At 72.0% G+C, this 55,684-nt stretch carries 52 protein-coding genes, 3 tRNA genes and 1 pseudogene (2 of these 56 cut by a window edge); 17 read left to right on the forward strand and 39 right to left on the reverse strand.

All coding sequences use genetic code 11. The features are described 5' to 3' along the window. Positions 1 to 135 carry the 3' portion of a hypothetical protein gene (locus ACZ69I_RS00565; protein ID WP_467669767.1) on the forward strand. It extends 186 nt beyond the left edge of the window, so 135 of the gene's 321 nt are visible here — the last part of the coding sequence; its start codon lies off the left edge, out of view; it ends in the stop codon at positions 133 to 135. Positions 136 to 188: 53 nt separating this feature from the next. Here ACZ69I_RS00565 and ACZ69I_RS00570 read toward each other — a convergent pair whose 3' ends face one another. The 9 genes from ACZ69I_RS00570 to ehuB all read right to left on the reverse strand — a co-directional run bounded on the left by ACZ69I_RS00570 (position 189) and on the right by ehuB (position 7,008). Next, a complete protein-coding gene (locus ACZ69I_RS00570; protein ID WP_467669765.1) occupies positions 189 to 833 on the reverse strand; it encodes a response regulator transcription factor in 645 nt (214 codons plus the stop codon). Further along, on the reverse strand, positions 824 to 1,966 hold the full coding sequence (locus tag ACZ69I_RS00575; RefSeq protein WP_470829829.1) for a sensor histidine kinase: 1,143 nt from the start codon (positions 1,964 to 1,966) through the stop codon (positions 824 to 826). Before ACZ69I_RS00575 ends, ACZ69I_RS00570 begins: the two co-directional genes overlap by 10 nt. A 31-nt stretch (positions 1,967 to 1,997) precedes the next feature. Then, positions 1,998 to 2,678: a DedA family protein gene (locus ACZ69I_RS00580; RefSeq protein WP_470829830.1), complete on the reverse strand. Its 681-nt coding sequence runs from the start codon at positions 2,676 to 2,678 to the stop codon at positions 1,998 to 2,000. Positions 2,679 to 2,820: 142 nt separating this feature from the next. Continuing rightward, positions 2,821 to 2,894: transfer RNA gene (locus ACZ69I_RS00585), tRNA-Lys, on the reverse strand. A gap of 70 nt (positions 2,895 to 2,964) precedes the next feature. Then, entirely contained in the window at positions 2,965 to 3,732 is a 768-nt protein-coding gene (locus tag ACZ69I_RS00590; RefSeq protein WP_467669759.1) for an IclR family transcriptional regulator, read from the reverse strand. 163 nt (positions 3,733 to 3,895) lie between these two features. Further along, positions 3,896 to 4,711 (reverse strand): ectoine/hydroxyectoine ABC transporter ATP-binding protein EhuA, encoded by an 816-nt coding sequence (ehuA, locus tag ACZ69I_RS00595; RefSeq protein WP_467669757.1) that lies wholly within the window; start codon positions 4,709 to 4,711, stop codon positions 3,896 to 3,898. After that, entirely contained in the window at positions 4,701 to 5,348 is a 648-nt protein-coding gene (ehuD, locus tag ACZ69I_RS00600; protein ID WP_467669755.1) for an ectoine/hydroxyectoine ABC transporter permease subunit EhuD, read from the reverse strand. Before ehuD ends, ehuA begins: the two co-directional genes overlap by 11 nt. Further along, entirely contained in the window at positions 5,345 to 6,079 is a 735-nt protein-coding gene (gene ehuC / locus ACZ69I_RS00605) for an ectoine/hydroxyectoine ABC transporter permease subunit EhuC (protein WP_467669753.1), read from the reverse strand. The genes ehuD and ehuC overlap by 4 nt, the downstream gene beginning before the upstream one ends. Beyond that, positions 6,076 to 7,008: an ectoine/hydroxyectoine ABC transporter substrate-binding protein EhuB gene (ehuB, locus tag ACZ69I_RS00610; protein ID WP_470829832.1), complete on the reverse strand. Its 933-nt coding sequence runs from the start codon at positions 7,006 to 7,008 to the stop codon at positions 6,076 to 6,078. The genes ehuC and ehuB overlap by 4 nt, the downstream gene beginning before the upstream one ends. A gap of 97 nt (positions 7,009 to 7,105) precedes the next feature. Between ehuB and ACZ69I_RS00615 the strand changes: the two genes are divergently transcribed. Then, the gene (locus tag ACZ69I_RS00615) at positions 7,106 to 7,606 is read left to right on the forward strand and encodes a DUF3830 family protein (RefSeq protein ID WP_467669749.1); all 501 of its coding nucleotides are present in this window, start codon (positions 7,106 to 7,108) and stop codon (positions 7,604 to 7,606) included. A gap of 13 nt (positions 7,607 to 7,619) precedes the next feature. Here ACZ69I_RS00615 and ACZ69I_RS00620 read toward each other — a convergent pair whose 3' ends face one another. Beyond that, entirely contained in the window at positions 7,620 to 9,029 is a 1,410-nt protein-coding gene (locus ACZ69I_RS00620; RefSeq protein WP_470829834.1) for an amidase, read from the reverse strand. Positions 9,030 to 9,072: 43 nt separating this feature from the next. Beyond that, on the reverse strand, positions 9,073 to 10,050 hold the full coding sequence (locus tag ACZ69I_RS00625) for a D-2-hydroxyacid dehydrogenase (protein ID WP_470829836.1): 978 nt from the start codon (positions 10,048 to 10,050) through the stop codon (positions 9,073 to 9,075). Positions 10,051 to 10,337: 287 nt separating this feature from the next. Between ACZ69I_RS00625 and ACZ69I_RS00630 the strand changes: the two genes are divergently transcribed. Together ACZ69I_RS00630 and ACZ69I_RS00635 are read left to right on the forward strand one after the other, a co-directional pair. Beyond that, positions 10,338 to 11,168: a maleate cis-trans isomerase family protein gene (locus tag ACZ69I_RS00630; RefSeq protein WP_470829837.1), complete on the forward strand. Its 831-nt coding sequence runs from the start codon at positions 10,338 to 10,340 to the stop codon at positions 11,166 to 11,168. Next, positions 11,165 to 11,902, forward strand: coding sequence for a maleate cis-trans isomerase family protein (locus ACZ69I_RS00635; protein ID WP_470829838.1), 738 nt, complete (start codon positions 11,165 to 11,167; stop codon positions 11,900 to 11,902). Before ACZ69I_RS00630 ends, ACZ69I_RS00635 begins: the two co-directional genes overlap by 4 nt. Here the strand turns inward: ACZ69I_RS00635 and ACZ69I_RS00640 are convergent. Both ACZ69I_RS00640 and ACZ69I_RS00645 read right to left on the reverse strand, forming a co-directional pair. Continuing rightward, positions 11,892 to 12,083, reverse strand: coding sequence for a hypothetical protein (locus ACZ69I_RS00640; RefSeq protein WP_467670818.1), 192 nt, complete (start codon positions 12,081 to 12,083; stop codon positions 11,892 to 11,894). The genes ACZ69I_RS00635 and ACZ69I_RS00640 overlap by 11 nt on opposite strands. A 65-nt stretch (positions 12,084 to 12,148) precedes the next feature. Continuing rightward, positions 12,149 to 12,397 carry a hypothetical protein gene (locus ACZ69I_RS00645; RefSeq protein WP_467669739.1) on the reverse strand — a complete coding sequence of 83 codons (249 nt, stop codon included), beginning with the start codon at positions 12,395 to 12,397 and terminating at the stop codon, positions 12,149 to 12,151. Positions 12,398 to 12,510: 113 nt separating this feature from the next. Here ACZ69I_RS00645 and ACZ69I_RS00650 point away from each other — a divergent pair, with 113 nt between their 5' ends. Then, positions 12,511 to 13,602, forward strand: a complete 1,092-nt coding sequence (locus ACZ69I_RS00650) for an LLM class flavin-dependent oxidoreductase (RefSeq protein WP_467670816.1) — start codon at positions 12,511 to 12,513, stop codon at positions 13,600 to 13,602. 598 nt (positions 13,603 to 14,200) lie between these two features. Here ACZ69I_RS00650 and ACZ69I_RS00655 read toward each other — a convergent pair. Then, complete coding sequence (locus ACZ69I_RS00655) at positions 14,201 to 16,039, reverse strand: putative bifunctional diguanylate cyclase/phosphodiesterase (protein WP_470829840.1); 1,839 nt, start codon at positions 16,037 to 16,039, stop codon at positions 14,201 to 14,203. Positions 16,040 to 16,397: 358 nt separating this feature from the next. Here ACZ69I_RS00655 and ACZ69I_RS00660 point away from each other — a divergent pair, with 358 nt between their 5' ends. Next, positions 16,398 to 17,648 carry a M6 family metalloprotease domain-containing protein gene (locus ACZ69I_RS00660; RefSeq protein WP_470830627.1) on the forward strand — a complete coding sequence of 417 codons (1,251 nt, stop codon included), beginning with the start codon at positions 16,398 to 16,400 and terminating at the stop codon, positions 17,646 to 17,648. 101 nt (positions 17,649 to 17,749) lie between these two features. On the opposite strand, the gene ACZ69I_RS00665 is transcribed toward ACZ69I_RS00660, so the two are convergent. The 7 genes from ACZ69I_RS00665 to ACZ69I_RS00695 all read right to left on the reverse strand — a co-directional run bounded on the left by ACZ69I_RS00665 (position 17,750) and on the right by ACZ69I_RS00695 (position 24,521). Then, positions 17,750 to 17,823 (reverse strand) — tRNA-Lys (locus ACZ69I_RS00665). Beyond that, positions 17,814 to 18,407 (reverse strand): bifunctional DNA primase/polymerase, encoded by a 594-nt coding sequence (locus tag ACZ69I_RS00670; protein ID WP_470829841.1) that lies wholly within the window; start codon positions 18,405 to 18,407, stop codon positions 17,814 to 17,816. Before ACZ69I_RS00670 ends, ACZ69I_RS00665 begins: the two co-directional genes overlap by 10 nt. Before the next feature lie 131 nt (positions 18,408 to 18,538). Then, positions 18,539 to 18,892 carry a hypothetical protein gene (locus ACZ69I_RS00675; protein ID WP_467669733.1) on the reverse strand — a complete coding sequence of 118 codons (354 nt, stop codon included), beginning with the start codon at positions 18,890 to 18,892 and terminating at the stop codon, positions 18,539 to 18,541. 492 nt (positions 18,893 to 19,384) lie between these two features. Beyond that, a complete protein-coding gene (locus ACZ69I_RS00680; RefSeq protein ID WP_467669731.1) occupies positions 19,385 to 20,746 on the reverse strand; it encodes an AAA domain-containing protein in 1,362 nt (453 codons plus the stop codon). Further along, positions 20,746 to 22,341 carry a hypothetical protein gene (locus ACZ69I_RS00685; protein ID WP_470829844.1) on the reverse strand — a complete coding sequence of 532 codons (1,596 nt, stop codon included), beginning with the start codon at positions 22,339 to 22,341 and terminating at the stop codon, positions 20,746 to 20,748. Before ACZ69I_RS00685 ends, ACZ69I_RS00680 begins: the two co-directional genes overlap by 1 nt. A 118-nt stretch (positions 22,342 to 22,459) precedes the next feature. Beyond that, entirely contained in the window at positions 22,460 to 23,617 is a 1,158-nt protein-coding gene (locus ACZ69I_RS00690; protein WP_470829846.1) for a hypothetical protein, read from the reverse strand. Further along, the gene (locus tag ACZ69I_RS00695; RefSeq protein WP_470829847.1) at positions 23,550 to 24,521 is read right to left on the reverse strand and encodes a phosphatase PAP2 family protein; all 972 of its coding nucleotides are present in this window, start codon (positions 24,519 to 24,521) and stop codon (positions 23,550 to 23,552) included. The genes ACZ69I_RS00690 and ACZ69I_RS00695 overlap by 68 nt, the downstream gene beginning before the upstream one ends. Before the next feature lie 254 nt (positions 24,522 to 24,775). Here ACZ69I_RS00695 and ACZ69I_RS00700 point away from each other — a divergent pair, with 254 nt between their 5' ends. After that, positions 24,776 to 25,369, forward strand: coding sequence for a histidine phosphatase family protein (locus tag ACZ69I_RS00700; protein ID WP_467669723.1), 594 nt, complete (start codon positions 24,776 to 24,778; stop codon positions 25,367 to 25,369). A 38-nt stretch (positions 25,370 to 25,407) separates the two neighbouring features. On the opposite strand, the gene ACZ69I_RS00705 is transcribed toward ACZ69I_RS00700, so the two are convergent. Continuing rightward, positions 25,408 to 26,904, reverse strand: a complete 1,497-nt coding sequence (locus ACZ69I_RS00705) for a tetratricopeptide repeat protein (protein WP_470829848.1) — start codon at positions 26,902 to 26,904, stop codon at positions 25,408 to 25,410. Positions 26,905 to 27,283: 379 nt separating this feature from the next. On the opposite strand from ACZ69I_RS00705, the gene ACZ69I_RS00710 reads away from it, so the two are divergent. Beyond that, positions 27,284 to 27,736, forward strand: a complete 453-nt coding sequence (locus ACZ69I_RS00710) for a hypothetical protein (protein ID WP_470830628.1) — start codon at positions 27,284 to 27,286, stop codon at positions 27,734 to 27,736. A gap of 57 nt (positions 27,737 to 27,793) precedes the next feature. After that, entirely contained in the window at positions 27,794 to 28,654 is an 861-nt protein-coding gene (locus tag ACZ69I_RS00715; protein ID WP_470829850.1) for a spermidine synthase, read from the forward strand. Positions 28,655 to 28,675: 21 nt separating this feature from the next. On the opposite strand, the gene ACZ69I_RS00720 is transcribed toward ACZ69I_RS00715, so the two are convergent. Beyond that, positions 28,676 to 29,218, reverse strand: a complete 543-nt coding sequence (locus ACZ69I_RS00720; protein WP_470829851.1) for a hypothetical protein — start codon at positions 29,216 to 29,218, stop codon at positions 28,676 to 28,678. Between the two features lie 120 nt (positions 29,219 to 29,338). Here ACZ69I_RS00720 and ACZ69I_RS00725 point away from each other — a divergent pair, with 120 nt between their 5' ends. Then, positions 29,339 to 30,043: a response regulator transcription factor gene (locus tag ACZ69I_RS00725; RefSeq protein ID WP_470829852.1), complete on the forward strand. Its 705-nt coding sequence runs from the start codon at positions 29,339 to 29,341 to the stop codon at positions 30,041 to 30,043. Further along, the gene (locus tag ACZ69I_RS00730) at positions 30,040 to 31,428 is read left to right on the forward strand and encodes a sensor histidine kinase (protein ID WP_470829853.1); all 1,389 of its coding nucleotides are present in this window, start codon (positions 30,040 to 30,042) and stop codon (positions 31,426 to 31,428) included. Before ACZ69I_RS00725 ends, ACZ69I_RS00730 begins: the two co-directional genes overlap by 4 nt. A 16-nt stretch (positions 31,429 to 31,444) precedes the next feature. On the opposite strand, the gene ACZ69I_RS00735 is transcribed toward ACZ69I_RS00730, so the two are convergent. Beyond that, entirely contained in the window at positions 31,445 to 32,017 is a 573-nt protein-coding gene (locus ACZ69I_RS00735; RefSeq protein ID WP_470829854.1) for a CAP domain-containing protein, read from the reverse strand. 232 nt (positions 32,018 to 32,249) lie between these two features. Between ACZ69I_RS00735 and ACZ69I_RS00740 the strand changes: the two genes are divergently transcribed. Then, positions 32,250 to 33,299, forward strand: coding sequence for a chitinase (locus ACZ69I_RS00740; protein ID WP_470829856.1), 1,050 nt, complete (start codon positions 32,250 to 32,252; stop codon positions 33,297 to 33,299). Between the two features lie 65 nt (positions 33,300 to 33,364). On the opposite strand, the pseudogene ACZ69I_RS00745 reads toward ACZ69I_RS00740, so the two are convergent. From ACZ69I_RS00745 to ACZ69I_RS00775, 7 genes and pseudogenes are all read right to left on the reverse strand, one after another. Beyond that, positions 33,365 to 35,002, reverse strand: a pseudogene (locus ACZ69I_RS00745) (bifunctional aspartate transaminase/aspartate 4-decarboxylase); the annotation flags it as partial. A 75-nt stretch (positions 35,003 to 35,077) separates the two neighbouring features. Continuing rightward, the gene (gene aspT / locus ACZ69I_RS00750) at positions 35,078 to 36,781 is read right to left on the reverse strand and encodes an aspartate-alanine antiporter (RefSeq protein WP_470829857.1); all 1,704 of its coding nucleotides are present in this window, start codon (positions 36,779 to 36,781) and stop codon (positions 35,078 to 35,080) included. A gap of 3 nt (positions 36,782 to 36,784) precedes the next feature. Then, on the reverse strand, positions 36,785 to 38,461 hold the full coding sequence (gene aspT, locus ACZ69I_RS00755) for an aspartate-alanine antiporter (protein ID WP_467669704.1): 1,677 nt from the start codon (positions 38,459 to 38,461) through the stop codon (positions 36,785 to 36,787). Between the two features lie 165 nt (positions 38,462 to 38,626). Continuing rightward, the gene (locus ACZ69I_RS00760; protein WP_467669702.1) at positions 38,627 to 40,102 is read right to left on the reverse strand and encodes a GH1 family beta-glucosidase; all 1,476 of its coding nucleotides are present in this window, start codon (positions 40,100 to 40,102) and stop codon (positions 38,627 to 38,629) included. Positions 40,103 to 40,167: 65 nt separating this feature from the next. Then, entirely contained in the window at positions 40,168 to 40,983 is an 816-nt protein-coding gene (locus ACZ69I_RS00765) for a carbohydrate ABC transporter permease (RefSeq protein ID WP_470830629.1), read from the reverse strand. A 111-nt stretch (positions 40,984 to 41,094) separates the two neighbouring features. Further along, positions 41,095 to 42,114 (reverse strand): carbohydrate ABC transporter permease, encoded by a 1,020-nt coding sequence (locus tag ACZ69I_RS00770; protein ID WP_470830630.1) that lies wholly within the window; start codon positions 42,112 to 42,114, stop codon positions 41,095 to 41,097. A 5-nt stretch (positions 42,115 to 42,119) separates the two neighbouring features. Beyond that, positions 42,120 to 43,454 carry an ABC transporter substrate-binding protein gene (locus ACZ69I_RS00775; RefSeq protein WP_470829859.1) on the reverse strand — a complete coding sequence of 445 codons (1,335 nt, stop codon included), beginning with the start codon at positions 43,452 to 43,454 and terminating at the stop codon, positions 42,120 to 42,122. 289 nt (positions 43,455 to 43,743) lie between these two features. Between ACZ69I_RS00775 and ACZ69I_RS00780 the strand changes: the two genes are divergently transcribed. After that, positions 43,744 to 44,811, forward strand: a complete 1,068-nt coding sequence (locus ACZ69I_RS00780) for a LacI family DNA-binding transcriptional regulator (RefSeq protein ID WP_470829861.1) — start codon at positions 43,744 to 43,746, stop codon at positions 44,809 to 44,811. 83 nt (positions 44,812 to 44,894) lie between these two features. Here ACZ69I_RS00780 and ACZ69I_RS00785 read toward each other — a convergent pair whose 3' ends face one another. Continuing rightward, positions 44,895 to 45,140 carry a chaplin gene (locus ACZ69I_RS00785; RefSeq protein ID WP_467669694.1) on the reverse strand — a complete coding sequence of 82 codons (246 nt, stop codon included), beginning with the start codon at positions 45,138 to 45,140 and terminating at the stop codon, positions 44,895 to 44,897. Positions 45,141 to 45,430: 290 nt separating this feature from the next. On the opposite strand from ACZ69I_RS00785, the gene ACZ69I_RS00790 reads away from it, so the two are divergent. Next, on the forward strand, positions 45,431 to 46,009 hold the full coding sequence (locus tag ACZ69I_RS00790) for a hypothetical protein (protein ID WP_467669692.1): 579 nt from the start codon (positions 45,431 to 45,433) through the stop codon (positions 46,007 to 46,009). Between the two features lie 198 nt (positions 46,010 to 46,207). After that, a complete protein-coding gene (locus tag ACZ69I_RS00795) occupies positions 46,208 to 47,440 on the forward strand; it encodes a hypothetical protein (RefSeq protein WP_470829863.1) in 1,233 nt (410 codons plus the stop codon). Positions 47,441 to 47,541: 101 nt separating this feature from the next. Here ACZ69I_RS00795 and ACZ69I_RS00800 read toward each other — a convergent pair. From ACZ69I_RS00800 to ACZ69I_RS00815, 4 genes are all read right to left on the reverse strand, one after another. After that, positions 47,542 to 47,614 (reverse strand) — tRNA-His (locus ACZ69I_RS00800). A gap of 111 nt (positions 47,615 to 47,725) precedes the next feature. Then, positions 47,726 to 48,328, reverse strand: coding sequence for an oligoribonuclease (gene orn / locus ACZ69I_RS00805; protein WP_467669488.1), 603 nt, complete (start codon positions 48,326 to 48,328; stop codon positions 47,726 to 47,728). A gap of 10 nt (positions 48,329 to 48,338) precedes the next feature. Further along, positions 48,339 to 49,568 (reverse strand): helix-turn-helix domain-containing protein, encoded by a 1,230-nt coding sequence (locus ACZ69I_RS00810; protein ID WP_467669486.1) that lies wholly within the window; start codon positions 49,566 to 49,568, stop codon positions 48,339 to 48,341. A 396-nt stretch (positions 49,569 to 49,964) separates the two neighbouring features. Further along, positions 49,965 to 50,282 carry a hypothetical protein gene (locus ACZ69I_RS00815; RefSeq protein WP_467669484.1) on the reverse strand — a complete coding sequence of 106 codons (318 nt, stop codon included), beginning with the start codon at positions 50,280 to 50,282 and terminating at the stop codon, positions 49,965 to 49,967. Between the two features lie 535 nt (positions 50,283 to 50,817). Here ACZ69I_RS00815 and ACZ69I_RS00820 point away from each other — a divergent pair. Continuing rightward, complete coding sequence (locus ACZ69I_RS00820; protein WP_467669482.1) at positions 50,818 to 51,342, forward strand: universal stress protein; 525 nt, start codon at positions 50,818 to 50,820, stop codon at positions 51,340 to 51,342. Between the two features lie 328 nt (positions 51,343 to 51,670). On the opposite strand, the gene glmS is transcribed toward ACZ69I_RS00820, so the two are convergent. The 3 genes from glmS to ACZ69I_RS00835 form a co-directional block, all read right to left on the reverse strand. After that, positions 51,671 to 53,488, reverse strand: coding sequence for a glutamine--fructose-6-phosphate transaminase (isomerizing) (gene glmS, locus ACZ69I_RS00825; RefSeq protein ID WP_470829865.1), 1,818 nt, complete (start codon positions 53,486 to 53,488; stop codon positions 51,671 to 51,673). Between the two features lie 10 nt (positions 53,489 to 53,498). Beyond that, entirely contained in the window at positions 53,499 to 53,756 is a 258-nt protein-coding gene (locus ACZ69I_RS00830) for a hypothetical protein (RefSeq protein WP_055551860.1), read from the reverse strand. A 78-nt stretch (positions 53,757 to 53,834) separates the two neighbouring features. Further along, complete coding sequence (locus tag ACZ69I_RS00835) at positions 53,835 to 54,722, reverse strand: DUF4429 domain-containing protein (RefSeq protein ID WP_470829867.1); 888 nt, start codon at positions 54,720 to 54,722, stop codon at positions 53,835 to 53,837. 73 nt (positions 54,723 to 54,795) lie between these two features. Between ACZ69I_RS00835 and ACZ69I_RS00840 the strand changes: the two genes are divergently transcribed. After that, positions 54,796 to 55,684, forward strand: the 5' portion of a protein-coding gene (locus tag ACZ69I_RS00840; RefSeq protein WP_470829869.1) for a beta-N-acetylhexosaminidase. It continues 842 nt past the right edge of the window; the window shows 889 of its 1,731 coding nt (coding positions 1–889); the start codon lies at positions 54,796 to 54,798; the stop codon falls past the right edge of the window.

The following is a 55,684-nucleotide window of genomic DNA, read 5'->3' on the forward strand; positions in this document are numbered from 1 at the left end:
GTCTACGGCCTGCTGCTCATCCTCTGCGGCGGCGTCATCGAACTGAGCCGCCGCGGCCGGACGAGGCTCGGCACCTGGCTGCTCGCGGCGGGGCTCGCGGCGGCCCTGTTCATGGACGGCTTCGTCCTGTCGTGAGCCGCGCGAGCGTGCCGGGCGTCGGGGCGCAGGCGGGGGTTCAAAGACAGGCTCTAGGACTCCAAGTACCGCAGCACCGCGAGGACCCGGCGGCTGTAGCCCTGCGCGCGGGACAGGCCCAGCTTGTCGAAGATCGCGTTCAGGTTCTTCTCGACCGCGCTCAGCGAGATGTGCAGCTTCTGCCCGATCGCCGCGTTCGTGTGGCCCTCCGCCAGGGCCTCGAGCACGGTCCGCTCCCGCGGTGTGAGCCGGGTCAGCGGGTCGACGTGCGTGGTGCGGATGAGCAACTGCCGTACGACCTCCGGGTCGATGGCGGCGCCCCCCGCATGCACCCGCTCCAGCGCGTCGAGGAACTCCTCGACCTGGGCGACGCGGTCCTTGAGGAGGTAGCCGACCCGCTCGGCGCTCGAAGTGAGCAGCTGCGCGGCGTAGTTGCGCTCCACGTACTGGGACAGCACGACCACGCCGATCTCGGGGCGCAGTTCGCGGATCCGCACCGCGGCGCGCAGGCCCTCGTCGGTGTGGTCCGGCGGCATCCGGATGTCGGTGACGACGACGTCGGGCGTGTGCGCCCCGACTTCGCGGAGCAGGGCGTCGGCGTCGCCCACGGCGGCGAGGACCTCGTGGCCCTCCTCGGCGAGCAGCCGGACCAGGCCCTCCCGCAGCAGGGTCGAGTCCTCGGCGAGGATTACGCGCACGGCAGCTCCGCGGTGATCGTGGTGGGCCCTCCGGGAGGGCTGTCGACATGGAAGGTGCCGTCGAGCGCGGCGACCCGGCTGCGCAGCCCGGTGAGCCCGCTGCCCGCCGGGTCGGCGCCGCCGGTCCCGGTGTCGCGGACGAGAACGGTGAGCGCGGGGCCGTCCCGGTGGACGCGCACGAAGACCTCCTCGGCCGCCGCGTGCTTGGCGGCGTTGGTCACGGCCTCCGACACGACGAAGTAGGCGGCCGTCTCGACGGGGGAGGGCAGCGGCTGCGGCACGTCGTACTCGATGCGCACGGGTAGCGCGCACCGCTCCGACACCCCGCCGAGCGCCTCGCGCAGGCCCACGCTGTCGAGCGCGCTGGGGTAGACCCGCCAGGCCACCTCGCGTAGTTCCGTCAGGACTTCCCGCGCCTCCTTGTGGGCCTGTTCGAGCAGGGCGTCGGCCCGCTCCGGGGTGCGGCCGCGGCGGGCCCGGCCGAGCAGCATGGCGAGGGCGACGAGGCGCTGCTGGACGCCGTCGTGCAGATCGCGCTCGACGCGGCGCCGCTCCACGTCGACGGCCCGGACCACCGCGGCGCGGCTGGTGGCCAGTTCGTCGATGCGGCGCTGCAGGAGTTCGCGTTCTGAGGGGCCGAAGCACTCCCGGGCCAGGCGGGCGTCCTGGTCGGTGAGGGCGCGCAGTCCCTGCACGGCGAGGAAGAGCAGGGTGCCGCCGAGGACGACCTGGCTGAGCAGGTCCACCCAGGTCATCGAGGAGTGGGTGACCGACACGGCGAAGATCCCGGCGAGCACGGCACCGAAGTCGACGAGGCCGACCACGACCGCGCACAGCAGCCCGGAGTACGTACGGGCCGCGAGGTAGCGCAGGACCTGCTGGTCGCAGGCGCGGTGCTCGGGGAAGACGTCGTGGAAGAAGAGGGAGCGGCGCCACCGCTCCAGGGCGGTGAGCCGGCGGGCGCCCGCCGCGAGGAGGGCGTGGGCGCGGGCGCGGGTGCGCGGCCAGAGCAGGAAGGCGCCGAGGCCCGCGCCGGCGCCGGCGAAGTACAGCAGGCCGAGCACGGCGGTGAGGCAGCCGACGAGCACACCGCAGACCCGCAGGACGAACGGGGCGGCGACGGGCTCCTTCACATCGCCCGACCCTAGCCGAGCCCAGGGGACCCTAGTCCGCACGGCGGTGGCGGGGCCCGGCCCCCCGCCCGCTCCCGTCGCGGGAGCGCACGCGCACCACCACGTACACCGCGACCGCGAGGAGGACGAGGGCCAGGACCGCCTTGGAGAGGAGGCCCACGTACGTCTCGACCGCGTCCCACTGGTCGCCGAGCCAGTAGCCCGCCATGACGAGGACGGTGTTCCAGACCAGGCTGCCCAGCGTGGTCAGGGCGAGGAAGACCGGCAGGCGCATGCGTTCCACTCCGGCCGGTACGGAGATCAGGCTGCGGAAGATCGGCACCATCCGGCCCAGGAGCACGGCCTTGGTGCCGTGCCGGGCGAACCACGCCTCGGTCTTCTCCAGGTCGGAGCTCTTCACCAGCGGCAGCCTCGCCCACAGGGCGTGCATGCGCTCGCGTCCGAAGAGCACCCCGATCCAGTAGAGGGCGGCGGCGCCGGTCACGGAGCCGAGCGTGGTCCAGAACAGCGCGGAGAACAGGCTGATCACGCCCTGCCCCGCGGCGAAGCCGGTGAGCGGCAGGATCACCTCGCTGGGCAGCGGCGGGAACAGGTTCTCCAGGGCGATGGCGAGCCCGGCGCCCGGTCCGCCAAGCACGTCGACGAGGTCGGCGGCCCAGCCCGCGATGCCCCCGGCGGGTTCCCGGGGGAGGGCGAGAGTCATGAGGTCCATGAAGGCAACGCTAGAAAGCGCAGGTCAGCGGCGGTATGGGGGTTGCCGTCGAGACAGGGTGCGGGAAACCACACCCCCAGAACGCGGCCTCACGCGAAAGGGCGTCCCCGGAAACCGGGAACGCCCTTTCGGCATTCGCAAGTGCGCCGCCAGGGACTCGAACCCCGGACCCGCTGATTAAGAGTCAGCTGCTCTAACCAACTGAGCTAGCGGCGCCTGCTGACTCATAAATAGTACCTGGTGCGCGGGGGTGCCTCCGACCACGCGCGCGCCGACCCCGTCCGCCCTAGATCGCCAGGGACAGCAGAACCGGCGTCGCCCCGCGGTTCAGCGTGTCCGCCGCCTCCCGCAGCCGGTGCGCGTGCTCGACCGGCAGGGAGAGGGCGAGGCAGCCCACCGCGGCGCCCGCGGTGATCGGCACCGCCGCGCACACCGTGCCGACCGCGTACTCCTGGAGGTCGAGGACCGGGACCGTCGCGGGCTGGCGGGCGAGGCGGTTGAGCAGGACCTGCTCGTTCGTGATCGTCCGGGAGGTGAGGCGGGCCATCTTGTGGCGGGAGAGGTGGTCCCTGCGGCCGTCCACGTCGAGCTGGGTGAGCAGGCTCTTGCCGACCGCGCTGGCGTGGGCGGAGGAGCGGAAGTCCACCCATTCGTTGACCGCGGGGGTGCGGGGGCCCGCGGCGAAGTCGGTGACGCGGACCTCGCCGTCCACGTAGCGGCTGATGTAGACGGCGGCGCCGATGGAGTCGCGCAGTCCGTCGAGGGTCTTGCGGAGCTTCTCGCGCAGCGCCTCGGCGTGGTGCTGGGCCGAGCCGAGGCGGCTGAGCGTCTCCCCGGTCACGTACGCACCGGCGCTCTCGCCGGTGAGCTGCTCCACGTACCCCTCGCTGCGCAGCATGCCGAGCAGGGGGACCAGCTGGGCCAGGGGGAGACCGGTGTCCCTGGCGATGCGGGCGGCGGTCACGCCGGTGCCGTGCCGGGCCACGGTCTCAAGGACTCGCAGGGCGCTCTGGACGGAGCGGTGCGGCGTGGTCGCCTCGTGCTTCAACGCCACGGCATCCCCCTGCGTGGAACGGTTCCGGACAGCTGGACTCGGTCCACGATAACCGTCAAGTGGCGCATTCGGAGCGACGGTTGAGGAGATTGGTGGCACGCTCCCGTCTGATCGGCGGGAACGCGCCACTTTGGCATATGCCCACGTCAAGCCCGGTGCGGGCTCACAGCACCGCGCTGAGGAACTCGCGGGTCCGCTCGTGCTCCGGCTCCGTGAAGATCTTCTCCGGGGTCCCGGACTCGATGACCCGGCCCGAGTCGAACATGAGCACCTGGTCCGAGATGTCCCGGGCGAAGTTCATCTCGTGCGTCACGCACAGCATCGTGATGTCCGTGGTGTGCGCGATGTCGCGGAGCACGTCGAGGACGCCCGCCACCAGCTCCGGGTCGAGCGCCGACGTCACCTCGTCGAGCAGCAGGACCTGGGGACGCATCGCCAGGGCGCGCGCGATGGCGACGCGCTGCTGCTGACCGCCGGAGAGCTGGGTCGGATAGGCGTCGCAGCGGTCGCCGAGCCCGACCAGGTCGAGCAGCTCGCGGGCCCGCACGTCGGCCTCGTCCTTGGACATGCCGAGGACGCTGACGGGCGCCTCGGTGATGTTCCTGAGCACCTTCATGTTCGGGAAGAGGTTGAACTGCTGGAAGACCATCCCGATGTTCTTGCGGACCTCGCGGACGTGCTTCTCGCCCGCGGGGACGAGCTTGCCGTTCTTCTCCTCGTGGGTGAGGTACTTGCCGCCCACCTTGATGGTTCCCTGCTCCGGCTTCACCAGCGTCATCAGGAGCCGCAGGATCGTGGTCTTGCCGGAACCGGACGGGCCGATCAGCGTCACGTGCTTGCCGGAGGCGACGGAGAAGTCCAGCTCGTCGAGGACGGTGTTCGAGCCGTAGCGCTTGACGACCTTGTCGAAGCGGATCAGCTCGCTGCCGTCGACGGCGGGGTTGGGGATTTCCTGGGAAGTGCTGCTGTCAGCGGACAAGGCGACGCTCCAAAACTCGCAGAAGAAGTGAGGCCGGGTAGGCGATGACGATGAAGGCGACACCGACCACGCTGATCGCCTCGTAGGTGAAGGTCGTCTGGCTGTAGCCTTGGGCCTGGCCCAGCATGTCGAGCGCGCCGATGGCGGACATCTGCGGCGACTCCTTCAGCATGACGATCACGTAGTTGCCGAGCGCGGGGATCACCCGGCGCACCGCCTGCGGCAGGATCACGGACGTCCAGGTGCGGCGCTTGGAGAGGCTGAGCGCGGTCGCCGCCTCCCACTGGCCGGCCGGTACGCCGTCGATGCCGGCGCGGTAGACCTCCGACGTGTACGTCGAGTAGTGCAGCCCGAGCCCGACGATGCCCGTGGTGAGCGGGGACATCGAGGGACCCCACTCCGGCACCACGTAGAACAGGAAGAACAGCTGCACCAGGAGCGGGGTGTTCCGGATGAACTCGGTGACGATCGTGACCGGCCAGCGGATCCACTTCTTCGGCGAGCGCTGGGCGACGGCCCAGACCAGGCCGAGGGAGAAGGCGATCAGGGTGCCGAAGAACAGCGCCTTGAGGGTGAGCTCCACGCCGTCCCAGAAGAGCGGCATGAAGTCGTCGACGTGATCCCAGTTCCAGTTCACTTGGCACCCCCCGTGCCGGTGACGGCATCGATCGTCGACTTGGAGCGCATCCCGCCGAACAGGCTCGTCTTCTCGGGCGTCTGGCCCACCCGCTTCTTGGCGTGCCGCTCCAGGAGCCGCATGCCGCGGGTGAGGACGAACGCGAAGACGAAGTACAGGGCGAGCAGCAGCGTGTAGATCGGCGCGCTCTCGCTCTTCACGAGCCGCAGCAGGTCACCGGCGAAGGTCATGTCGGCCACCGCGATGAGGGAGACGAGGGAGGTGCCCTTCAGGAGCTCGATGAGCAGGTTGTTGAACGGCGGGATCATCTCCGGCCAGGCCTGCGGCAGTTCGATGCGGCGCAGCCGCTGCGTGGGGGTGAAGTTCAGGGCGATGCCCGCCTCGCGCTGCGCGGGCGGCACCGCGGCGAGCGCGCCGCGCACGATCTCGGAGGCGTACGCCCCGTAGGTGATGCCGAGCGCGAGGATGCCCGCGAACATCGGCTGGAAGCTGATGTTGAAGACCGGCGGCACCGTGAACGCGATCCAGAACATGAAGACCAGCGACGAGGTGCTGCGGAAGATCTCGAAGTAGGCCCCGGCGAGGAACCGCACGATCCAGAGCCGGTTCGTGCGCAGCACGCCGATCGGGAAGGCGATCACGAAGGCGAGTGCCGCGCTGAGGAAGGTGACCTGGACGGTGATCCAGATGCCCGGCAGGAACCAGTTCCCGAAGAACTCCGACGACATCATGAGGAGGCGCCCTTCGCCGGGGGACACAGCCTGGTCACGGTGAGGTCCGTCATCTCGGCCTCGGTGAAGCCGAACTCCTTGACGATGCGCAGGAGTTCACCGCTCTTCTTGAGCTTGTGGAGCTCCCTGTTGAAGGCGTCCCGCAGGTTCTTCTCGGAGAGCCGGAAGGCGAAGCCGCCGGCGCCGTAGGCCGGCTTGCCGTCGACGACGGGCTGGAAGGGCTTCGTCGCCTCGACGCGCGGGTTGTTCTTGATCACCGTGCGGACGGTGACGTTGGTGCCGGCGAAGGCGTCCACCCGGCCCTGGGACACGGCGTCCATCCCCGCCACCTGGTCGGGCAGGACGAGCACGGACTTCACGCCCGCCGCCTTGGCGTAGTCGATCTCCGCGTAGGCGGTGCCGCTCGCCAGCCTCAGCCCCTTCTTGGCTATGTCCTCGTACCCCTTGATGCCGTGCGGGTTGCCCTTCTTCACGATGAAGGAGTCGAGCATGAGGTAGTCGGGGTCGGAGAAGAGGACCTGCTCGCACCGCGTCGGGTTGATGTACATGCCCGCCGAGACCACGTCGAACTGGCGCGCCTGCGTCAGGCCGGGGATCAGGGCGCCGAACTTCGTGGGCACCGCCTTGACCTCGGGCACCCCCAGGCGCGGGAAGATGACCTTGGCGATCGCCGGCGCCTCCCCGGTGACCTCGCCGTTCTCGTCGATGTAGCCGAACGGGACCTCGCCCGCGACACCGATCCTGACCGTACCGCTGTCGCGCAACCTGTCCAGCAGATCGCCCCCCTCAACCTTCCCCTCGTCGGGTACCCGGCTGCATGCCGAGACCCCGAAAGCGCCCAGAGCCGCTCCGCCCGCTCCGGTGAGCAGGGCGCGGCGGCGGACCGCTCTGCCGGTGAATCCCTCGTTGTTCCCAAGTGGTGGAGCCATGGGCGCGCGGCTACCCGGCTCGACGCGAGTTATGCCGATGAATTCCGGCCCCTGATGCAATCGTTGTCCTCTTGACCCGAGGAGGAGCATGGGACACATGCCAGAGCGATTCATCGAAGTCTCCCTCGCCAAGCGGGGAGTTCAGTGCACGGCAAAGCTGCTCGACGACCGGGCCCCGGTGACCTGCGCGGCGGTCTGGGAGGGGCTGCCACTCGGCTCGGACGTCTATCACGCGAAGTACGCGCGCAATGAGATCTATGCCCTCTTCCCGGCCTTCGCGGACCGGGAGCCGCCCCTGGAGAACCCGACCGTCACTCCCATCCCGGGAGACCTCTGCTATTTCTCCTTCTCGGGCACGGAACTGGGCACCCAGGCGTACGGCTACGAGGCGGAGGCCGACGTGCGGGCGGGCACCACGGTCGTCGACCTCGCCCTGTTCTACGAGCGGAACAACCTGCTCCTGAACGGTGACGTCGGCTGGGTCCCCGGCATCGTCTGGGGCCAGATCGTCGAAGGCCTCGACCGGATGGCCGAGGCCTGCAACGACCTGTGGCGCGCGGGCGCACAGGGAGAAACATTGAACTTCAAACGCGCCTGAGCGCCCCTCCCGTTCAGCTCACCACCGGCGCGGGCGGCGCGAGATCCGCGCTGCCCGCCTCGTACAGCGCGTGCGCCGCCCGCAGCACCACCGTGTCGGCGTGGCGCGCGCCCACGATCTGCACCCCGATGGGCAGCCCCTCGTCATCGACCCCGCAGGGCACCGTCGCTGCGGGCTGCTGGGTGAGGTTGAAGGGGTACGTGAACGGGGTCCAGCCCGTCCAGCGCCGGTGCCCGGAACCGCGTGGCGCCTCGATCCCCGCCTCGAACGCCGTGATCGGCAGCGTCGGCGTGACCAGCAGGTCGTACGTCGAGTGGAAGCGGCCCATGCGGCGTCCGAGGTCCATGCGCACGTCGACGGCCGCGAGGTAGTCCAGGGCGCTGTACCGCGCACCCTGCCCGCACACCTCCCGCAGCGCCGGTTCGAGCAACTCCCGCTGGGCGGGCGCCAGATGCTGCACGACGCGCGCCGCTCCGCTGAACCACAGGGTGTGGAAGGCCTCCACCGGCTCGGAGAAGTCGGGGTCGGCCTCCTCGACGTACGCGCCCCGCGCCGCGAGGGACTCGACCGCCCGCCGCACCGCCGCCGCGACCGCGGGCCGCACCGCGACCTGGCCGCCGAGCGAGGGGGAGTAGGCGACGCGCAGGCCGCGCACCCCGCCGTCCAGACCCGCGCGGAAACTGCCCGCCACCGCGCCCAGTTGGGACCAGTCACGGGCGTCGGGACCGGTGATGACCTCCATCATCAGCGCCGCGTCCGCCGCGTCCCGCGTCATCGGGCCCACGTGGGCGAGCGTCCCGAACGGGCTCGCCGGATACAGCGGCACGCGCCCGTACGTCGGCTTCATCGCGAAGATCCCGCAGAACGCCGCCGGGATCCGCACCGAACCCCCGCCGTCCGTGCCGAGCGACAGCGGACCCGCGCCGACCGCCACGGCGACCGCGCTGCCACCGCTGGAGCCGCCCGAGGTGCGCGACGTGTCGTACGGATTGCGGGTGATGCCGGTGCGCGGACTGTCCGTGACGCCCTTCCACCCGAACTCCGGGGTCGTGGTGCGGCCGATGAACACCGCGCCGTGCTCGCGCAGGCGGGCGACCGAGGGGGCGTCCTCGTTCCACTTGCCCTCCGGGCCGACGGTCCTCGAACCGCGCAGGGTCGGCCCGCCGCGCATCAGGAGCAGGTCCTTCACCGTCACGGGAACGCCGTCCACAAGGCCCTGCGGCTCGCCCCGCCGCCACCGCAGTGCACTGGCCTCGGCCTGCGCCAACGCCGTCTCCGGTTCGATCCGCACGAACGCGTTCACCGCCGGCTGGGTCTCCTCGGCCCTGCGCAGCGTGGCGCGGGCCGCGTCGACCGGGCTGAATTCGCCCTTGCGGTAGCCGTCCACGAGTTGTACCGCGGTGAGATCCGTGAGCTCGGTCATGCACGCTCCTCAGAAGGCAGACGGGGGTGGGGGTGAGGCGTGATCAATGCCCTGGGACATAGCCGCGTTCCTTGTCGACCACGTTCGCCAGCGGCCGTCCCGCCTCCCACGCCTCGTACAACTCGACGAACTGGGCGCCCAGTTCGTCTCGCCAGCCGATCGTGTCGCCGCTCATGTGGGGGGAGACGAGCAGCCCGGGGGCCATCCACAGCGGGCTGTCCGCGGGCAGCGGCTCGTGCTCGAAGACGTCGAGGGCCGCGCCCGCGATCCACCGCCCGGCCAGCGCCGCCACCAGGTCGTCCTCGACGACGAGCGGGCCGCGGCCGATGTTGACGAAGCGCGCGGAGGGCTGCATGACGCCGAAGCGCCGCGCGTCGAACATGCCGCGCGTGTCGTCCGTGAGCGGCGCCGCGCACACCACCCAGTCGGCGCGCGCGAGGAGCCGGTCGAGGTCGTCGGGCCCGTGCACACCGGCGCGGGAGGTGCGGCCCACCAGCGCCGTGGTGATGCCCAGCGCCGTCAGGGTCCGCGCGATCGCCCGCCCGATGGGCCCCGAGCCGACGACGCACGCGCGCGTGCCCGCGATCCGCCGTGTCTCGCGGTGTCGCCAGGAGCGCTCGCGCTGCAGCTCCAGGGTGTGCGGCAGGTCCTTGGCCATGGCGAGGACGAGCGCCGCGACGTACTCCGCGATGGGCTGGTCGAAGACGCCGCGCGCATTGGTCACCACCGCGTCGGACGCGGCGAGTTCGGGGCACATCAGATGGTCCACGCCCGCGCTCGCGGTGTGCACCCAGCGAGGTCTCGGCCCCTCGCCGGGCCAGGCGCGGCGCACCGCGTCCGAGGAGAAGTCCCACACGAGCAACACGTCGGCGAGCGGCAGCCGCTCGGCCAGCGTGGCCCCATCGGCGTGCAGGACGCGGGCGCGTCCGGTCAGGCTGCCGAGCCGCGGCGGGGGCGCGGGGGGTGCGGCGTCAAGGACAAGAACGGTCGTTTCGGACGTCGAGGGGAAACCGTTTCGCAATGAGGTTCCGCTTCCCGGTCAGAGGTACGGCCACGCCGCGTCGGAAACTCGACCCGGCCGTCTGAGATGTGCGGATTGACCACGCTCGCACCCGAACCTACCTTCGTCAACAGAGGCACTGCTGTACCGGCAGTGCGGCGAACCAGTACTCTCCGTGCAGCCGCTCTCACACTCTGTGCGGTACGTCCGCGCAGTATCCCCGTCCCGACGTCCCGGCGCGTCGCCGGCATCGCTCGTCCCGGCCCCCGGCCGGTCCCTGAACCCACGCACGAACTTGGGGACTGTTCATGGACGTCTCTTTCCTCGGCGGACCGCACCCTCAACGAGGTGTAGGTGTCGTTGCCCCTTTCGACTTCGTCCTCGACCGCGAACTGTGGCGGTGGATCCCGGACGAGATCTCGCTCCATCTGACCCGTACGCCGTACGTGCCCGTCGAGGTCAGCCTCGACCTGGCGCGCCTGGTCAGCGAGCACGAGACGCTCGCCGAGGCGGTCCGCGCGCTGACCGCCGCCGAGCCCGAAGTCCTCGCGTACGCCTGCACTTCGGGCAGTTTCGTCGGCGGCATCGCGGGCGAGCGCGCGATGTGCGAAGCCATGACGCGGGAGGGCGCGGTCGCCTCGGTGACCACCTCCGGCGCCCTCCTGGAAGCCCTCGACGAACTGGGCGCGCGGCGCATCGCGCTGGTCACGCCCTACACCTGGTCGGTGACCCAGTCCCTGGAGGAGTACCTGGGCGAGGCCGACGTCACCGTCGCCACGCGCGCCTACCTCGGACTCACCCGGCACATCTGGAAGGTGCCCTACCGGGACGTGGCGGACATGGCGCGGCGGGCGGTCCGGAGCAGGGGCGGCGACGTCGACGCCCTGTTCATCAGCTGTACGAACCTCCCGACGTACGACGTCATCCCGCAGCTGGAAGCGGAGCTGCGGATGCCGGTGATCTCCGCGAACCAGGTGACGATGTGGTCCGCCCTGCGTCGGCTGGGTACGCGTGCGGTAGGGCCCTATCAGGCACTGATCGATCCGACGGCACGGCCGGGCGCGATCCCGTTCGAGCCGCCGGCCCCGCCGCAGGGCCTGCCCGAAGTACCACCCGCAGAAGGAGGAGGCTGGACGTGACGGCACTCGGATTTCTCTACCCGGGGCACTCGGCCGAGGACGACTACCCCCGCATGGAGCAGATGCTCGGCAGCGACGTCCGGCTGCAGGTCGTCCACACGGACATCGGCGAGGACGCGCACCGGGTCGACGCGCTCCGCGAGATGGGCGCGGGCCCGCGGCTCGCCGCGGGCGTCGAGGAACTGCGGCTCTCCGGCGCCGAGGCGGTGGTGTGGGCGTGCACCAGCGCCAGCTTCGTCTTCGGCTGGGAGGGCGCGCACGACCAGGTGCGCGAGCTGGCTCTGGCCGCGGGGCTGCCCGCGTCGTCGACCTCGTTCGCCTTCGCGCACGCCGCGCGCGAGGTGGGCGCGGTCCGCGTCGCGGTCGCGGCCACCTATCCCGAGGACGTGGCCGCACACTTCTCGGCGTTCCTGAAGGCATCGGGGGCGGAGGTCGTCTCGGCGCGGGGCAGCGGCATCATCACGGCGGCCGAGGTCGGCACGTGGGGCCGCGACGAGGTGCTCGCCCTGGCCCGCGACGGTGACCACCCGGACGCCCAGGCGGTGCTCCTGCCGGACACGGCGCTGCACACGGCCGCGTACGTCGCCGACCTGGAATCCGCGCTCGGCAAGCCGGTCCTGACGGCCAATCAGGTCACCGTCTGGGAGGCCCTGCGGCTGGCCGGGCGCAGGGTCAACGCGCCGGCCCTCGGGCACCTCTTCACGAAGGAGCCGCTGGTCCAGGTCAAGGACTGAGGATCAGCCTGACCACCGTTAACGTCTGGACCGACCCGGAGACGTAATAGAGGACGATGGCGCCGTCGACCGTCGCCTCGCGGCGGTCGGGGTCGTCCCGTACGGGAGTGGAGCCGTAGCCGTACGGGTCCCGGCCCAGGGTCCGGGTCAGCGCGGCGCGGAAGGCGTCGGCGTCGCCCATCTTGGCGAGGGTGTCGTCGGCGGGCGGCGCGTAGGTGACGCGGTGCGTCCTGCGGTGACGAGGGCTCACGACGTGCCCCGCCTCTCCGCCTCGTCGGAGGCGAGCCGGGCGAGGCGGGCCTCGGCGTCGGGATCGGGCACGGCCTCCAGCATCCAGTGCCGCATCACGGCGTGGATCTCGTCGACCCCCGCCGCGTTGATGGCCCGGTCGAACTCGGTGCGCCGTCCCTCGGGCAGGGCGGCGCGGATGTCCGGGATGGTGTTGGGCACTTCGACCTCGACTCCGTCGACGAGGGTCTTCAGGGGATCAGCCATGGTCTGCACGGTAGCGGGGAATAAAACGGAGTGAGCCTCCTGTTATGGGTCCCGTAGCCACGAGAGCCACGAGACGACGTACGCACGCAGTGCAGGAGGCACCCCAAGTGACAGTGGACCCGACCAGCGACGGCATCCGCGGCGAGCGGCACGGCACCGCGCCCGTGCCCCTGTCCGTGCTCGACCTCGTCACCGTCGGCGCGGGGCGCACCGCCACCGACGCGCTGCGCACCAGCGTGGAGATCGCCAAGCTGGCCGAGGCCCGCGGCTACCACCGCTACTGGGTCGCCGAGCACCACTCCATGCCCGGCGTCGCCTCGTCCTCCCCTGCCGTGATCCTCGCCCACCTCGCCGCCCACACCGGCCGCATCCGGCTCGGCTCCGGCGGCGTCATGCTGCCCAACCACGCGCCGCTCGTCATCGCCGAACAGTTCGGCACGCTGGAGGCGATGGCCCCGGGCCGCGTCGACCTGGGCCTCGGCCGCGCGCCCGGCACGGACGGCGCGACCGCCGCGGCGCTGCGCCGCACGGACCGCCTGAACGAAGGCGCCGACGACTTCCCCCAGCAGCTCGCCGAGCTCACCCGCTTCCTGGACGACGACTTCCCCGACGGCCACCCCTACCGGCGCATCCACGCCGTCCCCGGGCCCGTCCAGGCCACCTCGCCCGGTGGCGTCCAGTCCACGCACCGCCCGCCCCTCTGGCTGCTCGGCTCCTCCGGCTTCAGCGCGCGCCTCGCCGGGGCGCTCGGCCTGCCATTCGCCTTCGCGCACCACTTCTCCGCGCAGAACACGATTCCGGCGCTCGACCTCTACCGCGAGTCGTTCAAGCCCTCCGCGCTCCTGGACGCCCCCTACGCCCTCATCGGCGTCTCGGCGCTCGCGACCGACGACGAGAACGAGGCCCGGCGCCAGGTCATGGCGGCCGCCCTGAACATGGTCCGCCTGCGCACCGGCCGCCCCGGCCTCGTCCCCACCCCCGAGGAGGCGGCGGCGCACGAATTCACCGAGATGGAGCGGGAGTTCGTCCACTCCTGGAACTCCAACGTCATCCACGGCACCGCGGACCAGGTCCGCACGGGCCTGGACGACCTCGCGAAGCGGACGGGGGCGGACGAGCTGATGATCACGGGGAACGCGCACGGGGGTGAGGTGCGGGTGCGGTCTTATGAACTCATCGCGAACGCATACGGGTTGCCTGGCTAGGCGAGCTGGCGGGGTTGGGGGCAGGGGGGCTGTAGGGGTTCGGGTGCGGGTCGTGGGGGGCTGCGCGCAGTTCCCCGCGCCCCTTGGGGGGTGGCCTGTGGGTTTTCAGGCTCGGGTTGTGTGGGGCTGGTCGCGCAGTTCCTCGCGCCCCCTGGGGGGTGAACGTGTCGCTGTCGGGTGCGGGTTGTTTGTGCTTGCTCGCGCAGTTCCCCGCGCCCCTAGGGGGTGGCCTGTGGGTTTTCGGGTGCGGATTGGGTGTGGTCGCTCGCGCAGTTCCCCGCGCCCCTTAGAGGGGGCGAACGTGTCGCTGTTGGGTGCGGGGCGTATGTGTTCCTCGCACCCCTCATGGGGCCGCAGGCCCCTCCAAGGGGCGCGGGGAACTGCGCGAGCAACCCGCGACGGGCCGCACCCGCCGGTGGCGCTGCGGGGGCAGGGCGCGGGGCGTTCTTTCAGCGACCCGGGACTGGCCGCACCCGCCCGCGCCGCTGAGGCGGCAGGGCGTGGGGCGTTCTTTCAGGGGCGCGGGGAACTGCGCGACCAGCCCCCTGCGAGCCGCACAGGCCCACGCACAGACCCCCACACAGAACCCCGCCCCCCCCTACGACGCACCCCGCAACAGTACGGAGATACGATCCGCCGCAACGGGGCGGGAGTACAGCCACCCCTGCCCCGTATCGCACCCGATCTTCCGAAGCCGCGCAGCCTGAGACGCAGTCTCCACGCACTCCGCCACCACCGTGAGCCCCAGCCGATGCGCGAGCTGGACCATCGCCTCCACGATCACCTCGTCGGCGCGATTCGTGTGCGCCTCCCCCTCCTCGTACTGGAAACCCCGCACGAAGGAACCGTCCAGCTTCAGTACGGAGACCGGGAGCCGGCTCAGGTACGCCAGGTTCGAGTAGCCCGTCCCGAAGTCGTCGATGGCGATCCGCACCCCCATGTCGCTGAGCGCCTGCAGGGCCTGCAGCGGCCGCCCCGCCGAGCCCATGACGGCGGACTCGGTGAGCTCCAACTGCAGGAGACGCGCGGGGAGTCCGGTCTCGGCGAGGATCTCCGCGACGTCCGCGACCAGGTCGGAGTCCCACACCTGCCGCACCGCCACGTTGACGCTGACGAACACGGGCTCCCGCTCCGGATGCTCCAGCTGCCAGGACCGCGCCTGCCTGCAGGCACTGCGCAGCACCCAGCGCCCCAGCTGCACGATCGACCCGTCCTCCTCCGCCAGTCCGATGAACCGATTCGGCGTCAGGAGACCGAACTGCGGATGCTGCCACCGCACCAGCGCCTCGACCCCGTGCACGCCCTCGTCGTCGAGCCCCACCAGCGGCTGGTAGTCCAGGACGAACTCGCCCCGCTCGACGGCGGGCCGCAGTGAGCTGGCGAGCGCCTGGCGGGTCATGCGGTGGGCGTTGCGTTCGGGGTCGAAGAGCGTCCAGCGGGCCTTGCCGTCCGTCTTCGCCCAGTACAGCGTGGTGTCGGCGGCCTGCATGAGCCCCGTCGTGGTGGTGCCCGCGGCGCGGCGCTCCACGACGCCGATGGACGCGGAGACGGAGAGCCGCTGCCCGGACAGGTCGAACGGCTCCTGCAGCGCCGCCAGCGTCGTGTCGGCGAGGTCCACCAGCTGGTCCGTGCCGGTGGAGTCCTCGACGAGCAGCGCGAACTCGTCGCCGCCCAGGCGCGCGACCAGCGGCGCCGCCGACCTGCCGTACCCGGCCCGGTCCGCGCAGCGGGTGAGCCGTTCCGCGACGGCGGCGAGCAGCCGGTCGCCGACCCGGTGGCCGAGGGTGTCGTTGACCGCCTTGAACCCGTCGAGGTCGAGATAGCAGAGCCCGATCCGTCCGGTGCTCGTGTCGTCGTACGTCCCCGCTTCGAGCGCCGAGGCGAGGCGCTCGAAGAAGAGGTTGCGGTTGGGCAGCCGGGTCACCGGGTCGTGCATCTGCACATGGCGCAGCCGGGCCTGCAGCTCGCGGCGCGCGCTGATGTCGGTGGCGGAGAGGAGAGCGGCCCCGCCCGCACCGCGCCCGACGGCTCCGCCCGCACCGCGCCCCGCGGACTCCGGCATCGGCGAGACGGTGATCTGGACCCACAGCGAGTGCCCGTCGGGGTGCTTCAGGCGCCGGGTGCAGCGCAGCCTGGCCTGCCGCCCGCGCAGCACCTCGCGGTACGCGTGCCAGGTGCGGGCGTCGGAGCTCAGGTCGATCAGCTCGGCGGCGACGCTCCCGGTGAGCGCCCCGGGGGCCGCGCCGAAGAGGGCGGCAAGGGCGTCGTTGGCACTGAGGACCAGGCCCTCGCCGTCGACGACGGCGAGGGGCAGGGGCGCGGCCGCGAAGGCGGCGCGGTAGTCGGACCGCGCCGTGCGGCGACGCTCCGTGACACCGGCCCGGGTTCCGGGCGCTGTGACCGTCGTGGGGGTGGGCCCTTCGGACGTTCCGTTCACCGCTGGCTCCCGCAGTGCAGTTTGTTCTCGAACAGGTCTCGTCGGGCGCCCGGCTGAGGGCGGGCGGTGGTGTGGAGGCCGGGCCCGCGCAGGAAAGTGTGCCGATCATAGAGGTCGCCCCGCGGCCCCTTCCAGCCGTATCACCGGGTCGAGTGGGGCGCGCGGCCCTCGGCAGATCGTTTCTGCTCGGCCCTGAACTGGTTGCGCTGCGACCCGATCGCTTGTGACGTTCCGTGAGCGTTCGGGGTGTCGCCCTCCTCCCTCCTCCTCACTCGGAAGGGCCAGACAAACAGGGCGTACTTCAACAAAACATCACAAGGTGGGTGGGGTGTCCCGCATTCCGCACCCGGAGGTCGACGTGCCGCGTCAGCTCCCCCCTAGGGGACTCACCCGTGGAGGGGAGAACTCCCGTCTGCGCAGCACCGCCGCCCTGCTCACCTCGCTGACCGCCCTGGCCGCCACCTCCCTGGTCGCGGGCCCCGCCATCGCCGAGCCCACCGCGGGTCCGTGCGCCCTGCGCCGCACCACCGCGCACCACTCGGAGGGCCTCGACACCTGGAACACCGCCTACCCGCGCCCCGTCAGGAACCTGAACGCGGTGATGGTGTTCCTCTCCTTCCCCGACTCCCCGCCCCTGTCCACGCCCGGGGAACTGGCCGCCGACTACTTCCCGGCCACCAGCCAGTTCTTCGAACGCGCCTCGTACGGAAAGTTCCGGCTGACCCCGCATCCGCAGCGCGAGTGGGTCAGGATGCCGCACGGCTCCCTCTCGTACGCCATACAGCGCGACTGGAACGCCAAGCGCCGTGCCGCCTATCTGCGCGACGCGGTGGCCGCGGCCGATCCGCAGGTCGACTTCTCGCGGTTCGACGTCGTCTACTTCGTCGCCGACCCGGACGCGCCGGGCGTCGACTCGGACGCCACGAAGGTGGTGAACTTCGACCGGCCGATGCGGGCCGACGGCACGGACATCCGCCGCATCGTCACCGTCTTCGAGCGGCACCCGCCCGACCGCAACGTCCTGGCCCACGAGACGGGCCACGTCTTCGACCTGCCCGACCTGTACCACCGGCCGACCGACGGCAAGGGCGACTGGGACACCCACGTCGGCGACTGGGACGTCATGGGCAGCCAGTTCGGCCTCGCCCCCGACCTCTTCGGGTGGCACAAGTGGAAGCTGGGCTGGCTGGAGGGGCGACAGGTGCGGTGCGTGGCGGCGGGGACGGAGCGGCTGACCCTGGACCCGCTGGCGGCACCGCAGGCGCCCGGCGCCCTCGGCGGCACCCGGCTCGCCGTGGTCCGCACGGGCCGGGGCTCCGCGCTCGTCCTGGAGGCGCGCGGCTCCCTCGGCAACGACCGCGCGACGTGCACGGAGGGAGTGCTCCTCTACGAGGTACGGAACGAGGCGCCGTCGGGCGGCGGCCCCGTCGAGGTGGTCGACGCCCACCCGGACTCCGGCGCCTGCTGGGGCGAATCGGTGTACCCGCAGCTGGCGGACGCCCCGGTGCGGGCGGGGGAGAGCTTCACGGTGCCCGGTGAGGACGTACGCGTGGAGGTGGCGGGGCGGACGGCCTCCGGAGCCTGGACGGTGCAGGTCACGACGGGCTGAGGGCCTGCCCTTGAACCGGTCTGCCGTACGACAGGCGCCCGCACACGCAAGGCGCACACGCAAGAAGCCCCTCGCTCTCGCGAGGGGCTTCTCACCGTCTGTGCGCCGCCAGGGACTCGAACCCCGGACCCGCTGATTAAGAGTCAGCTGCTCTAACCAACTGAGCTAGCGGCGCCTGCTGACGTCGTAGACCTTAGCACTCTGATCGCCGCCAGGAAAAATCGATATGCGCACGGCGGAGGAGGTCGCCGACCTGGCCGCCCGGACACAGGCCCAGAGCATTACCTCGGGCCCCGGCAGCCAGGGGTGACGGGTGTCGGGGGCGACCAGCCAGCGGGATCCGAGGTGCCCGCCGGGTACCGGGTCCGGGGCGCCGGCGGCCGTGAGCGGCGGCACGGTGACCGCGTCGCCGGTGCCGTGGCAGAGGACGGACGGGACGGCGGGGCCCCACTCCTCCCACTCCAGGAGGGCGGGCAGGCGCTGGGCGGTGCCGGGGGCGGCGAAGAGCAGGACGCGGCCGCGGTGGGCGGCTACCGGCCCCGAGCCGGGCCCTTCCGCCCATAACCGGTCGAGCATCCGCCGCCCGAAGACCGCGGGGACGCTCACGACGTCGAAGGCGGAGCCGCAGGGGAGCACGGCGGGGGCGGCGGGCGCGCTCCGCCAGAGGGCGAGGGCGCTGCGCGGATACGTCTCCGCGGAGGCGAGCCAGGCGGCCCCTTCGGCGGTGACGGCGGAGGCGTGGAGGGAAGCACTGCTCATGACAGGAAGGTGTACCGGCGGTGAAGGTTCCCGTTCCGGGAGTTAGGGGAAACCGGGACAGAGGGGGGTGGAGGGGAGTACCTTGCCCTACTGGCATATGCCAGTAGCCGTCGCGGCACGCCTCCGCTCCGCTACCCCGGCTTCTCGGTGCCGCCGCGCAGCAGATCCCGGCCGAACTCGACCATCTTCCGCGCGTAGTCCTCGGTCCACTCCGCGCGCTCCGCGATGCTCGCGAGCGTCAGGCGGTCGAACCGGCGCGGGTCGGCGAGCTGGGCGGCCGCGATGGCCTGGAACTCGATCGACCGGTCCGTCGCGGCGCGGAACGCGTGGGTCAGCTCGGTCGCGCGGTCGAGGAGCTCGCGCGGGTCCTCCATCGACTCCAGGTCGAAGAAGTGCTCGGGGTCGCCGGTGGCTTCCGCGGGCTCGAAGAGCAGCGGCGCGGGGCGCATGCGCTGCTCGGTCCGGGGCCGCTCGGGCTCCGCCATGGTGTCTCCTCCTCGTGTACGGGCTGTCCGTCCGGTGCCCGGCCGACTCTTATTCTCCCTTGCCGCACAAGGGGGCGGGGGGCTGGGCGCCCCGCGCAACCGCCCACCCGCGGCCACGTCCGCGCCTCCTCGCGGCCCGCTCACGCAGTTCCCCGCACCCCTGCCGGGGACACGACCCGCACGAGCACCCCCAGCCGCACCACACGCGCTCCCCGCAGCCGCGTAGGCGGCTTGTCCAGGGGCGCGAGGAACGGCGCGAGCAACCCCAGCGGCCCGCAGCCGCATGGCGAGCACTCGTCGCAGGCGGGTGGGCGGCTCGTCCAGGGGCGCGGGGAACGGCGCGAGCAACCCCAGCGGCCCGCAGCCGCATGGCGAGCATTCGTCGCAGGCGGGTGGGCGGCTTGTCCAGGGGCGCGGGGAACTGCGCGAGCAACCCCAGCCCACCCGCAGACGCACCCGCCCCCGGCGCCCCGCGCCCCCCGCGCCCCCCCCTCAACGAGGCCACGACACCCGATGCTCCCCCAGCCGCGCGAACACCGCATGGTTCGCCTCCCACCCGTCGGGGAACTTCACCGTGACCCCCAGCTGAACCGGCTCCGTCGAGGGATGGTCGTCCAGGAGGGCGTCCACCCCGGCGCGGCAGACCACGATGCACGCGTGCCGGTGCCGCGAGGTCAGGACGCAGAGGCGGCCCGTCTCCAGGTGGAAGGCGGTCGCGTCGGGGCGGCCCGACAGCGGGTGCAGGACGACCGTCACGTCGTACTCACGGCCCTGCAGACGGTTCGCCGTGTCCACCGTGACATCGCTGACGCCCAGCTCGGCGAGGGCCGCACGGACCGCCGCCGCCTGGTCCCGGTGAGCCGTGCCGACGGCGACACGGTCGGCGGTGAGCGGCGCGGGCTCCGGACCGCGCTCCGACGTGGCGGCCCCGCCCCGGTCCAGGAGGCGGCGGACGACCTGGGCCAGCGCGCGCACCGCCTCGGGATCCGTACGCGGCGTATTGCGCGCGGGCAGCTCGAGCAGGCCCCAGCCCGACAGCGCCGCCTCGTCGATCACCCGGTCCGGGGCCGACCCGTCCGACGGCACCGCGAAGCTCAGCGCACGGTCCTCGTGCCCCGTGCCGCTGCGGAACGGCGTGTACGGGTAGAACGCGTCGGAGACGAGGGGCGCGGCCGACGCGGGCAGCCGCCAGGACACCGGCAGGCGGTGCTGCGGCAGCTCGGGATTGTGGGCGAGCAGCGTCGTCACGGCGGACGCCGACGGGTCGTACGAAAGACCGGCCCACTGCTCCGCGCCGACGATCGAGAACGGGTCCAACTGCCCCGGGTCACCCACGAAGAGCGCCCGCTCGAAGAGCCCCGCCACGGCGAGCAGCGCGTCCGAACGCATCTGGTACGCCTCGTCGACGATGGCGTGGCCCCACGGCGCGTCCAGCTGGTCGGCCTTGACGTGCGCCCACTTCGCGGCCGTCGAGATGACGACGTCCAGACCCGCGAGGTCGCCCGCCTTGGTGGACTTGCGGACGTTCGCCAGGTCGTCGAGCGCCTTGTCGTACGGGTCGGGGTCGCTGCTGTGCAGGCGGCCCACCGGAAGCTCGGGGTCCTTCTCGGCGAGGCGCAGGACCAGGTCGTCCACCTGCGCGTTCGTCTGCGCGATGATCATCAACGGGCGCCCTGCCGCGGCCAGTTCACGCGCCGCGCGCACCACGAGCGTCGACTTCCCCGCGCCGGGTGGCGAGTCGACCACGACACCGCGGTGCGTGCCGTGCAGCGTGTCGTGGAGGATCGCCTCCGTGGCGCGCGCCGCCTCGGCGCCCGGGTCGAAGGTGCCGCCCGCGGGCGGGCCCAGCTGCATCACAGGGTGTCCTCCGCGGTCACGGGGTCGGGGCGCTCGGGGTCGCCCGTGGGGTCGGCGGGCGGCCCGCCGTGCGTCCACGGGGTGGCCTCGGGGTCGGGCAGCTGGGGGCCGCCGCGCTGCTCGTGCTCGAAGAGGGTCCAGCAGATGCGGTCGCCCTTGGCGGGCACGGACCCCGGCTCGGGCTCCTTGCCGCGGCCCATCTTGTCGGTGAGGCGCAGCACGACGACGCCCTCCCCCTCGTACGCCACGAACTCCGCCGTCTGCGGTTTGCCCGCCAGGGAGCGGAACACCTTCGTGCGCTCGCCGAGATGCGGCCGGTCGTCCGTGCGGACGGTGACCAGGGGGCGCGGTCGCGGGCTCTTGGCCTCGTTGTACGCCATGACGACCTCCGTCACCTCACCGGCGAAGGCCTCGCCCGCGAGCCTGCGGCCTGCCATCACCAGAGGGTCGTCGAGGGCCTCCTGGGCGTCCAGGCGGGCCTGTTCGCGCTCGCGCGTGGCCAGCTTGTTGGCCGCGGTGACCGCGTCGTCGACGCGGGGCTGCGGCGGCTCGCCCGCCGTCACGCGGTCGCGGTGACCCGTGAACGACCAGCGGTCGCGGGTCCACCGGTCGGCGGCGCGCGGGGCCTCGGGCAGCGTGCACAGGGCGTCGAGCCCGCGCCACACGGCGTCCCAGGTGGGGCGGGTCCTGCTGTCGATCAGGGCGTGGATCTCCCGCTCGGCGGCGGTCAGCCCCGCGAGCCGCTCGTCGGCCTCCACGCCGTCCTCGGCGGCGGCCAGGGCGGTGCGCGCGCGGTCGTAGCGCTCGATGGCCGGGGCCAGCAGGTCGTTGTCGAACGCCGGGTCGGTGGCCGGGCCTGCGGGCGGGCACAGCAACTGGCCGTTCCCGTCGCGGCCCAGCTCGGCGCGGAGCGCGGCCTCGGCCCCCGAGGTGCCCTCCGGCGCCTCGATCCAGGCGAGCAGCGCGCCCAGGTGCTGGTCCTCCAGGCTGGACTGGCCGGTCGCCCAGTGCCGGGAGAGCAGCTCGGTCATGGCGACGAGCAGCGACGAGCCGGGCACGCGGGCGCGCTCCCCGAAGTGCGTGAGCCAGCGGCCGAGGAGGGGCACGCGGGGCGGCGCCGGATAGGGCGCGTCGGGGTCCTGCTCGGCGGTGCGGCGAAAGCGCATCGAACGGCCGAGGAGCCGCACGAACTCGATGCCCGCGCGGCTCGGGACGATCAGCTGCGGGGCGTCCGCGCAGAGTTCGACCTCGACCTTGACGCGCTTGCCGGTCTCCGGGTCGGTCTCGTTCCGCTCGGCCGTCTCGACCTCCTGCGCGAAGCCGTCCACGTACGGCAGGACGACCTCGGCGAGCTCCGCGAGGAACGCGAAGCGCAGGTCGCGGTCGCGGGGCTGCGGGACGGTCAGCAGCCGGGGGGAGGTGCGCTCGGTCCCGACGAGCGCGCCGAGCGGCGCACCGGTCTCGCCCGCGGTGATGAGCGGCACGAGGACGAGGGGCCGCTGCGAGACGTGCCGGTGCCGCACGGTGGCCCGAGGCTGGGCCCGCCCGCTACGCACGGCTTCGAGCCGCCCGAGACTGTCGATCAGAGACACGGGCGCACCTCCGGAAAACAAGGGTGGGTGGGTGGGAAAATCCCGCCGCGAAGCGGCAGGGCACCCAGCCGGGACACGACGGAAGCCCCACCCACCCGGGCGCCCGCCCAGGCGAGGCTCAGCACGACCCACCCCCCGAGGCGCCCACGCCAGCAACCGCCTCGCGCCGCAACCCCGCCGCCCTCCGCAGCGCCGCCACCGCCGGGTCCGCCGGATCGCCGGCCTCCCCCGCGGCCGCCGCCAGGACCTCCCCGATGGTCGTCAGACCGCCCAGCTCACCGCGGATCGAGCGCCCCAGGGACGTCACGTCGCCCTGCTCGCGGGCCCGGTCCCGGCAGTGGAAGGCCAGCTCGCAGGCGGCCAGGCACTCGGGCGCGTACGCCGCGGGGACCGCCTCGACCGCCGCGGTCAGCTCGTCCGCGGGGCGCCGTACGTCGAACGTGGTGCCCTCGGGGAGCTCCGCCGCGATGTCCTCGACGCGGGCCAGCCGGTCCAGCTGGCGGCGGGTCACCGACAGCTGCTTGTGGACGTCGATCGCGGACGCCGCCGGGAGGTTCGAGAAGTCCTTGGGGCAGACCAGGAGGACGTGGTCCCGGACGCGGGGGGCGGGGTCCATGCGTGCGGCGACCCGCTCCAGCGCCAGCGCGTACACCGCGGCCTGACGTGCGGCCGCGCCCACCTTCGCCGCGTCCGCGGAGCCGTCGATCATGGGGAAGGACTTGATCTCGACGACCGTCCAGGTGCCGTCCGGCTGGACCACCACGGCGTCCGGCTCAAGGAAGGCGGGCGTCCCCGCGACGTCCAGGGCCAGCATGGGGTGGTCCAGGAGCGTCCAGCCCCCGGACGCGGTGGCCTCCCGCAGCGCGAGCGCCGTGCGGGCCGCGCGGCCCTCGGGGCCCGCCGCCGACAGGTCGGGCACGGCGGAATCGCCGGGCACCGGTTCTGGGCCGCCGCCCAGATGCCCGTGGGTCAGGCGCAGCAGCTCGGCGCCGCCGTCGGCCTTGACCCGCGCCTCGAAGGCGTTGCCCCGGACGAACGCGAACTGGGACTGGCCGAAGCCGGAGGGGGAGCCGAGGGACTGCGCGAGCGCCGTCTTGTCGACGCCCGCGCCGTCGAGCAGCGCCCGCCGTCTGCACCCGGGGTTGGCCGCGAGCGCGGCCAGGGCACGGGCGTCCAGCGGCCGCGGGGGAAGGTCCGCGCCGCGCAGCTCAGTGAGCCGGTGCCGGAGCGCCGTCCCCGGCGTCGGCCGGTCGGCCGGCGTCGGCGGAGCGGGCACCCGGCTCGGCTCCGGCGGCGGCACTCTGCTTGCGCTGTCGGGGAATTCGCTCACCCGTCGAAGTCTGGCACCCGGCACTGACAATTGAGGACTCTGGGGCGGACGAGGCCGCCGAGGGCGGCAGGAAGCGTGCCCGCAGCCGGTTCATCACGGGCTCCGCGAGGCGCTGCACGGGCCGTACGAGCAGCAGTCCGACACCCATCACGGCGCAGCCCGCGACCGCGTCGAGGAAGTAGTGGTTGGCGGTGCCCATCACCACGATCGTCGTGATGAGCGGGTAGGCGACGGCGGCGGCCCGGGTCAGCGGCGAGCGTCCGTAGCGCCACAGCATCACGCCGCACCACAGGGCCCACCCCACGTGCAGGCTGGGCATGGCCGCGTACTGGTTCGTCATCCCGCCGAGGCCGCGGGGCGCGCTCGCCTCGCCGCCCCACCAGCCGAAGTCGCTGTACTGCGCCATCGTGTCGACGAAGCCGTGGCCCTTGCTGAGCAGCCGGGGAGGGCAGGTCGGCAGAAGCGTGAACCCGACCAGACCGATCATGGTGGAGATCATCAGCCACGCGCGTGCGGCGCGGTAGTGGACCGCGCGGCTGCGGAACAGCCAGATCAGAACGGCCGGCGTGACGAGATAGTGCAGCGAGGCGTACCAGAAGTCCGCGGGGACGCCGATCCAGGAGTTCGCCGTGAAGAGACGGTTCAGCGGGCTCTCCGCGTCGATCCGCAGGAACCGCTCGACCCGGAGGATGCCCAGGCCGTGGTCGACCGCACTGGCGACGTCACCCCGGACGACCAGCCGCCCGGCCGAGTACGCGGCGTACACCAGCACGATCAGCGGCAGCTCGGTCCACCAGCGAAGCCGGTGGACGGATATGCCCGTGGTGCCCGGCACGTCGGTCTTCGGCATCCGGTGGGTCCCCCATCGTCTCTGTTCATGCGGCGTATACCGCGGCCTCACTTTACGGCGTGGGCCCGAGCCGTCGAGGCGTCCCCCGGCCGTCTAAGACGCAGAGATCGGCGGGTGGGTTGCCAGGCCGGGCGGGTGGGTGTTTCCGGGTGGGTGATGATGGAGGGGACAGGCACTCGCTGTCCGCAAAAGGCATCAAAAGTCCCGTCGGCGCAGGTGGCCGCGCGGGCACGCGTACGACTTGGAGAGGTCCCATGGCACCCCGCATCCTGCTGGCCCGGCACGGACAGACGGAATGGTCACTGTCCGGGAAGCACACCGGCAGGACCGACATCCCCCTCCTGGAGGAGGGCCGCCGCGGCGCCAAGCTCCTGGGCGAGCGGCTGCACCGCGCGCCCTACGACGGCCTCCCGGACGTCGAGGTGCGCACGAGCCCGCTCTCCCGCGCGCGGGAGACCTGTGAGATCGCCGGCTTCGGCGACCGCGCCACCACCTGGGACGCGCTCATGGAGTTCGACTACGGCGCGTACGACGGGATGACGCCCGCCGACATCCAGGCGGTCCGCCCCGGCTGGTTCATCTGGCGCGACGGCGTCCCCGAGGGCGAGACGCTGGCGCAGGTCGCCGCCCGCGCGGACGAGGTGGTCGAGTGGGCCAGGAGCGCCGACCGCGACGTGCTGGTCTTCGCGCACGGCCACATCCTGCGCGTCATCGGCGCCCGCTGGCTGGGGCTCGGCATCGAGTTCGCCGCCCGCGTCCGCCTCAACCCGACGTCCCTCTCGACCCTGGGCTGGGCCTACGGAGAGCCCGCCGTCGAGTCGTGGAACGAGACGGGACACCTGTTCTAACGGGACACCTGTTCTAGGGGAGATCGTCGTCGCCGCGTCTACACGGCGTGCGGAAGACAGGCGTGCCCCTCCAGGAACTCGCTCACCCCGGCGCTGCTGCGGTGCGGCAGGAGCACCCGCGCCGTCGTGGCCAGCATCGACTGGATGCGCGTCGACTGCACGTCGCCGAGGAGCGCGAGGACCCGGAGCCCCGCCGTCGCGGCCTCGTCGGGGTGGCCCGCGCGGGCCAGGTCGTCGGCGAGCTCGGCGGTGTAGAGGGCGATGTTCCGGGTGAAGTGCGGGGTCTGCGCGGCGGCGATGTCCGCGGCGCGGCGCGCGTGCCCGGCGGCCCGCGCCCACTCGCCGAGGGCCGACCAGCACTGCGCCTCGAGACCTGCGAGCTCGGCGGTGCCGAAGAAGGACATCCACTCCGGATCGGCCTCCGCGGCCCCGCGCTCGAAGAGCGCGTGGGCGCGCGCGAGCGCCTGCTCGCAGTTGGAGCGGTCGCCGAGCCCGGCCCACCCCCCGGCCTCCCGCAGCGCGATGAGCGAGAGCAGCCGGTGGGAGCCGAGCCGCCGGGCGGCCTGCGTGGCCGCCTGCGCGGCCCGCACCGACTCCCGGGGGCGCCCCGCGTCCCGCGCGAGGAAGGCCGTGTTGCAGAAGGCGTGCGCCTCCAGGGCGGCGTTCGAGCAGACCCGGGCGGTCGCGAGGGCCTCGGCGTAGTGCGAGCGGGCGTCGTCGAAGCGGCCCGAGTCGTGGGCCAGCCAGCCCACGGAGATGGCCAGCTCACCGGCGCCCGCGTACAGCCGGTCGGAGGTGGACTGCCGGGTGGTGGTCCCCGCGTCGAGCAGGGTGTAGGCGGTGCGCAGGGGCGCGGCCGCCCGCCGGTAGAGCCCGGCGGCGCCGTGCCGGTCGTCGAGCAGCCTGATCTTGCGGACGGCCGCCTCGACCGCCCCGGCCTCGGCGTCGCCCACCCTGCGCCCGCGCAGGGCGGCCGCCTCTGCCGGGCCGCCCAGGGTGAGCCCGATGGGCCCGAGGGCGGCGGCCACGGTGGCCGTGGAGCCGGTCATGAATGCGCGACGCTGCACGTCGCTCCCCTCGTGGGTCTGGACCGCGTACGGATCGCAGGCGCGGGGGTCGGACCCGGACGGATGGGACGCGTACAAGTGGATCGTGGTCGGTGGCGGGTGGACGGCGGTCGGTGGCCGGCTCGTGGTGCCGGTCTCGCTCGCGCTGTGGACCGCGGGCGCGTCGGATTCGGCGCGCCCGCCCCTTCCGCGCACCAGGGCGCGGGGGGCGAAGCCCAGGTCCGTCAGCGTCCGGCCCGGGAACATGTGCAGGAACACCCGTTCGTAGGCGTAGTTGGGGCAGCGGATCTCGCCCGCCTCCACCCGTCCGACGTAGCGGGCGTCGCAGCAGACCCGCTCGCCGATCTCGCGCGCGGCCCGCCGCACCGCCGCGGCGAACTCGCCCGGCGAGCGCTGTCCGCGGAGTCTGCGGAAGGCAAGGTTGGGTCGTGGGGACTGAGTTGACGATGCCATCGGTGAGGACGCCATGGCCGGACCCTCTCGTGCGGATCGTGCCGGACTGTGCCCACGCTCGCGCACCGGGGCCCGCGTCCGCACGCTGGTTCCGGCGGAGCTGCCCCTGTTCCGGCAGGGCACGAACGTACCCGCTGTGACGGGGTCACCACGCCCGGTTCGTCTGCAAACCGGATATCTCACCCCCGATCTGCCATGAACTGCCATCCTTTGCGGCGGCGTGCCGCAGTGCCTGTTGACGCCGCCGCGCGTTGAACCACGAGGAGCGGGAGCCAGGCGGAGCCCGCACTGGCGAGGAGGGGTCCCCTTGTTGGAGATCGGCACGGCGAACAGCGACTCCCGTACGAAGAGCGGCGCACACCCGGCACCGGCGCACGACGCGTCCCCGGCATCCCTGACGACCGCACGGCACCGGCCCACCCAGGACAGCAGCGCCCCGCCCGGCCCCGCCCCCTGCGACGACGAGTGCTGCGACCTCGTCACCGTCCCGGCCAGACAGGGCCTCGAAGCGGTCGACATCCTGCGCCGGGGCGCGGGCGACACCGTCGGGCCCGTCCTGCACGACGGGAGCTGCGACACCCTCGGCTTCCTGGTGCCGCCCGGCACCGCCGACGGCTGGGACCTGCCGGGCAGCGCCTGCACCCAGACCTTCGGACGCGGCCTGAGCGTGTACGCGGAGCCGGTGCCGGGCCCCGGCGGCCCCGTCGTCCCCGCCCCCCCGGTCGCGGGCACCGGCTGGCTGCTCCCGCCGGACGGCGAGACGGACCCGGTCACCGACCCGGCCGTCCTGCGGGCCGCGCTCGGCCAGGCCGCCCGCACCATCGAGGCCGCCGACAACTGCCGCTGAGCACCCCGCGCCCCCTGCCGCCGGGCCGCCGGGACCGCGTCGGCCGATAATGGCCGGATGGCAAGGAACAAGCGGTCGCGGGAAGCGCGGGAGGCCGTCGTCGAGAACGTCGACGGCGGACTCGCCGAGCTCATGCCCGACCGGGACAGACCGCGCGCGTGGACCCTGCTCGTGGACGGCGCCCCGCAGTCGCACGTCGACCTCGACGACCCCGCACACCTCGCCTTCGAGTACCAGCGCAGGCTCGGCCACGTCGCCGACCTCGTCGCCCCGCCCGGCAAACCGGTCCACGCCCTGCACCTCGGCGGCGGCGCCTTCACCCTCGCCCGCTACATAGCCGTGACCCGCCCCCGCTCCACCCAGCAGGTCGTCGAGCGCGACGCCGCGCTCGTCCGGCTCGTCCGCCGCGAACTGCCGCTCGACCCCCAGGCCCGCATACGGGTGCGCGGCACCGACGCCCGCGAGGGCCTCGCCAAGATCGCCGACGGCTGGGCGGACCTCGTCGTCGCCGACGTCTTCAGCGGGGCACGCACCCCCGCGCACCTCACCAGCACGGAATTCCTCACCGACGTACGCAGGGTGCTGCGGCCCGGCGGGTTCTACGCCGCCAACCTCGCCGACGGCCCGCCCCTCGCGCACCTGCGCGGACAGATAGCCACCGCCGCCGCGCTCTTCCCCGAACTCGCCCTCGTCGCCGATCCGGCGGTGCTGCGCGGCAAGCGCTTCGGCAACGCCGTACTGCTCGGCTGCGAGCGGGCGCTGCCCGTCGCCGAGCTGACCCGCCGCTGCGCGGGCGACCCGCACCCCGGCAGGGTCGAACACGGCCGGGGGCTCACGGACTTCAGCGGCGGGGCCGCGGCGGTCACGGACGCCGGCGCGGTCGCCTCGCCCGCACCGCCGCCTTCGGTCTTCCGCTGACGGCGGCCCGGCCCGTACGCATCAGTACGTGTCGACGTCCACCCGCGGCGCCGTGTCGTGCCAGGTGCAGAAGACCGAGACGTGGGCCGCGCCCCCGGTGAACTCCACCCGGATCCACTTGTCCTGCTTCCACGTCTGCACCGACCAGCCCGCCGCCGGAGTCGCCGAGACGAGCGTCGCGGAGTCCTTGGAGAGGTCGAAGACGACCCGCCCGCCATCGGTGTTGTAGCTCTTCACCGTGCCGGTGCTGGAACTCGTGGGCGGGGGCGAGGTGGGCTTGTCGGCGTGTTTCCTGGAGGGTTCGGGCGATTTCGGCGATCCCGAGGACTTGTGCGGCTTCGGGGACTTCGAGGGCTTTTCGGTGGGTGCGGACGATGGGCGGTGCGTCGAGGAGGCGAGCGGATCCGCGCGGCCCGCACCGCCGTCGTCGCCCGCGAGCGGCAGGGCGCGCGGCGGGTCGTAGGCGGTGCCCGCCATCACCGTGTGGACGCCCCACCAGGACAGCGTGACCGCCGCGCCGGTGGCGAACGACCACGCGATCGTGTGTACGAGACCTCTGTGCATCGCGGGCCATACTGCACCACGTCCCGTGCGTCTGTCCCGTGGCGCATCCGTGCCCCGGGCCGGTGGGCGGGGGCGTCCCAGGGAGGACCGCGTTCCGCCGTATGGCGTACGGTGCCGCCCATGGCAAGTGTGCTCGTCGTCGAGGATGACCAGTTCGTACGCTCCGCCCTCATCCGGCATCTGACCGAGGCATCGCACACCGTGCGCAGCGTCGGCACCGCCCTGGAGGCGCTGCGGGAGGTCGCCCATTTCCGTTTCGACGTGGTGATCCTGGATCTCGGCCTGCCCGACCTCGACGGGTCGGAGGCGCTGAAGATGCTGCGCGGCATCACGGACGTACCGGTGATCATCGCGACCGCCCGGGACGACGAGACGGAGATCGTGCGCCTCCTGAACGACGGCGCGGACGACTACCTCATCAAGCCGTTCTCCGTGGAACACCTCTCGGCGCGCATGGCCGCCGTGCTGCGCCGCGCGCGCGTCCCCGCGGGCGAGGGGCCGCCGAGCGATGTCCTCCAGGTCGGTGGGCTCTCCATCGACCCGCTGCGGCGCCAGGCGGAACTGGACGGCGGACGGCTCGACCTGACCCGCCGCGAGTTCGACCTGCTCGCCTTCCTCGCCGGGCGGCCCGGCGTCGTCGTCCCGCGCAAGGAGCTGCTCGCCGAGGTCTGGCAGCAGAGTTACGGCGACGACCAGACCATCGACGTACATCTCTCGTGGCTGCGGCGGAAGTTGGGCGAGACGGCCGCCCGTCCGCGCTACCTCCACACCCTGCGCGGCGTCGGCGTGAAGCTGGAGCCGCCGCTGCCGGAGCCACCGCTGTGAGATGGGCCCTCGTCAAGGTGTGCCTGGCCGTCACGACGATGGTCGTGGTCGCCTTCGCGGTGCCGCTCGGCCTCGTCGTCAAGGAGATGGCCAGGGACCGGGCCGTCTCCAACGCGGAACGGCACGGCGCGGGCATGGGCCCCACGCTCTCCATCACCACCGACCGCGGTGAGCTCAACCGGGCCGTCGCCTCGTCCGAGGCGGGCGGCGAGGGCCGGATGGCCGTGTACGTACCGGCCGTCGACGGCGCCCCCGCCTTCGAGGTCGGCGACCCGAGGGCCGAGGCACGGGCCGTCGAGGCGACCCGCAAGGAGGGCCGCGCCAGGACCACCGAGGTCCCCGGCGGCTTCGTGGTCCTCCAGCCGACCGCGCTCAGTTCCGGCACGGCCGTCGTGGAGATCTACGTGCCCGAGGCCGAGGTCAGCAACGGCGTGACCACGGCGTGGCTGGTGCTCGCGGGCGTCGGCATCGCGCTCGTCATCGGCTCGGTGGCGGTCGCGGACCGGCTCGGCGTCCGCATGGTCCAGCCCGCCAAGCGCCTGGTGGGCGCCGCGCACGACCTCGGCGAGGGCAAGCTGGGGGCGCGGGTGCCGGAGGAGGGTCCGACCGAACTGCGCCTGGCCGCGGTGGCCTTCAACTCGATGGCCGACCAGGTGGTCCAACTCCTCGCCAACGAGCGGGAGCTGGCGGCCGACCTCTCCCACCGGCTGCGTACGCCGCTGACCGTCCTGCGGCTGAACGCGGCCTCGCTCGGCGATGGACCCGCGGCCGAACAGACCCGCACCGCGGTCGAGACGCTGGAGCGCGAGGTCGACACGATCATCCGCACCGCGCGCGACGCCAAACCGCAGACGGCGACGGTCGGCCCCGGCACCGGCTGCGACGCGGCCGAGGTGATCAGGGAGCGGATGGCCTTCTGGTCGGCGCTCGCCGAGGACGAGGGGCGCGAGGTCCGGGTGGCGGGCGTCGACCGCCCGGTCCGGATCCCCGTGGCCCGCCCCGAACTGGTCGCCGCGCTGGACGCGTTGCTCGGCAACGTCTTCCGGCACACGGGCGAAGGCACCGCCTTCTCGGTGGACCTGCACAGCGGCGAGGACGCGGTGATCGTCCTGGTCTCCGACGCGGGGGCCGGCATCGCCGACCCCGAGGCCGCGCTGGCCCGGGGCACGGGCTCCGGGCAGGACGGCTCGACGGGCCTCGGCCTCGACATCGTGCGCCGCCTCGCCGAGTCGACGGGCGGCGACGTGCGCGTCGGCAGCTCGGTCCTCGGCGGTACGGAGGTCCGCATCTGGATCCAGCTGGACGCGCGCCGGCCGGGGGAGGGGCGGCGGGGGCACCGCGGAGCCGCGGTACGCCGTCGCAGGCGCACGGCCACCCCGGGCTGAGCCTCGGGAGTCCGGCTCAGCGCCCGGCCCCCAGGTCCAGGGTCCACCACGGTCCGCCGGAGCCGCGCACGACGCCGACGCCCGCGTCCCGGTAGCGGCAGGTGAGGACCACGGCCCGGTGGGACGGGCTGCGCAGCCACATTCCGACGGCGGCGTGCGGGGTGGCGGGACCGGCCGCGATGACCTCGCCGGCCTGCCGGGGGCGGTAGCCCGCGGCCCGCATCCGGTCGATCGGCCGGCTGCCGTTCGCGCCGGTGTGGGTGAGGCGCGCGCGGTCGGACATGTCGGCGCTGTGCCGCCGCGCGGACCGGACGAGCGCGGGCCGCTGCCGCAGGGCAGGACACCCCGCCGCGGCCCGACGCCGGTTCACCTCGTCGATCACGTCGGCGGACGGGCCGGGGCGGTACGGAGGCCGCCAGGAGGGGAGCTGCCACCGGGGGATCCGCCAGTCCGGGGTGCGGGTGAGGGGCGGCGGTCCGCCGGGCGGGGGCGGCGCGGCCCAGGCGGCGGGCGGGCAGGCCAGCAGCGTCACGAGGAGAACGAATCCTCGGGCGCCCCGGCCGAACGTCCTTCTGCGCGTTCCGGTCATGTTCCCTTTCCCTTTCTCACCTGGCGTCACATGCCGTGAGCCGTGCGTACGACGGGCCGGATCTTTAACCGGTCCCGATCCCTTCCTTAAGCGCACCCTAAGATCCCCAACCCGGGCCCCACATGGCCGTTTTGTCGTCCCCGGCGCGGCTAGCGTGCTGCCGTACCCCCACGCGACACCCACCCCCACGCAACACCCACCCCCACCCCCGTACAGCTAAGGCAGGCACGCGATGAGCAGCACGCACCGGCGCACGGTGAGCACCCGTTCCAAGGTCATAGGGGGGCTCGTCGCCGCGTCGCTCGTCGGCGGCGGGGCCTTCCTCTTCTCCGGGACGGCCCTCGCGACCAAGGCCCCGGCCCCGGCGAAGAAGGCCCCCGCCGCCCAGGCCGCCGCCAGGTTCGCCCCCTTCGTGGACACCTCCCTCGCCCCCGCCTACGACCTCGTGGACACCGCCACGAAGACCGGCGTCAAGGAGTTCAACCTCGCCTTCATCACCTCCGGCGGCAGCTGCGAGCCCCTCTGGGGCGGCACCGGGGCCCTCGGTGACGACAAGGTGGCCTCGCAGATCGGCGCCCTGCGCGCCAAGGGCGGCGACGTCCGCGTCTCGTTCGGCGGCGCGGCGGGCTCCGAGCTGGGCCTGAAGTGCGACAGCGCCGCCTCGCTCGCCACGGCGTACGGCAAGGTCGTCGACGCGTACAAGCTGACGAAGGTCGACTTCGACATCGAGGGCGCCGCCCTGCCGGACACCGCGGCCAACACCCGGCGCGCCCAGGCGATCGCCCGGCTCCAGAAGCAACACCCCGGCCTGGATGTCTCGTTCACGCTGCCCGTGATGCCGGAGGGCCTGACCCGGCCCGGTGTCGACCTGCTCGCCAACGCGAGGAAGAACGGCGTCAAGACCTCCACCGTCAACATCATGGCCATGGACTACGGCCCCTCCTACAGCGGTGACATGGGAACGTACGCCGAGCAGGCCGCCACCGCCACGCAGAAGCAGGTCAAGAGCGCGCTCGGCCTCTCCGACGCGGCCGCGTGGAAGGCCGTCGCCGTCACGCCGATGATCGGCGTCAACGACGTCGCGGCCGAGGTCTTCACGGTCGAGGACGCCGGACAGCTGGTGAGGTTCGCCGGGAAGAAGGGGCTCGGCGGCCTCTCGATGTGGTCCTCGACCCGCGACAGGGCCTGCCCCGGCGGCGCCGCCAACTCCGCGCAGCCGACGTGCAGTTCGATCGAGCAGACGCCGCTGGCGTTCACCAAGGCCTTCGCGGCCTTCAAGTAGCCGCCTCTCCCCGCGCGCCCCGGCCGGAACCCCCCACCCGGCCGGGGCGCCGTCCGTGCCGTCGACGCCCGCCACTCCTGGGCGTAGTCGTTGAAGATCTGCCGCAGGTGGTGGCCGATCTTCAGGTAGTCCAGGTCGTCGAGGTTGGCGAGCGAGACCCGCACCGACCACTGCGGGCCCTCGAAACCGCCGCCGTTGAGCAGCACCACACCCGTCTGCTCGGCGAGCCGGAACAGCGGGTCGATGGGCTCGTAGGTCTTCTCCAGGTAGGCCGCGAACTCCGCGCCGAACTCCAGCTCCGCCTCGGCGAGCAGGTCGAGTTCGATGTAGTACGCGGCCCGCTCGTCGTCGTCGCTGATCTTCATCCGGACGCCTTCGAGGAGCAGGTCGAGCCGCTGGCGCACGATCGCCCGGATCTTCTCCTTGTAGGCCTGGCCCTCCTCCAGCATGTCGAAGAGGGAGAACAGGACCATCATCATCTGCTGCGGCAGCGAGTGCCCCGCCGTGTGGTTGAGGGCCACCTGCCGCGAGTCGGCCACCAGGCGGTCGATGAACCTGATCTTCTCGGGTTCCAGGGTCAGCGTCCCGTACCGCTTGTCGAGCCGGTCCTTCTCCGCCCGGGGCAGCGCGGCGATCATCTCGTCGAGGACGTTGTCGTCGTGGAGCCCGATGACGCCGAGCCGCCAGCCCGTGCAGCCGTAGTGCTTGGAGTACGAGTACACGAGCAGGGTGTTGCGCGGCAGGTCGGCGGCGATGGAGCGGAAGCCCGGCACGAACGTGCCGTACACGTCGTCCGTGACGATGACGAGGTTCGGGTTGTCCTCGGCGACGATGGACTTGATCTGGTCCACGACCCGCTGACTCAGCGCGAGCGAGGGCGGGTTGGAGGGGTTGACCAGGCAGAGCAGCTTGATGTCCGGGTCGGCGAGCTTGGCGACCTCCTCCTGCGGATAGCGCCACTCGCGCACGCCCGTTTCGACGAACTTGTTCGCCTCGATGTACGTGACGTCGAACTCGTACGTGTCGAGCTCGGGAATCTCGATGTACGGCGTGAACACCGGCACCATCAGGGCGATCCTGTCGCCCTTCCTCAACAGGCCGTTCTTCATGAGGGAGTCGAAGATGTAGCACATGGCGGCCGTGCCGCCCTCCGTCGCGAACAGCGACAGATTGCCGGGCGGCGGCTTCTTGTCGAACATCTCGTCCGCGAGGTAGCCGCGGATGATCTGCTCCGTGTGGGTCAGGATCCGGTCCGGTACGGGGTAGTTGTCGCCGATCGAGCTGTCCGTGAGCTCGTGGACGAAGGCGTCCTTGTCGAAGCCGAAGCGTTCCACGGCGTGCGCGACGCACTTTTCGAGGAGCTCGATGCCGGGCAGGTCGGGGTGGCGGCGCACGAACGTGTCGAACCGCTCGCCGGAGCCCGCCGGTTCGGGCATGCCGCCCAGGTTGTCGGCGGTCCAGACCCGGCGCGACTCCGAGAGCGCGAAGTAGCCGAGCGCGTGGAACGCCTCGCGCGGGCCGGTCGCGACCCAGTTCGGGTTGCCCCGGCCCGCGTTGAGCATCTGGACCGACGACGTGCCCTTCTGCCCCGGCTGGTCGGCCTGCGCCCGCTGGGCCAGGTCGATGAAGACGTTCTTGAGCTCGAAGGGGGAGAGCTGGGAGTACTCGTGGATCTGCTCGCGGGAGATGCTGCTCTTGGGCACGGTGCTTCCTTACGTTGCGGAACCTGCGCGTCGGCGGTGTCGGCGGTGTCTGGGGCGTCTGTGGTGTCTGTGGTGTCAGTGGTGGAGGAGCACGATGACGGCGCCCCAGATCGTCAGGAGGACGTTGGAGACGGCATAGGGGATCGTGTAACCGAGCGTCGGCACCTGTGACTTGGACTGCTCGTTGATCGCACCGATCGCCGCGGTGGTGGTCTGGCCGCCCGCCAGGACGCCCATCAGGACCGGGAAGCGGATCTTCTGGACGTGGTGGCCGACGAGGAAGCCGACGACGAGCGGCACCACGGTGGCGACGGCGCCGAACACGAGCAGCCCCCACCCGGCCGTCGACAGGCCGCTCGTGAAGCTCGGCCCGGCGTTGATGCCGACGACCGCCACGAACAGGCAGAGCCCGAGCGTGTCCATGAACCACTGGGCGCCGGGCGGGACGTTCCCGAACGTCGGGTACTTGCCGCGGATCCAGCCGAAGACCAGGCCCATGATGAGCGCGCCGCCGGACGTGGAGAGCGAGATCGGCACGCCGCCCGCGGTCAGCGCGGGGATGCCGACGCAGCCACCGAGGAAGATGCCGAGCCCCACCCAGACCATGTCGGTGGCGAACGAGGTCGGCACCGGCGTGCCGATCTCCCGGCCCGCCGGGTCCACGAGCCGCTCGGGACCGGCGAGGATCAGGGTGTCGCCCCGCTCCAGCTTCGTGGAGAGCCGGTAGGGGAACGCGGAGCCGGAGCGGAAGACCTTGTCGACGTAGACGCCGACCATGAAGGGCGAGGCGCGCAACTCGCCGATGGTGCGTCCCAGTTGAGCCTTCTGTGAGACGACGACGTGCAGGGACTCGGTCTGGTAGCCGAGCAGCTCGACGTCGTCGGCCTCGCCGCCGATGTGGGTCCGCGCGTCGTAGGTGACCAGGTCGCCGCGGATCGCGCTCAGTGCCACGACGTCGCCCGCGCGCAGCACGGTGCCCTGGTCGTGCGGCAGGATCTCGCCGTCCCGTCGCACCCCCGTGAGGTAGAGGCGGCGGCCCAGCTGCTTCTGCTGGTTCTCGAAGTCGTCGACGGTGCGGCCCACGATGTCGGGCCGCTCGACACGGTAGGCGCGCAGGACCACCTCGTAGTACCCCTCGCTCAGGTCGGGGTTGTCGGTGGGGGCGTCCAACTCCTTGGCCAGCGCGGCCGATTCGGCGGCCAGGTCCCTCCGGTACAGCTTGGGCAGGACGTTCGCGAGGAGCATCGCGCAGAGGATCGTGCCGAGCGGATAACAGACCGCGTACCCGATGGCGACGAGGTTCTCCTCCTTCCTGACCTCTCCGGAGGACAGTCCCGGCAGGTTCCCGATGGCGTCCTGCGCGACACCGATCACGGCGGACTGGGTGAGCGCGCCGCCGAGCAGCCCCGCCGACAGGCCGGGCCCGTAGCCGAGCAGGGCCGCGAAGCCCCAGCAGACGAGGAGGCCCGTCACACAGACGACCACGGCGTTGACGACCTGGGGCAGGCCGTCCTTCTTGAGGCCGCGGAAGAACTGCGGGCCGACCTTGTAGCCGAGGGCGAACAGGAACATCGTGAAGAAGAGGTTCTTCACCGTCCCGTCGATCGTCACCTCGAACTGCGCGCCGAGCAGCAGCCCCGCGATCAGGCAGCCGGTGACGGCACCGAGCGCGATGGCCTTGTAGCGGAGCCTGCCGAAGAGGAAGCCGAGGGCCACGGTGATGAAGACCAGCAGCTCCGGGTGGGGCTGGAAGATGTTGCGGTCGAGGAAGTCGATCACGGCTCACGCTCCCAGGACGCCGACGAGGACCGGCCCGGTCAGGGGCAGCAGGAAGTTCGAGAGGGCGTACGTGATCGTGTAGCCGAGCATCGGCACGGAGCTCTGGGCCGTCTGGGTGACGGAGGTGATCGCGGGGGTCGAGCACTGCTGGCCCGCGATGGCGCCGATGAGCAGCGGCTTCTCGATCTTCAGGAGCCTGCTGCCGACGATCAGGGAGATCGTCGCGGGGACGAGGACCATGGCGATCCCGGCGAACGGCAGCAGCGCCCCGTACTCCTTCAGGAGCGGCCAGGCCTGCGGTCCCGACACCAGCCCGGTGCAGGCGATGAAGACCGCGAGGCCCATGTCCTTGATGGTGCTCGCGGCCTGCGGCGGGAAGGCGCCGAAGGTCTGCTTGCGGGAGCGGAACCAGCCGAAGAGCAGCCCGGAGATCAGACAGCCGCCGCCGGTGCCGAGCGACATCGGGACGTCCCCGAACGTGACGACGACCTGCCCGAGCAGGGAGCCCGCCGCGATGCCGAGGCCCAGATAGACGAAGTCCGTGGCGTCGTTCTTCACGACGGCGCCGATCCTGTCGACCAGCTTGTTCAGGCCGGAGCGGGCGCCGACCAGGGTGAGCACGTCGCCGCGGTGCAGTGTCGTGTCGCCGGCCGCGGGCAGGTGCTGATCGCCGCGCAGCACGTCGGTGACGTACACGCCGTCCTTGATGAACTCGGGGTGCGCCTGCTGCAGCTGGTCGACGGTGCGGCCCTCCGTCTCCTTCTCGGTGACGGCGACCTGGCTGGTGGCGAGGGGCGTGTCGACGCCGGGGATGCCGGGGGTCTCGGGGCCGACGATGCGCCCCGCCTCGATGACGTTGGAGCGGCGGCCGACCATGAGGACCAGGTCGGAGAGGGTCAGCGCCAGGCCGGGTGACGGTGTGAGGAGCTTGCTGCCGCGCTTGACGGCCTCGACGGTGACCCGGCCGTCGAGCTCGCTCTCCAGGTCGCCGACGGTCCTGCCGTCGGCCTCCGTCACCAGGAAGGTGCGCCCGACCGTGCCGGGCAGCGCCTCGCGCTCGTCGTCCTCCAGACCACCGCCCCCGCGCATCCTGTCCCACAGCTCGCGCGAGGCGTCCCGGAGATTGATGCGAAGCAGCATCGGCATGATCTGGCTGGTGTAGATCACGATGGTGATCAGGCCGAAGAGGTAGCAGACGGTGTACGCCGTGGCGACGTGCCCCTGGTACTCGGAGACCTGCGCCGGGGTGAGGCCGCTCAGCTTGCCGATGGACTCGGTGGCCGTGCCCACCACCGCGGATTCGGTGGCGGCGCCCGCCAGGATGCCCGAGGCGGTGCCGACGTCCAGGTCGAAGGCCTTGGCCAGGCCGAACGCGATGGCCAGGACGCAGACCAGCTCGATCCCGCAGAGCGCGAAGAAGCGCAGGCTCCCGCGGTTGAGGTTGGCGAAGAACTGCGGTCCCGCCATGTAGCCGAGGGCGAAGATGAAGAGCGCGAAGAAGGTCGTCTTGACGTCGTCGGCGACGGTGACCTTCGCCCAGGCGCCGAGAAGCAGGGAGACGATCAGGGTGCCGCAGATGCCGCCGAGGACGATGGGCCCGACGCGGACCTTGCCCACCAGGTAGCCGAGGGCGAGGCAGAGGAAGAGCGCGAGCTCAGGGTGATCGCGGAGAACGCCCACGGGCGCTCACCACGCCAGTTCTGGTGCGGAATGTCCAATATTTCGCATACCCGCAACGTAAGGAGCCGAGTGGGGGCGTGCCACTCGGCTCCGTGCGCCCCGGCCGGGTTCCGTGTGTTCCGGTCGGGCTCCGTGCGCCGGACGAGCTCTGGAGGAGCTCCCCGCTCAGTCCAGGTCGGTGCTCGGGGGCAGCTCGCCGGACGCGACGACCTTCGCGTACCAGTGGGCGCTGGACTTCGGGGTGCGGGCCTGCGTGGCGTAGTCGACGTGGACCGCGCCGAAGCGCTTGCTGTAGCCGTACGCCCACTCGAAGTTGTCGAGCAGCGACCAGAGGTAGTACCCGCGCACGTCCGCGCCCTCCGCGACGGCCTCGCGCACCGCGGCGAGGTGGCCGTGCAGATAGCGGATGCGCTCGGGGTCGTGGACCGTGCCGCCCGCGTCGGGCTCGTCGTCGTAGGCCGCCCCGTTCTCCGTCACGTAGAGCGGAACCCCGGGGGCCTGAGCGGTGTACTCGAGGAGGAGGTCCTTCAGGCCGGTCGGGTCCACCGGCCAGTCCATGGCGGTGAGTTCACCGGGCGCCCGGTGGAAGGAGACGTGCTCGTCGGCGCCCGGCCAGGGGGAGTGGCTGCTCGCGCCATGACCGTCGGGGCGCGGCCGACCGGTGCCGTCGGCGGGGGCGGCCGACACGACGGAGGGGGCGTAGTAGTTGATGCCGAGGAAATCGAGCGGGTGGTGGGCGGTGCGCAGATCGTTGTCCAGGACGAACGACCAGTCCGTGATGCCCGAGGTGTCCGCGAGCAGATCGTCGTCGTACCTGCCGTGCAGCATGGGCCCGGTGAAGACCCGGTTGGCCAGCGCGTCGATCCGGCGCCGTGCGTCCTGGTCGGCGGCCGACGCGGTGAGCGGGCGCACCGCGCTGGGGTTGAGACTGACGCCGATCCGGGCGCGGCGCGGCAGCCCGTCGCGCAGCGCCTGTGCGCCCAGGCCGTGCGCGAGGTTGAGGTGGTGAGCCGCGCGCAGGGCGGCGGCGGGGTCGGTGCGGCCCGGGGCGTGCACCCCCGAGCCGTAGCCGAGGAAGGCGCTGCACCACGGCTCGTTGAGCGTCGACCACATCTCCACCCGGTCCCCGAGCGCCCCGGCGACGATCCCCGCGTACTCCGCGAAGCGGTAGGCGGTGTCCCGCTCCGGCCAGCCGCCGCCCGCCGCCGAGCCGCTGGGGAAGGCGTCCTCCAGTTCCTGCGGCAGGTCCCAGTGGTAGAGGGTCACCATCGGCTGGATACCGTGCGCGAGCAGTTCGTCGACGAGCGCGCGGTAGAAGTCCAGGCCGCGCTGGACGGCGGGCCCGCGCCCGGTGGGCTGCACCCGCGACCACGACACCGAGAAGCGGTAGGCGGACAGGCCCAGGTCCGCCATGAGCCGCACGTCGTCGCGCCACCGGTGGTAGTGGTCGACGGCGACGTCCCCGGTGTCGCCGCCGAGCACCTTGCCCGGCGTGTGGCTGAACGTGTCCCAGATGGAGGGCGTGCGGCCGTCCTCCCGCACGGCCCCCTCGATCTGGTACGCGGCGGTCGCGGCGCCCCACAGGAAGCCGGGCGGGAAGGTGGCGTTCGCGGAGGTCGGATTCGCGGAGGTCAGAGACATAGGAGCGCTCCCATGAGTCGTGCGGAAAGGGGGAGTTGACGAGTCGGCCGGGCGGGGGAGCGGGTTCAGCCCTTGACCGCGCCCTGCATGATCCCGCCCACGATCTGCTTGCCGAACAGCACGAACGCGAGCAGCAGCGGCAGCGTGCCGAGCAGTGCGCCCGCCATGATCACGGACTGGTCGGGGATGGTGCCGCGGCCGAGCCCGGCGAGGGCCACCTGCACGGTCGGCTCACCCTCCTGGGTCAGGGCGATGATCGGCCAGAAGAAGTCGTTCCACGCCATGACGAAGGTGAGCATGGCGAGGACCGCCATCGCGGGCCGCGCGGCCGGGAAGACCACGTGCCAGATCACGCGCCAGCTGCTCGCACCGTCCATCCGGGCCGCTTCGATCAGTTCGGTGGGCAGCGCCTCCGAGAGGTACTGCCGCATGAAGAACACCCCGAAGGCGCTGACCAGGGTGGGCAGGATGACGGACTGCAGCTGGTCGGTCCAGCCGAGGTCCGCCACGACCATGAACAGCGGAACGACGCTGAGCTGGGGCGGCACCATCATCGTGCCGATCACGAGCAGCAGCAGGAGGCCACGGAAGCGGAAGCGGAGCTTGGCGAAGGCGAAGCCCGCGAGGGTCGAGAAGAGCACGGTGCCGACGGTGATGGAGCCGGCCACCACCAGTGTGTTGAGGAGGGCCGTGCCCATGTTGGCGTCGGTCCAGGCGATCTCCAGGTTCTTGAAGAGGTTGCCGCCGAACCAGAAGGGAGGAGGGGTCTCGGCGAGCCGCGTGTTGTTGCGCGAGGCCGCGATCGCCGTCCACACCAGCGGAAAGAGCGAGCCGACGGTGAACAGGATCAGCACGGCGTAGGTCACCTTGCCGCCGTGCAGCTGGCGCCCGGCGCCGCGCTTGCCCGTGCGGCCCGTGCCCCGCGTGTGCCCGGTGCCCTTCGCGGCCGGCTCGCGGGACCCGGTGGACAGAGTGGTGGTCACGTCATCCCCTCACGTGCTCGTGCGGAGCCGGCGGCTGATGGCCCAGTTGACGAGGCCGATCAGCACGAGAATCAGGAACATCGTCCAGGCGATCGCCGAGGACCGGCCCAGGTGCTGGTTGAACCAGCCCTGCTCGTAGAGGTAGAGGCCGAGCGTCTGGAACTGGTGGTCGGAGCCGCCGGTGGGGCTCGCGCCCTGGCTGAACAGCAGCGGCTCACCGAAGAGCTGGGTCGCCCCGATCGTCGAGACGACACAGGTGAACAGGATCGTCGGCCGCAACGAAGGGATCGTGACGTGCCGGAACTGCTGCCAGCGGCTCGCGCCGTCCAGCGCCGCCGACTCGTACAGATCGTGCGAGATGGCCTGCATCGCGGCCAGATAGATGAGCGCGTTGTACCCCGTCCACCGCCAGATCACGATGGAGGAGACGGCGAACTGCGCGGTCCAGTCGCCGTTCTGCCAGTCGACCGCGTCGATGCCGACGAGGCCGAGCCCCCAGTTGATCATTCCGTGGTCGGTGCGGCTGAACATCAGCACGAAGACCAGCGTCGCCGCGGCCACCGACGTGGCGTACGGCGTGAGGATCGCGACCCGGAAGAACATCGAGCCGCGCAGCCGGTAGTTGAGGAGGTGGGCCAGTCCCAGCGCCATCAGGAGCTGGGGGACGGTCGAGAGGAGACCGATGGTGAAGGTGTTGCGCAGCGCGTGCCAGAAGAACTCGTCGTCCCAGAGCCGGGTGAAGTTGCGCAGCCCCACCCACTCCATGTCGGTGGGCGCGCCGAGCTCCACGCGGTGCAGCGAGGCCCATCCCGTGTAGAGCAGCGGGAAGAGCCCGAAGGCGAGGAAGAAGAGGAAGAAGGGGGCGACGAGGGCGTAGGGACTCCACTTGACGTCCCAGCGGTAGCGGCGGCTGCGCCGCGCCCGGCGGCGCTCATCGGTGGGGTCCGCGGACCGGGTGGTCGCCCCGGCGCGGGGGGCCGCGCCCTCCTCTCCCGGGGAGGGCACGGCGGTGGTGGCGTCGCTCGTCATCCCGGTCACTGGTCCAAAGCGTTGTCGATCGTCTTCACGGCCTTGTCCCAGGCCTTGTCGGGAGCGGTTCCCTTCTGGTCGACGCCGAGCATCCCGGTGTCGGCCAGGTACTGGGAGATGATTCCGTCCTTGGGGCCGATGGGCTGGACCGGCACGCCCTCGGCGGCCTTGGAGAAGATCTGTCCCACGGGTGCGTTGCCGAAGTAGGGGTTCTTGGCGTCCTTCACCTCGGGCAGGTCGTACGCGGCGTCGGCGCTCGGGAAACTGGCCCGCTCGTCGAAGAGCGTGGCGAGCTGCTTGGGCTCGGTCAGCCAGGCGACGAGTTCGGCCGCCTCCTCCTTGTTCTTGCCCGCCTCGGGGACGGTGAGGAAGGAGCCGCCCCAGTTGCCGGGCCTGGGGGAGGGGGCGACGTCCCACTTGTCCTTGCCCTTGTCGCCCGCCTTGTCCTTGATGTAGCCGAGCATCCAGGGCGGGCAGGTGAGGGTGGCGAAGGAGCCGTTGGAGATGGCCTGGTCCCAACTGGGCTGGAACTGCTGGAGCTTGGCGGTCAGACCGGCCTCGGCGAACTCGGCCGCGAGGTCCCAGCCCTCCTTCACCGCGGGGCTGTCCTTGTAGACCAGCTCCCCGTCCTTGTCGTAGAACTTCTCCTTGCCCGAGGCGTGCACGGCCGCCATCACGCCCGTCGCGCCGTCCACGAACGAGGTGCCGTCGGGGGCCTTGGCCTGGTAACGCTTGCCCGCAGCGAGGTACTTGTCCCAGTCACCGGCCCAGAGCCTGCCGACTTCCTCGCGGTCGGTCGGCAGTCCGGCCTTCTTGAAGAGGTCCTTGCGGTAGCAGATGCCGGTCGGTCCGATGTCGGTGCCGAGCCCGATGGTCCTGCCGTCCTTGGCGGTGCCCTGCTGCCACTTCCAGTCCAGGAAGTCGTTCTTGTCGACGCCGCCGGCCTTGCCGAGGTCCATCAGCTTGCCGGAGTGCGTGGTGGTCAGTTCGGCGATGTTGCCGACCTCGACGGCCTGGATGTCGGAGAGACCGCTGCCGCTGCTGAGGTGGGTGAGCAGCGCGGGCCAGTAGTTCTCGTTGCGCTGCACGGAGTTCTGCTTGATCCTGATGTCCGGGTGGAGCTTCTCGTACTCCTTGTAGAGACCGGCCTCCTGGAGGCCGAAGGCACCGAAGACGCCGATCGTGAGCGTCGTCCTGCCCTTGCCGCCTCCGCCACCGCCGCCCGAGGAGCCTCCAGGCTCATCGCCGTCGTCGGCGCAGCCGGCCAGCAGTCCGGCGGCGAGGGCGGTGACGGCCGCGATGACGGTCACCTTGCGGTACGTACGGATCCTGTGGCGCATGACGTCCTCCTCATGCCCTGACGTGCCGACCGCCCTCGGTCAACCGGGTGGCCGCGACGGCGAGTTGGCGCTGTCGGACGCGGGCGGGGAACGTGCGGGTCGTGTAAGAGCCAGGTACGGTGGGAGCGCTCCCATGTGTGATGTCTTGAAGAGTCGCGGCTCTCCGCGGGGGTGTCAAGGCGACGGACGCCAAGAGTTGAAGGCAGTCGGCGGGCGGTGCCGGGGGGCGGGCCCGGCCCGGCGGCCGGCCGCGGACCGGCTGTTACATTCGCGTCGTTGGGAGGCACAGATGGGGACTGGTCAGCCCAGGGGTCGGAGCGGGGGGCGGCCCACGCTCGAGGAGGTCGCGGCCCGCGCGGGAGTCGGCCGGGGCACCGTGTCCCGGGTGATCAACGGCTCGCCGCGGGTGAGCGAACGCACCCGGGCTGCGGTCGAGGAGGCGGTGGCCGAGCTCGGCTATGTTCCGAACACGGCGGCGCGCGCGCTCGCCGCCAACCGCACGGACTCGATCGCCGTCGTCGTACCCGAGCCGGAGTCGCGCTTCTTCGCCGAGCCGTACTTCTCGGACATCATCCACGGCGTGGGCCAGGCCCTCGCCGACACCGACATGCAGCTCCTGCTCACCTTCGCGGGCGGCGACCGGGAGCGCAGGCGGCTCGCCCAGTACCTGGCCGCGCACCGCGTGGACGGCGTCCTGCTCGTCTCCGCGCACGCCGACGACCCGCTGCCCGACCTCCTTGAGCAGCTGGAGATCCCCGCGGTGATCAGCGGCCGCAGATCGGCGGACGAGACGCTGGCCTCGGTGGACTCGGACAACTTCGCGGGGGCGCGGGCGGCCGTCGACCACCTCGTGGCCCGCGGCCGCCGCACCATAGCGACGATCACGGGCCGCCTCGACGTGTACGGTGCCCAGCGCCGCCTGGACGGCTACCGGGACGCCCTGGAGCGCGCGGGACACCCGGCCGACCAGGCGCTGATCGCGCAGGGCGACTTCACCGAGGAGGGCGGCCGCCGCGCGATGGCCGAACTCCTGGAACGCGCCCCGGCCCTGGACGCGGTCTTCGCGGGCTCGGACGTGATGGCGGCGGGCGCCCGGCAGGTGCTGCGCGCGGCGGGCCGCCGCATACCGCAGGACGTGGCGCTGATCGGCTTCGACGACTCGGCGATCGCCCGCCACATGGACCCTCCGCTGACGAGCGTGCGGCAGCCGATCACGGAGATGGGCCGCGCGATGACGGAGCTCCTGCTCGCGGAGATCGCCTCGGTCGCGGAGGGCGGCGGCAGCGCCGGGGCCGGTCACGGGCGCCGTCCGCAGCTCGTGCTGCCCACCGAGCTGGTGGAGCGGGCGTCGTCCTGAGCCGCGGCGGACGGCGGCCGCGGTGACCCGTAGGTGAGCCCCCGACTCACGGTCGAGTCGGGGGCTGCGCGCTGCGACCGGGTTCAGCTGTTGTCGTTGGCGCAGGTGTTGTTGGAGTTCGGGTTCAGGAGACCGAGCAGGTTCACGCCGAGGCCGCAGGCGTTGACCGGGACCTTCACCGGCACCTGGATGTTGTCGCCGGAGAGGATGCCGGGGCTGTTGCCGGTCGTGGCGGTCGGCCCGTCGTCGGCCAGTGCCTGCCCGGCACCTCCCATGACGGTCAGACCGGACAGCAGCACGGCGGCGGTGAGAACACGGGCACGACGCATGGAGACCTCCAGTGGTTCGGGGACGCGTGCGAGTCCAACTCATCGCAGTTCCGGCCCTTTCGCGACCGCTGACGGCCATATGAACCAAAGTCCGTACGAGGGTGTGAGCGGGGCCGGACCGGTGCTGTCCGCTTCGTGGCCGGAAGCGTGTCGCGCGAGTTTTCGCCAGGTTTGTCAATCGGGTCGCGGTCATGAGCTGAATTGCCAAGATGACTGCTGTCCCGCCCGGCTCCGGTGAGGGTTGCCGGGCGGGCGCCGGTAGGCAGCGTCGTCCACGAAGGGAAAGTTCGATGGCGAACGAGCTCAAGTACGGCGACCAGATCCACCTGCAGAACGGCTACAACGGCTGGCAGGGCGGCTACCTCGACACCAACGGGCACAGCAGCGCCGCGGGCGGCAAGTACCAGGTGTCGACCGCCGACACACCCTCCCGCGGCAAGGGCACCGGCACCTGGGAGATCCTCTCCGCGTCCGGCAAGTCGACGGGCCAGCCCGTGGTCAGCGGTGACGTGGTGTACCTGCGCAACCAGTACGGCGGCGACGGCGGTTACCTCGACACCAACGGCCACGCGAGCGACGTGCAGAAGACCGCGGGCGCCAAGTTCGACGTGTCCACCTCCGAGGCCAGGGACCGCGCGACGGGCACCGGCCGCTGGCGGATCTTCGCCCGCACCTCCAGCCCGGCCGACCAGAACGTCCGGGCGGGCGACGTCGTCCACCTGTGGAACCTCTACGGCGACAACGGCGGCTTCCTGGAGACCAACAACACGACCACGGCCGTCGGCGGCAAGTACGACCTGTGCACCAACGCGTACTTCAACCGCAGCTCCGACGTCGGCGACTGGAAGATCCACAAGGCCCAGGGCTGATCCGGCCGGGCTGACCGGCACCGACCGGGAGGGCCGACCCGTTCGCGCGGGTCGGCCCTCGCGCGTTCCGGCGTCCGCAGTGGTCGCACACGGACCGCCGGGCGACTTCTCCAGTGGCGGGGCGGAAGAAGCGTGCATAGAACGGGAGACACGCTCACATGCGGGGCGAGGACGTCCCGCTGAAATGGAGAAGTGAAAATGGCCGCTGAGTCCTTCTCTGCCGCCGGGGATACGTCCGGGGCCGGCGAACCTCTGGTTTCGACGTCGCTTCACTGGGGCACCGCGCAGCTCGGCGCCCCACCCCATGCCGAGCCCACCCCGTGGCCGCAGACCGCCGACCACGACCCCGACCTCGCCCCTGGCCAGGACACCGCCCAGGACACCGGCCGGGAAACCGGCCGGGGCACCGGCCCCGGCGCGGCCCACGGCCCCGGTACCGCACCCCCGGAGCGCCCGCCGCACGACCCCGTCGACGGGCGCCCGGAACCGGCGGCCCGGGGCGACGAGGACGACGCGGTGGACGAGCTCATACGCGTCGCCGTGGTCTCCAGGCCGCTGGACGACGTCGTCGACCTCGTCACCCTCCTGGAGCAGTCGCCCGCCGACATGCCGACGGCCGCATCCGTCCTCCGGCTGGCGGCCGTGGCCCGCTCCGTCGACGACGTCACCCGCCTGGTCGAACTGCTCGGCCCGCCGGAACGTCCCGCCGGGCACATGGACGAGGCCATCCGGCACGCCGCCGAGGAACGGCCCATCCCGGAGGTGAGCCGCCTCGTACACCTGCTCTCCCGGCCGCCGCACGACCCGCACACCGGCGCCGAGGCCGTGCACGCCGCCGGCACGAGCAGGTCCGTCGAGGACCTGATGCAGCTGATCGGCAGCCTGCGGGACCACAAGGCCTCCGACAGCGTCGAGGCCAGGACCCCGGCCGTGCCCGCCGTACCGGCCGCGCCGCCCACCGGAACCGCCCGTCCCGCGCCCGCCCCGTCCGCCGCCGCGCGCGCCCAGGGCAGCACGCCGCTGGTGTGGGTCCGCAGGGTGGCGGGCCTCCTGCTCCTGCTCTGCGCGGCGGCCCATTTCCCGCTGCACTGGTCGGGCGCGCCGACCGTCGGGCTCTCCGCCGCGGTCGCCGTCTCGGTGATCTGCGCGGCGGCGGGCGTGGCCCTGTTCGTGAGCAGGTCACCGGTCGTGGCGGTGGCGAGCACCCTGGTGGCGGGGGCACTGACCGTCGGCCACCTCGTGGACGACCGGGTCCACTCCAGGACGCTCGCCTACGTCCTGCGGCCCGACGGCGTGGCGGCGCCGCTCCCGGCCCTGTCGGCGGTGGCCGCGACGCTGGCCGCGCTGCTGGTCGTGGCGCTCACGGTCGCGGGCCTGCGGGCCGCGGCGAACCGGGCACCGGGCACCGGCAACGGCCCGCCTGCCGCGTAGGCACGTAGCGCAGACACCGCGCGGATCCCGGGCAGGTCCGGGTTCCCGGGCACACGAAGAAGGGCCGGTCCGCTTTCGCGGACCGGCCCTTCTTCGATCAGGGTGAGTGACGGGACTTGAACCCGCGGCCACCTGGACCACAACCAGGTGCTCTACCAACTGAGCTACACCCACCATGTCCGGTCTTTTGTCGTTCTTCCGACCGGCCGAGAAAAAGTGTACAGGGTCCGAAGGGGTGCTCGCGCACACGTTTTCCGGACCCCGTACACGGGGCTGTCACCCGGGCTATTCCGCAGGCAGGACGTGCTTGGCCGCGATCGTCCGCGCGGTGTCCGAGTCCGGGCCCGGCTGCGGGACGAAGATCGCCTCGCGGTAGTAGCGCAGCTCGGCGATGGACTCACGGATGTCGGCGAGCGCGCGGTGGTTGCCGTTCTTGTCCGGGCTGTTGAAGTACGCCCGGGGATACCAGCGCCGCGCCAGCTCCTTGATCGAGGAGACGTCGACGATGCGGTAGTGGAGGTACTCCTCCAGCGTTCGCATGTCCCGCAGCAGGAAGCCGCGGTCGGTGCCGACCGAGTTTCCGCACAGCGGAGCCTTGCGGGGCTCCTTGACGTGCTCACGTACGTACGCCAGGACCTGCTCCTCGGCGTCGGCCAGCGTCGTGCCGCCGGCCAGTTCGTCGAGGAGCCCCGAGGCGGTGTGCATGGTGCGCACCACCTCGGGCATGGTCTCCAGCGCCGCGTCCGGCGGGCGGATCACGATGTCCACACCTTCGCCGAGCACGTTCAGTTCCGAGTCGGTGACCAGTGCGGCCACCTCGATAAGTGCGTCGTCCGTCAACGAGAGCCCGGTCATCTCGCAGTCGATCCACACCATGCGATCGTTCATGCGCCCAACCCTACGGCGCGCTCCTCTGGCCGGGCAGGGGAGCACGTCCTGGAGCGTAGACGTCCGAGTGCGGCTTGCCGGGATCGGTGGGCACCGAAGCCGACGGGCCGAGCGCGCTGGCGGCCGCCGTGCGCCGGGTCTGGGACGGCACCGGGCCTGCCTCCACGAGGGTGGGCACGGCCTGCGCCGTCGCCGACACGGACTCCAGCGCCCGCTCGCCCTGTGGCCTGCGGGCGCGGTAGGCGGCCCGGTAGGCGGCGGGGGACGAGCCCAGCTGGCGCCGGAAGTGCCCGCGCAGCGCCACCGGCGAGCGGAAGCCGCAGCGGCCCGCGACCTCGTCGACGGAGTAGTCGGAGGTCTCCAGGAGTCGCTGGGCCTGGAGCACCCGCTGGGTGATCAGCCACTGCAGCGGCGCGCTGCCGGTCAGCGAGCGGAACCTGCGGTCGAAGGTGCGCCTGCTCATGTACGCGCGCGCGGCCAGGGTCTCCACGTCGAACTGTTCGTGGAGGTGTTCCAGGGCCCACGCGACGACCTCGGCGAGCGGGTCGGCGCCGATCTCCTCGGGTAAAGACCTGTCGAGGTAGCGCTCCTGGCCGCCGGCCCGGCGCGGTGGCACCACCAGCCGACGGGCGAGCGCGCCCGCCGCTTCGTTGCCGTGGTCCGTGCGCACGATGTGCAGACAGAGATCAATTCCGGCCGCGGTGCCGGCGCTCGTCAGGACGTCCCCGTCGTCGACGAACAGCTCGCGCGGATCCACGTGGACGGACGGATAACGCTTCGCGAGCGTCGGCGCGTACATCCAGTGGGTGGTCGCCGGGCGCCCGTCGAGCAGCCCCGCCGCGGCGAGTACGAACGCACCGGTGCACAGCCCGACGATGCGGGCGCCCTCCTCGTGCGCGCGCCGCAGCGCGTCCAGCGCCTCCGGTGGTGGCGGCGACGTGATCGACCGCCAGGCCGGTACGACGACGGTGCCTGCCCGCCCGATCGCCTCCAGGCCGTGTGGCGCGGTGAGTTCGAGCCCGCCGGTGGTCCGCAGCGGCCCCTCCTCACCGGCACACACCAGGAGCCGGTAGCGGGGGACGCCGGCGTCCTGCCGGTCGATGCCGAACACGGAGAGCGGTATGGAACTCTCGAAGATGGGACCGCCGCTGAAGAGCAGCACCGCTACGATCTCCCGGCGGCGCCGCCCCGAGAGTTTCCGAGCCGCGGCCTCCGGCGCGGCAATGGAGTCGTGGCTCATGGTGCTAAACCCCCCTCGGTCGTCGCGGCTCCCTGTTCTTGACGTGCTTGCTGGGCCTGTCGCTCCTGCACGTTTCCCCTCGGTCCTCCACCAGTCCCCCGCCGTAATACAGTCAAGATCGAATCTACTGCGTCCCGTGCTGCCGGGGTGACCAGTTCATCACTCGGCAGATTGTCGACATGGCAACTTGGCGTGAAGCATTCGATCACGAAGCGTTGCACTCGCGCGGCCCGCTGGGAAGTGCGCCTTGGCTCCATGGCCGGTCCCCGTAGGGTGCGGACGGCCCGAGAGCACCTTTCAGCCCTGGTCGGACGGGGGTTGAGGGGGCGTTCGGCCAGGGAATCGCCGAGCCTCGGAAGTTGGCTGAAAAGCTACGGGAGCGTGTGTGTGAATCAGTCAGTCCACCGGCGCACTGTCGGCACTTTGACGAGTGCCCCTGTGCGCCCCTGAGGCGGTCCTGCCGTGCCGTCCCCGGCGCCCGTTGTTCTGTTCTGCAAGCAGTCGCGCGGCGCCCCGTTCGGACTGCCGCAGGAGCAGTCGGCAGACCGCGGTGACGGCCACCAGGCCGAGCGCCGACCCGGCGGCGCCGGCCAGCGACGTCCCGTATCCCACGAGGACGACGGGGACGAGGACGCAGCTGAACGCGGCCCAGCGGACCACGTCGCTCGCCGCATCCTGGGCGGGGGCGTCCCGCGGCTCCCGGGTGCGCGGCACGGGCGCCCCGTCGGGCCGGCGCTCGTGCGCCCCCTCGGAGGACCGGCGGCGGCCGTGCGCCGGGCCGGGTCCGCCCTGTTGGGCTCGCTGGGTCCGCTGGGCCCGCTGTGTCTGGGGGCCTTGCTCGGGTGAACCCGGGAAGCGGGTGGAGGGTGGGGACGCGGTCGAGAATCCAGGCACGGCGTGCTCCCTGTGGCGGTGAGGTACGGAGGTTCAACGTCCGGCCACCCGGTGGGTCACTGGGGACGGCGCCGGGTGGCGCCGGACGGGTGGGCAAACCGCCTGTAGGAGGCAGCAACCATTGCCATACGGGCGAGGCTCGTGCATGCTCCGGTGAACGCCGGGAGGCCTGTGCAGGCCCCGGCGGGGCTCCGTGCGGGGCTTTTCGCAGGCTCTGGGCAGGAGAGGAGTGTCGCCGTACCCTTGGGGGTATGGGGTTGGGAAGATGATTCCCGGACGACCTTCCAGGTCATGAACGTGTGCGTCACCTGAAAAAGCCGACCCTCCCACAGAGGACTCCTTCGCCGAGACACCCATGGCCGGTCACGAATTCTCCGAACCCGCGGACCGCAAGAGGCAGGTCGCCGATCCGACAGCGACCCCCCGAGCGGCGGAAGAACCACGCCACTCCTGCGATCCCGCCTTCCAGCACGGCGTCGTCGTCGGCTTCGACGGCTCGACCTCCAGTGAGCGGGCCCTCGCGTACGCGATCGGAATGGCCCACCGCTCGGGCTCGGGTCTGATCATCGTCCACGTCGCCAACCGGCTGCCCACCACCGTGTGGGCCGGCTGCGAGCCGCCGGTCTTCGTGGACGTGCCGGACCACCGCACCGAAGTGCTCGGCCTCGAACTGGCCTGTGCGGAGTACCTCTCCGAGGTGCCGTGGATCCTCGTCGAGCGCGGCGGCGACATCTGTCACGAGCTGGAGGAGGTCGGCCGCGAGTACAGCGCGGACGCGATCGTCGTCGGCTCCACGCACGGCATCGTCGGCCGCATCTTCGGCTCCGTCGCGGGCCGCCTGGCCCGCCGCGCGCAGCGGCCCGTCGTCGTCATCCCGTAACGCCCCGCGGTTACCGGCGAGTTGACCGTTAGCACGTCCAACTCCCGTGGTGGGGAAGTTTTGTGGACAGATAAATCTACTCACGCGTAGAGGTGGTTCGTGCCCTTGTGAAGGGTACATAAGGGTCACTGCGTCGAGTGGCCCACGGTCTTGCCGGGGCGCCCCGCGGGCCGGGGGTGACGGTCACCGGCCGAGGCGGGCGCGGGTCGGGGTAATGGGCGACCCCGGCCCTTCGAGGAACGACCCCCTGTGTGCTGGTGGCACGCACAGGGGGTCGTTCATGTCGCACGTCGTACGGCGGCCTCGGTGCGCCGCCGTCCCGGTGGTCCTACTCGACCGTCACGGACTTCGCGAGGTTGCGCGGCTTGTCGATGTCCCGGCCGAGCGCCAACGCCGTGTGGTAGGCGAGGAGTTGGAGCGGGATGCCCATCAGGATCGGGTCCAGCTCGTCCTCGTTCTTCGGGACGACGATCGTCTGGTCGGCCTTCTCCTGCTCCTGGTGCGCGACCGCGAGGATCTTGCCGCTGCGGGCCTTGATCTCCTCCAGGGCGGCGCGGTTTTTCTCCAGGAGGTCGTCGTTCGGGACGATCGCGACCGTCGGGAGCGCGGGCTCGATGAGCGCGAGCGGTCCGTGCTTGAGCTCGGACGCGGGGTAGGCCTCGGCGTGGATGTACGAGACCTCCTTGAGCTTGAGCGAGGCCTCGCGGGCGACGGGGTAGCCGCGTACGCGCCCGATGAAGAGCATCGAGCGGGCCTCCGCGTACCCCTTCGCGATCTTCTTGATCTCGTCCTCCTGCTTGAGGATCTCCGAGATCTGTCCCGGCAGCTTGCGCAGGCCCTCGATGATCCGCTTGCCGTCGGAGACCGACAGGTCGCGGATGCGGCCCAGGTGCAGGGCGAGCAGGCCGAAGGCGACCGTGGTGTTGGTGAAGCACTTGGTCGAGACGACGCAGACCTCCGGGCCCGCGTGGACGTACACGCCCGCGTCGGCCTCGCGGGCGATCGCGGAGCCGACGACGTTCACGACGCCGAGGACGCGGGCGCCCTTGCGCTTGAGCTCCTGGACGGCGGCGAGCACGTCGTACGTCTCGCCGGACTGGGAGACCGCGATGTAGAGGGTGTCGGGGTCCACCACCGGGTTGCGGTAGCGGAACTCGGACGCGGGCTCCGCGTCGGCGGGGATGCGGGCCAGCTCCTCGATCATCTGGGCGCCGATCATGCCCGCGTGGTACGAGGTGCCGCAGCCGAGGATCTTGACGCGGCGCACCTTGCGGGCGTCGTGCGCGTCCAGGTTCAGGCCGCCGAGGTGCACGGTGGAGAAGCGGTCGTCGATGCGGCCGCGAAGGACGCGGTCCACGGCGTCGGGCTGCTCGAAGATCTCCTTGTGCATGTACGTGTCGTGGCCGCCCATGTCGTACGACTCGGCCTCCCACTCCACGGTGGTCGGCGAGGCGGTCGTGCGCGAGCCCTCGGTCGTGTACGTGCGGTAGTCGTCGGCCTTGATGGTGGCCATCTCACCGTCGTCGAGGGTGACGACCTGACGGGTGTGCGAGACGAGCGCGGCGACGTCCGAGGCGACGAACATCTCCTTCTCGCCGATGCCGAGGACGACGGGGGAGCCGTTGCGGGCGACGACGATGCGGTCGCTGAAGTCGGCGTGCAGGACGGCGATGCCGTACGTGCCCTCGATGTGGCGCAGGGCCTCGCGGACCTTCTCCTCCAGGGTGTCGGCCTGGGCGCGGGCGACGAGGTGGGTGAGGACCTCGGTGTCCGTCTCGGAGAGGAACTCGACGCCGTCGGCGGTGAGCTTGGCGCGCAGCTCGGAGGCGTTGTCGATGATGCCGTTGTGGACGACGGCGACCTTGTTGTCGCCCGACATGTGCGGGTGGGCGTTCTCGTCGGAGGGGGCGCCGTGGGTGGCCCAGCGGGTGTGGGCGATGCCGGTCGTGCCCTTGAAGCGGGCGGGGACCTTCGCCTCCAGGTCACGGACGCGGCCCTTGGCCTTGACCATCTTCAGGCCGGCGGCCTTGGGGCCGGTGATGACGACGCCCGCGGAGTCGTAGCCGCGGTACTCCAGGCGCTGGAGGCCTTCGAGGAGGAGGGGGGCTACGTCACGCTTGCCGATGTATCCGACGATTCCGCACATGGAGGGATTCCTAGCCGTAGACGATGCGGCGCAGCTGCCTGAGCGTGAGCTCCGGCGGCGCGACCGCGCGGTATTCGAGATCTGCCGAGATCTGCTGGAAGATCGCCGCGTTGAGCAGGCCCTGACCCTGCAGCTCGCGGTGGCGGCGACGGACGAACGCTTCGGTCGTCTCGTCGAAGTAGGCGAGCACGTCCTGGATGACCCGCAGCGCTTCGCCCCGCTGGAGCGGGGTGCTGCGGGTGAGGTGGTCCACCAGGTCGTCGTGCATTCGTTGATCCTGGGGTATCGCATGCCCATTCGCAAGAATCCTGCCCGGAATCGGGCAGGACCGTGTCGGAATCGGTGTTCACATGCGCCGGAGGACCGCCTGCTTGGCCGTCGCGAACTCCTCCGCGGTGAGGATTCCGGCCTGGTGGAGCTCGCCGAGCTCGCGCAGCCTGCGCAGCAGGGCGTCGTGGTCGTCGACCGGGGCCTGCGGCGCCGCGGCCGGGGTTCCGGCGGGCGCCGCCGTGAGCGTCTTGGGGGCGGCGGGGGCCGCGGGGTGCGGCAGGCGGACCTGGACGGCGGCCGCCACCAGCGCCATCAGCGGGTCCTTCTTGAAGCCCCACAGTTCGACGGAGTTCGGGTCGTACTTCGCCGGGGCCTTGGTCGGGGCGTTCCTCACGGTGAACCGGAGGTGGCCGTTCTCCAGGCCGACCGCGGGCTGCCACTCCACGGCCGCGACGTCGGCGAGCGCCAGCGACCGCGTGCCGGTCGCCGCCTTCGCCTCCTCCGTCTTCCAGTTCCACTCCAGGCGGACGGTCTCCCCGTCGAAGCTCGCCGTGGCGTCCCCGGCGGAGACGGACAGCGGCACGGAAGGGCCGGCGAGGAGGTACGCGTCGCAGGGCGTGGCCGGCACCTGTTCGATCAGAAGGGCGTTGCGGACCTCGTCGACCAGATACTCCGCGACGCCGTACCGGTCGGGATCGACGTGCAGCTGGTACGGGTCCGCCGCGTCCGCCAGCTTCCCGCCCGCCGCCTGGAGCAGCGGATCGGCGCCGTCGCGCAGGCGCAGCCGCAACCGGCCCGACTTCTTGCCCTGTTCGACGGCGATGCCCGCCAACGCCCGGAGCGGCACCGTCAGTTCGCCCAGCGTCCTGCGCAGCAGGGAGACGTTCTTGTCGTGGCCCGGCACCAGGCGCAGCGTCTCTCCGTCGAAGGTCCACGTGCCGTCGCGCTGGATGATTTCCGCCATGCGGGGATTCTCGCACCGCCCCCTCGGATACCTGGTCTGCACCCCTTGACCCCTCGCGGGGCCCGAGCTTCCAATGAGGACCGTTCGATTGCGATGCACCACAGATGCGCCACGCGCCACCACAGACGCGCCGCACACGTGCCCCACCGCGGCGCCGGCCCGTCGGAGGGAACCGCTTGTGAGACCGCAGGCAAGATCGACACGACCGACACGACTACTCGGCGCGCTGCTGCTCGTGGCGGCCGCCGGAATCTCCTCGTTCGCCGCCGCGCCCGCCCCCCGGCAGGCGGAGCCGCCACCCGTCACCCCGCTCGGCCAGGTCGTGCCCGCGCCCCTGAAGGCCGAGGCGGGCGGGGCCGGATACGAGATCACCGCCAGGACCCGGATCCTCGTCGGCAAGGGCAACGCGGCGGAACGGCGTGCGGGCGAGTACCTCGCCCGGGTGCTGCGGCCCTCCACCGGTTACCGGCTCCCGGTCACCACCGGCAAGGGCGGTGACGGCATCCGGCTGCGCATCAGCGCCGAGCCGGCGAACAAGGCGCTCGGCGACGAGGGGTACCGCGTCGTCTCCGCCCGCGACTCCCTCACCATCACCTCCTGGACGGGCGCCGGGCTCTTCCACGGCGTCCAGACGGTGCGCCAGCAGCTGCCCGCCGCCGCGGAACGGACGACGCGGCAGCCGGGCCCGTGGCGGATCGCGGGCGGCACCATCAAGGACATGCCGCGCTACGGCTACCGCTCCACCATGCTCGACGTCTCCCGGCACTTCTTCACCGTCGACCAGGTCAAGCGCTACATCGACCGGGCCGCCCTCTACAAGATGAACAAGCTGCACCTGCACCTGAGCGACGACCAGGGCTGGCGCATCGCCATCGACTCCTGGCCGCGGCTCACGACGTACGGCGGGTCCACGCAGGTCGGCGGCGGCACGGGCGGCTTCTACACGAAGGCGCAGTACAAGG

The organism is Streptomyces sp. NPDC036815 (assembly GCF_055609205.1).

Excerpts from the sequence above, each read along its gene's own strand:
- ACZ69I_RS00580 (WP_470829830.1), bottom strand. The coding sequence starts at position 2,678 with ATGGACCTCATGACTCTCGCCCTCCCCCGGGAACCCGCCGGGGGCATC.
- ACZ69I_RS00790 (WP_467669692.1), top strand. The coding sequence starts at position 45,431 with ATGGCGAACGAGCTCAAGTACGGCGACCAGATCCACCTGCAGAACGGC.
- ACZ69I_RS00740 (WP_470829856.1), top strand. The coding sequence starts at position 32,250 with ATGAGCAGCACGCACCGGCGCACGGTGAGCACCCGTTCCAAGGTCATA.
- ACZ69I_RS00820 (WP_467669482.1), top strand. The coding sequence starts at position 50,818 with ATGGCCGGTCACGAATTCTCCGAACCCGCGGACCGCAAGAGGCAGGTC.
- ACZ69I_RS00775 (WP_470829859.1), bottom strand. The coding sequence starts at position 43,454 with ATGCGCCACAGGATCCGTACGTACCGCAAGGTGACCGTCATCGCGGCC.
- ehuB (WP_470829832.1), bottom strand. The coding sequence starts at position 7,008 with ATGGCTCCACCACTTGGGAACAACGAGGGATTCACCGGCAGAGCGGTC.
- ACZ69I_RS00670 (WP_470829841.1), bottom strand. The coding sequence starts at position 18,407 with ATGAGCAGTGCTTCCCTCCACGCCTCCGCCGTCACCGCCGAAGGGGCC.
- ACZ69I_RS00795 (WP_470829863.1), top strand. The coding sequence starts at position 46,208 with ATGGCCGCTGAGTCCTTCTCTGCCGCCGGGGATACGTCCGGGGCCGGC.
- ACZ69I_RS00630 (WP_470829837.1), top strand. The coding sequence starts at position 10,338 with ATGGACGTCTCTTTCCTCGGCGGACCGCACCCTCAACGAGGTGTAGGT.
- ACZ69I_RS00735 (WP_470829854.1), bottom strand. The coding sequence starts at position 32,017 with ATGACCGGAACGCGCAGAAGGACGTTCGGCCGGGGCGCCCGAGGATTC.
- ACZ69I_RS00720 (WP_470829851.1), bottom strand. The coding sequence starts at position 29,218 with ATGCACAGAGGTCTCGTACACACGATCGCGTGGTCGTTCGCCACCGGC.
- orn (WP_467669488.1), bottom strand. The coding sequence starts at position 48,328 with ATGAACGATCGCATGGTGTGGATCGACTGCGAGATGACCGGGCTCTCG.
- ACZ69I_RS00700 (WP_467669723.1), top strand. The coding sequence starts at position 24,776 with ATGGCACCCCGCATCCTGCTGGCCCGGCACGGACAGACGGAATGGTCA.
- ACZ69I_RS00705 (WP_470829848.1), bottom strand. The coding sequence starts at position 26,904 with ATGGCGTCCTCACCGATGGCATCGTCAACTCAGTCCCCACGACCCAAC.
- ACZ69I_RS00715 (WP_470829850.1), top strand. The coding sequence starts at position 27,794 with ATGGCAAGGAACAAGCGGTCGCGGGAAGCGCGGGAGGCCGTCGTCGAG.
- ACZ69I_RS00810 (WP_467669486.1), bottom strand. The coding sequence starts at position 49,568 with ATGAGCCACGACTCCATTGCCGCGCCGGAGGCCGCGGCTCGGAAACTC.
- ACZ69I_RS00640 (WP_467670818.1), bottom strand. The coding sequence starts at position 12,083 with ATGGGCGACGCCGACGCCTTCCGCGCCGCGCTGACCCGGACCCTGGGC.
- ACZ69I_RS00680 (WP_467669731.1), bottom strand. The coding sequence starts at position 20,746 with ATGCAGCTGGGCCCGCCCGCGGGCGGCACCTTCGACCCGGGCGCCGAG.
- glmS (WP_470829865.1), bottom strand. The coding sequence starts at position 53,488 with ATGTGCGGAATCGTCGGATACATCGGCAAGCGTGACGTAGCCCCCCTC.
- ACZ69I_RS00675 (WP_467669733.1), bottom strand. The coding sequence starts at position 18,892 with ATGGCGGAGCCCGAGCGGCCCCGGACCGAGCAGCGCATGCGCCCCGCG.
- ACZ69I_RS00615 (WP_467669749.1), top strand. The coding sequence starts at position 7,106 with ATGCCAGAGCGATTCATCGAAGTCTCCCTCGCCAAGCGGGGAGTTCAG.
- ACZ69I_RS00770 (WP_470830630.1), bottom strand. The coding sequence starts at position 42,114 with ATGACGAGCGACGCCACCACCGCCGTGCCCTCCCCGGGAGAGGAGGGC.
- ACZ69I_RS00830 (WP_055551860.1), bottom strand. The coding sequence starts at position 53,756 with ATGCACGACGACCTGGTGGACCACCTCACCCGCAGCACCCCGCTCCAG.
- ACZ69I_RS00620 (WP_470829834.1), bottom strand. The coding sequence starts at position 9,029 with ATGACCGAGCTCACGGATCTCACCGCGGTACAACTCGTGGACGGCTAC.
- ACZ69I_RS00760 (WP_467669702.1), bottom strand. The coding sequence starts at position 40,102 with ATGTCTCTGACCTCCGCGAATCCGACCTCCGCGAACGCCACCTTCCCG.
- ACZ69I_RS00780 (WP_470829861.1), top strand. The coding sequence starts at position 43,744 with ATGGGGACTGGTCAGCCCAGGGGTCGGAGCGGGGGGCGGCCCACGCTC.
- ACZ69I_RS00785 (WP_467669694.1), bottom strand. The coding sequence starts at position 45,140 with ATGCGTCGTGCCCGTGTTCTCACCGCCGCCGTGCTGCTGTCCGGTCTG.
- ACZ69I_RS00725 (WP_470829852.1), top strand. The coding sequence starts at position 29,339 with ATGGCAAGTGTGCTCGTCGTCGAGGATGACCAGTTCGTACGCTCCGCC.
- ACZ69I_RS00645 (WP_467669739.1), bottom strand. The coding sequence starts at position 12,397 with ATGGCTGATCCCCTGAAGACCCTCGTCGACGGAGTCGAGGTCGAAGTG.
- ACZ69I_RS00835 (WP_470829867.1), bottom strand. The coding sequence starts at position 54,722 with ATGGCGGAAATCATCCAGCGCGACGGCACGTGGACCTTCGACGGAGAG.
- ehuC (WP_467669753.1), bottom strand. The coding sequence starts at position 6,079 with ATGATGTCGTCGGAGTTCTTCGGGAACTGGTTCCTGCCGGGCATCTGG.
- ACZ69I_RS00695 (WP_470829847.1), bottom strand. The coding sequence starts at position 24,521 with ATGCCGAAGACCGACGTGCCGGGCACCACGGGCATATCCGTCCACCGG.